Here is a 56711-nt window from a genome sequence, read left to right on the forward strand (position 1 = left end):
AATAAGATTCAACTTCGCATTGCCAAATTCAGATGCGATTGTTGGCAAATGCTCCTTAGAAGCTCGCACAACGGCTTCATCAATTTCAACCATTGTTACTTTTTCGATTTGGTCGTATTTGAACAACTCGCGAATAGTTCCGCCATCGCCCCCACCGATAACCAAAACATTTTTTGCGCTACCGTGAGTTTGCATCACAGGATGAGTGATCATTTCGTGATAGTGAAATTCGTCACGCTCTGTGCACATCACCATGTTGTTGATGGCCAAAAATTTTCCATGAGAGTAAGAATCCAAAACTCGAACACGCTGGAATGGATTTGTTTCGTCGAAAAGAACTTCACCCGTATAGCGCAAAGACAAAGCCTGATTTTCATCTTTGTCTGTGAACCAAACGTTGCGCTCGATTTGTGCGCCTTTAGACAAGTCGAAGGACGGTTTGTCGCGCATAACTTTTGGTTGGAAGTCAGATTTTTGAATAACGTGCAAAGAGCCGCGATTCATTTCAAGTGCAGAGTAATTTGCTTGGAAAGCTTTTTTCAAATGTTCGAAAGAAACCCAAGGATCAACGGATTCGCCGCATGTGAAAAGATCCACTGCTGCGTATCTGTATTCAGGCCAAGTGTGAATCGCAAGATGGCTTTCTTGGATCACAACAACCCCGCTCACGCCCCATGGAGAAAAATGGTGGAACGTTGAATTGATAACTGTAGCGCCAGCGATCTGAGCCGCCTCAATCATACTTCTTTCAATGATCGAAACGTCGTTCAAGACTTCTGCGTTACAACCACTGAACTCTACCAAAATATGACGACCTAAAGCTTTCAATTCCGTGTCCTCCAAAGCTAAAAAACTAAAAAACTTTTATGAATTTGAAGGGGGGTTCTAGGATCTTTTTACCCCCCTGACAAGGAATATTTTGGCCTCAGCGCGAGTCTATGAAAAAAATCGTTTTATCAAGGACTTAGTCAGACTTCGCACTTACAAAAATTTGTCTGTTTTTAGGTTTCCTTCGAGTGGAATTTCCACGAATTCTTCTTGCGCTGTCCCCAGGTCTCGGATCACGTGAGTATCACTTTGAAGTTCCAAACCTCGGCGATTTCTGACTGATGCTGAAATTCTTAGCTCAGATCCAACAGGGAACTGATGGCGCAAAGTCTGAAGGTTCAGATCTTTTTTGAGTGGCATTATTTTGCCGTCGATTGAGATGACGATTTTCATACGCTCGCTAGAGTAATCCGCTCCGGAGGCGATAATTTTGAGTTCCTCTCCAATCTTTCGCAATTGCAGTCGAACATCTAACGAGCGTGCTGGCTGGTAATCCAGAGTTCTTGGGCGAGGTAGTAAATCGAACTGACCGTTCCGGTAGGCCATGAATTTGTCGTCTTTAAGACTGTCGATCCACATCGCATATTGTTTGTAGGTGACACACTTTACTTCAGGCTTGCCGCACACTTGTGTCGCGAAATCTTTGACGGCATCCCAATAAGCGCCGCCGTTGTACAAAGCAAAGTGATGGCCAATAAAAACTGGTGTTCTATTGCCATAATAATTGTTGTTAAAATAGTTCATATAGGAATCGAGCATTTGCTTGCGATACACCTCGCGATTAGCAAGATCATCAACGCCTTTAGATTGGGCCTCATAGAAATTGTAGTCCATACTAAGAACCTTTTTAGCGGTTCCCGCAAGTTCGATGGATGGCACTTGGAAGCGCCAGATGCCATTGGCATCTTTTCTTGGCCAGAACATAGGTTCACCCGTCGAAGAAATGTCGTATTTATACCCATAGGCTTTCAGTTCAGGGTAAAGATCCGGTGTGATACCTAGGTTGGGCGCGCGGAAGCCAACGATCTCTTTAGAGTCAAAGGCATATCCGTGAGGATATTTGTTCATAGGATTGGGTTGAGCCTTGTTATTAAAGAACGCACCGAAAAGCAAATCGTCGTACTGTTTAAGTTCAGAACTCCAATCATCAGCGTTCCATTTGTCTTCTGAAGCATCAAAGTGACCATTGGCATTCGAGGCGATTTCAGCTCCTTCGACGAAAGCGCCATTCATCATATCCACGCGATCGGAAATGATTTCAGGTTTGTCTTCAGCGAAGCCAATTAAAGAATAGCCGGGTGTATGTTTTGGAGCTGCATAGATATGTTTATTGTTGTGGGAGAGGAAATAGACGCCACTAACGAAATAGGTGAAAGCCACCGGTTTCTTTGCTCTCTTCATGGCCTTCGAAAAGTCGCGCATCTCTTGCCAGTGTGGAAGATTCAGCCCACCATCAAAACCGATCATCACATATTGTGGAGGGCGCTTGACCTTAGAGGGCGGAGCCGGGTTTGCTGGTGGTTTTGCCGACGGAGCCGCAGAACTCACCGAAGTTGATAATGCAAAGAGTACACTCAAAGAAATCTTCGAAAACGCACGGTTCACTGTTCACCTCATTAAAAGAGTTTCAACTAGTGAAGCAAAGTGAACAGGGATCTACACCTTACGACGACGATAGGTCCCTTAAGTCTTATTAATTAATTTGATCTCGAAGCAGTTGTGGATCTTTTTGTCGTGAAAATCTTGTGGAATGCTTTCTTCGGTGATGTCGCGGACTTTATATCTTGAGGCGATGTTTTCGCTAATTTTAAATTTTCTTTTGTTGTTGGAAAAATAAAGGACGCCATTTGGATTCAACATCTGCATGCAACTGTCCACGAGGAAATCCTGGTCGCGCTCAACCTCAAAGGATTCATTCATCTTTTTTGAATTCGAGAATGTGGGTGGGTCCAAAAAGATCATATCAAACTTTTTCGAATGGCGATTCTGGTGCAGCCATTCGATGACATTTTCGTTCACAAAGCTGTGGCTGCCTAAATCGATGTTATTTAAGTCAAAGTTGTCCTGCGCCCACCGAAGATATGTTTGAGACATATCGATGCTTGTTGTGCGTGCGCCACCAAGGGCCGCAAAAACACTGACTGATCCGGTGTAGCAAAACAGATTTAAGAATTTTGTGTCTTTCGCCGTTTTATAAACCTTTTGGCGCATCGGACGGTGGTCTAAGAAAAGACCTGTATCCAGATAATCGTACAAATTCACTTTAAGCAGGGCTTGGCTTTCGCGAACAGTAAAGGTTTCGTTTTTAGCAGCAAGTTTTTCGTATTGATTCAAACCTTCCTGGCGTTCGCGTTTCTTAATCACCATCTTATCGTCTTCGCATTTGAACAAAGCTTTCAAGGCGTCGGTTACATGAGGAAGATGGTTTTTATCTTTGTCTTTAATGAAGTCGCTCTTGTCATAAATGACGAAGTGATCTTTATATACATCGACGATGAATGGATATTCGGGGATATCGCGGTCGTAAAGACGGTAGGCTTCGATATTTTGGCGTTCGGCCCACTGCTTGAGTTTTTTATAATTCTTTTCGAGGCGATTCTTGATCATATCCATAGGGGCGTTTTAGACAAAAACCTAGGGATATGGTACTAATTCTTCATGACGGATGAAAAAAGAGCCGAACATCTAGCATTTTTACTCAACCAAGAAGGTTTTGAGACGGCTTTTGTCGAACATAAGGGCATCGTCTATTACACCTATTTTCCGAAAAACGTGAAAGCGCCTTCGTCGGCGGTGGTGAAGCTGCTGCAGATACTTTTTGATCAGCATATCGATCATAGTTTTTTCATCCTAAGAAATCGTATATTCACGACAGCTGCCTTGTCCGAGATGTGCAGGGGGATGATCAAAGTCGTCGCCAAAAGAGCGACAGAAAATGTATTAGTCAACGAACAAAATCTTTCAGCGGATTCTGATATTCCCGGCTTAACTTTTAAGCGAATTGGGGTGCCGCAATTGACGCTGACTGAATTCTCCCATTTAAACGACGAAAACAAAATTGCTCTCGCGCGTGTTCAACAATGGATGCAAGAGCAAAGTCCTCAGGACGCAAGTGGCTTTTTAGCCTTCGCGAAAAGCATTTCTGAAAGGGTTCCCCGCGGAGGCATTTTGCATGATTATGATCGCAACATTGCAGCCATTCTTGTAAGTAAGTCTGGTGAACTTTTAAGTTACGGCGCTAATTCCAATTCGAAAAATAAAACCCTGCACGCAGAAGTGAATTTAATCCAGAGGTTGCATCGTGACCGTGGAATACAAATCCCTGAAGGCGCTATTTTGTACAGCACTCATAAGCCCTGTAAGATGTGCGCAGGAATGATTCATGATTGGTGTGCAAACCCACGATCCATTCAGGTTTTTTACGAAGTGGAAGAAACAGGATCCCTTTCCCGTCAGACAGTCCTAGACCGCTTGGGAATTAATAAGCGACATCTGTCGCAGGAATAGCAAAGCTGTTAATGGCCTTAAGAAGTGTGTCCTTACGCACCGGCTTTGATAGATGTAGATCGCAACCTGCATTCAGACTCTTTTGCACGTCTTCAGTAAATGCATTTGCTGTACACGCCAGAATTTTTGATGGGGCACGCCCTTGAACGTTTTCCATCTGGCGAATCAAGCGAGTTGTCTCGTAACCATCCATACCCGGCATTTGCACGTCCATGAAGATGATGTCGAAATGAGTTTTTTCGATCAAACGAAGAGCATCAATGCCACTCTCAGCATATTGAATTTCGTGAGCAGTTTTTTGTAGGTAAATGCCAAAGAGGTGGCGATTGTCATCTACGTCATCCACTACTAGGATTTTAAGACGGGTATTTAAGATAGCGTGTTTTATGTCATTCATATGGAAACGGCCTTCAAGGGCGTTCATCCCTGTGACACGTTCTTCACTGAATGGCATATTTGCTGTGAAATAGAAAACGCTGCCGGAACCTAATTCACTTTCGAGCCAAATCTGACCACCCATCATTTCGACGATTTTTTGGGAAATGGAAAGCCCTAAACCTGTGCCTCCATAACGACGTGTCGTTGCAGAGTCTGCCTGAGTGAAGGCACGGAAGATATCCTTGAACATGCTCTTCGGAATGCCGATACCTGAGTCAGAAATGCGGAATAACAGATTTCCAGGCTTTGTTGTCGTATTTTTACTAACTAACAAAGTTACAGAACCTTGATGTGTGAATTTGATCGAGTTGCTTAAAAGATTTATCACGACTTGGCGAAGACGATCTGAATCACCTAAGAAAGTGTTTTCAACGTCTCGAGCGACGTGCACATTAAGTTGTAGACCTTTTTCCTTTGCGCGAAAGCCAAGGACAGAAACAACGTCATCAATAACCTTTTGAAGATTGAATGGCATGATGTGCAGCTGAATCTCGCCTGATTCAACCTTCGTCAAATCAAGGATGTCATTGATGATCGTCATTAATTGGTGATTGGCACGTTGAAGGATCTCTACAAAAGATGATTGTTGCGGATCTAAATTGGTTTCGGCCAAAGTATCCGTGATGCCAATGATTGAATTTAGAGGTGTACGGATCTCGTGAGACATATTGGCAAGAAAAGCAGATTTCGCGTGAGTTGCCGCTCTGGCTTTCGCCGCTGTCATTTGTAGTTCGCGATTCTTTCTTTCAAGGTTTTCTGCAAGAATCTTTTTCTCGGTGATATCAATCGCCATCTTCAGAATTTTGATGATGTTGCCGCTTTCATCCTTGATGGGATTGTAAGCGCCTTGCACCCAAACAGTTTTGCCCGACTTCGTCAGGCGCTTGAATTCGCCCGTTTGTGGTTTTCCATCCGCAAGACTTTTCCACATCTCTGTGTACTCGCGTTCATTTTCTTGAAATTGAGGAAGCAATAATGTGTGTTTGTGGCCAACGAGTTCCTGAAGCTCATAACCCATCAGATTGAGATAATTCTGATTTGCCCACAGAATCTGCCCGTCGACAGAAAGCTCGATCAGAGCGTGGGAATTTAGCAAAGCGTGGTAGACGGAATCGTTCATGAGATTAAGTGTATCTAAAAAAATCTTAATAAATAAAATTACAAAATCTCTTGGGCGTTAAAGTTTTGTAATCGTCAAATTCCAAGAATCCAGCCTTCTTTTTTCAGTGAGGACGCTTTTGGAGTTTTGAATAGCACGCGACGCTTATGAAGCAATAAACCGGAGTAGGCGAGCACCATGGCATCACAATAGTCTGCATTACCCAGAGATTTGCTCACCGAAGAATGCAGCTTCACCAACTTTTGGCTGAGGAGAAATGCGCGCAAAACCTCGGCGTCCCGCGTAGAACTCTTAACAACTTTTTTCCAAAGAAAACTTGGATACGCTTCAAAGATCCACGGGCCGCGGCTTGCAGGGTTGTCGATGGGCCATAAGGAAAACCATTTCTCTGGTGAGGAACCTAATTCACTCCATGAACGAAATGTTCCACAGCTTATATTTTTCTGAAAAGGATGAAGCGCAAACACAGAGCTGGCTTCAGCGATTTTTTCGCACTCACGTAATAGGATAGCTTCAGGATTTTTTTCTAAGAACTGTGCAAAGAATGCGTGAGCCGTCTTTGTACCAAAACGTTTTCCATCGTGACTGAAACGATGAGCTCTTTGCATGAGATCGAACAGACTTTTATTTTTCGGAAAAACAGATTTAGGCAAACCCAAGACGCTGTCGAGCAAAATTGCGGTGCTCTGCAAACTCAGACGAGGACGAATTTCTTTCACCAGGGCTTCCACACTGTCCTTGGTAAGACTTGGAAGTGAAAGCTCGCCCTCTAAGACCCATTGATCATGTTCGCGATATACGCAAGCTGTAGGAAGTGGCTGAGGCATCCCGTGCTTTGCAATGGCACCTGTCTGATCGATTCCAAGAAAGATCTCAAAAGACATCGCTTTCTCGATTCTTGTTTGTGACCGCTAAGACTTAGATAGACTGCGCATTGAAGTCGACAAGCTTTCCTTGATCGGATGAATAACTAACCTGAATGGGGCGGCAACAGACTTCACAGTCTTCGACGTAATATTGTCTGCCCGGTTCTGAAATATCCAGCAACATCGAGATTTTCGAATGGCAGTAAGGGCACTTGAAATATTTTTCGATTTGCTCGTTTTCAAAGCTTTCGAATTCCAAGTCGTCGGTCATAAAAAAACCCTCATACACAAAGTATATGAGGGTTCTTGGAATCTTATAATTTTAAACTACAGCTCTTGTTATTTTGCAGCCGGAGTTTCGAACATAGAAGTCGCAAAGTAAGACTTACGGAAAGTTTTCCAGTTGTCAGGTCTTACAGAAGCCACACGCCAGAAGTAGTGTTTGCCTGGCTCAAGCTTAGATACTTCGAAAGAAGTCTCTTTGTGTGAGTGGTCTTCAGCAACCAACCATTTGAAGTTAGGATCAGTCGCAACTTGAACGTGATATTCTTGAGCGCCTTCGCCAGCTTTCCATTCCAATTTCACAGTCTCGCCGTTGATCGCCGCGAAATACGCTGGGCTTGTCAATTCAGGTTTTCCTGGAACTTTTTGAGCAGCCAAGTCTGGTTGCTTTGGTGGGAACAAAGAGTTCATTTTCTCAGACAAATGTTCTTCTTTTTCTTCCTGGCTATTTGCCTCATGGTGAGCTTCTTCAGCCAAAGATTTTGCAGTCATAGCGAATGTAAGTGCAAATGCGAGCACAGATACGAAGATCTTCATAGATAGTCCTTTTTAAATCAGTGCTTCCAAAGTAAAATAAAACGCGAATTAAGAAAACCCTCTTGCGCTTTTTGCTGGAGGGTGTTAAAAAACGCGTCGGTTTTGTGGATGATCGCTCTAATAATATTCTAAATTATTGAAATTAGAGAGGAAAGTCCGGACTCCATATGGCAGCGCAAAGGGTAACGCCCTTCTACAGTAATGTAAGGAACAGTGGAACAGAGAGAATGTCCGGGGCATTGAGCCTGACACCGGGAACGGGAGGGTCAGGGGAGCCGCCGGAGTGAAAACAGCCAAACTCTGCGCGGAGCAAGATCAAATAGGGTAACACTAGTAGGGCGGCCAGCCCGTAGTTACCGGGTAAGATCGCTTGAGGGTGTCAGTAATGGCACTCCCAGAGGAATGATCATCCACAGTGAACGGGACAATTATGGGACCTGGTTACTGGGACAGAATCCGGCTTACAGCAAAACCGACATCCCACCTTCCTAAAAACGAACCAGAAGCGCCAGCTGACTGCGTTGCTTCGTTCGTCGGCGTACTATGCAGTACGCTCTCCTCCTTGCGCCTTGCATCTGACGCTTCTGATTCGTTTTTAGACCCCTCGTAAACTTGTGGGCTCTGCTTCGCAGTCGCGGTTTTGTAGGCTGCCCTTCGGGACCGCTTTTTTGTTGGCTGCCGCTTTCGCGGGCCGCGGTTGAGCTTGCCCTGCGGGCTTTGAGCTCAAGGGGAGTGTGTAGGATTTGGGCGGTTTTTGTATTTATTTGGTTTGATGGGCCAGGGGCTGGGAGTTTTGGGGTTGTTGAGTTAGAACCGTGGCTTATGAAAATCATTTCTTCTGTTTTGCTTAGTATTTTGGGTTTGGGGTCTGTGGCTTCGGCTTCTTTGGTTTTGCCGACTCGAGCGAATTATGAGTCGGGGCATTTTCTTTGTGACTCCAAGTATGCTTCGATTGTTGCTTTTGAGAAGGGCTTCTATACTTCTGTGCCTTTGGATTACTCGGATCTTTCGAAGGGAACCACTGACGTCTATGCTTTTTTCTCGGGTGGTTATGATGCTTCGAAACCTACCGTTTTGTATTTTACCGGGGGGCCTGGGCAGACGGCGCACTGGGGACTCTTTCGAAATGAAATGCCTTATAACACTTTGATCATGGAGCATCGAGGGATTGGGTGTTCTCGTCCCTTGGATGTTGAGCAAGAGCTTTCGCCGTCCTTCTATTCATCTGAATTTGTTGCTCGTGATGCGGCTCTTGTTGTTAAGAAAGCCGGGCTTGATAAGGTGACTGCTTATGGCATTTCTTATGGAACCGTGCCGGCTACGATCTTTGCCTCTTTGTTTCCAACAACAACGCGCGCTTTGATTCTTGAAGGAACTGTTTTTTCTGGCTCAGATGATTTGTGGTCAGCACCTCATCGACGTAAACTTATGCAGAAAATGATCGATGGTTTGCCTGCAGATATCAAGGCTAAGATGGAGCGCATTTCTACTCAGTATGGAGTTCCTAATACTTGGCTTTCTAAAACAGCTCGTAATGAATTGATGTACAATGATGGTCTTCGTTCGTTGCAAAAGAAGCTCTTGAATTTTGCCGACGAAAAAAAATATCAAGATGCTGTTGAAAATTATAAAGCAATGTTTGAACCTTCGACTTTTGAACCGAATCCATTATTTATTCCGAATGATATCCCGTACTTCATGGTTTCTTGTGAAGAGTTAGGCTTAGCGCACACCGGTGCCGTGACAGCGGATGCTTTGATTAATGGGAAGCTTGTTCCTGTTGCGGACCAAGCCTCGATAGATACCTGTAAGCAATTGGGTGCCTTGAGAGATCGCAGCTATTTTGCGACGAAATATCCCGTGAAGGTTCCTGTGACTTACTTCCAAGGTTCTGATGATAGTGCGACACCTTCGCCAGAGGGAATTCATCATTATAAATCGGTGCCGCAGGGATTTAAGCAATTGCTAATTCTGGTTCGTGGAGGACACAATCCAAATCTTTCTAATCTTAGCAGCGAAGAAGAAGGGCAAAAGGAATTATTTGATCACGCATTCAATGGGACTGCTGTTCCGACTGATCTTTTAAAGCTCGTGCAGCAAAAACAGGCGTTGAAGTGGGTCTACACTTCAAAGGTGCCGTAGACCTAGCTGAGATAGACCAATCTAAACGAACCGATGAAGGTCGCAATGATGCGGCCTTTTGTTTTTTTAGAATTTCTTTTGAACCCCGATAAGGATCATGTTTTGATCTTTTCCATCTGCCGAGATCACTCGGTTCAACCGAACTGCAACGGAAACTGTTTTGGTGATTTGCTTTCTTGCTTCAATACTAGCCAAAGCCATAAGTTGAGTTTTGTTATTTACATCATCTAATGTCAGATAAGGACCGGCGCCAATTGTTAAACCCCAGCCATCAGCTGTTGGCGTCACATACCAGATTTGTCCTGCGATGCCATTGCGATCAGTGACTCCGTTGTTGCCTTCGTGAATCAAGCTGACAGAGTAACCCACATCGCCTTTGATTTTGCGAACTTCAATTTGAAATGCATGAGTTGTTCGCGAATCATCTTGCGTCGAGCGAGAGTTTCCTCCATAGACGCTATAATCAAGATTTTTTTGGATGATTCTGTTGCTATCGCTCTCATAGCGATAGCCGATACCCACAAAAACTGTATCTGTATCAATATTTGTTGGAGCCGCAGCGCGGGCGTACTGCGCGCGAATGTAAAAATTTGATCCGAAGATTTGATAAAGAACTGCGAAGGCTGCAACAGCGCCGAATTTCTTTTCCGTCAGCGGGATGGGAGTGCCATCAGACTCGGTATTTGTCGACATGTAAGCGCCCGCGCCGGCTTTGACAGTTAAATTTCGCGTTAGCTCAGCACCGTACCATCCCATCAAGGCCATACCGTCATTGTCATTTTTGGTTTGTGAGCCATCGTTGAAATAGAGGACGCCGACACCGGTGCCGGGCTTGATGTCTTGCTCCGTGTGATTTTGGTCCGCGGGAATAGCGCCCTCGGAAGGAGTTCCTAATGTAACAGCATGGGCCGCCGCAGAGCTGAGTCCGATCATCATGGCTAAAAGAAGTTTTTGAACATTCATTTTCGCAGCCCTCTAAGTTCTAACATAGGTCGCAGCGTTTTAATTCAAGAGCTGTGCCCTTTAAGACGCATTCCAGGGCCTTTTAAATGAAAAAACCCTGTCATTGTTTTAGACAGGGCTCAATAAATGTTGGTTCCAATGCTCTAGGAATAAAATTTGTTAAAATCGAACGAAGTTTTAAGAGCTCGCGCTCGAATAAGATTTCAAGGCAAAGCGCCAAAATTTTCCCGTGCACTTAAGCAAGATCACCGCAAGAATTAGAACCCACGCGATCAGACCCCAATGAGGTGGCTCCAGCAATGCGCGAGCAGGAACACTGGCGATCACTCCGACAGGAAGGGCCGTTAGCAATGTCCACTTCAACCAGGGCGTGTAAATCGAATCAGGTCTCATCCCTAGGCGATAGATTTGATACCAGATAAATTGCAAGTTTTCAGAACGCGCAAAGATCACTGCCGTAGCTGCCATGATAAATCTCATTGAATACAAGGCGATCAAGCCGCAAGGGATAAGAATGATCAACCATAACAACCGCAACCATTCAAAGCTTGGTAGTTGTACAATGCTGTAGATAAACCATGAAATTGCAATACAAAGATTTCCAATCGCCGCGGTAGAGGCCTTTTGCAAACTGATCATGAACTGCGAGTTCACTGGCTTTGCAAGAAGCAAATCTAAGTCTCCTTTGCGAACTTTTTCTGAAAATTGATCTAAGTTTTCAGATAAGATAATCATGTATAAAGCATCAACGACAAAGACAACCCCCAAGAAGACACGCATCTGTGCCAGATTCCAGCCGCCAATCAGGGGAGTATGATTATACAGAACTTCAAACGTCAGAACTTGCGCCACATACCAGAAGATGTCGGTCATGAATCGAGTCAAGAAATTCGCTCTGTATTCAAGGTCTGCGATAAAGCTTGCGCGAAACATCGCAAAATAAAGACTTAGATATTTAGAAATTTTCTGAATCACCTAAGCTCCCGTCCCCGTGTAAACGCTTAATCCTTTTTTCCAAAGCCATGCGCCAAACAGATTCACAATCACAATACCCATGGTCACTGATCCGAAGGCCTGCCACATGGAAGCAATCTCTAAGCGTCCTGTGATGTAGCCAACTGGAACATACACACCAGAGCTGAATGGCAATGCGATGACAAAGGATTTCATTGGTTCAGGCATCAAATCCAGTGGGAAAAGCTCACCAGTGAAAAGCCATAGAGCTAGGTTTTTAGCTCCGGTGAAGGAATACACTTTGTTTAAGTAAAACGCACAGGCTGCGATCACGAAACTGATCGAGTGTACTAAGATCAAATAATAAAATTCCAAAGCGAAGGCCAAAGGCATACGTTCGAATTTCGTTGGTAAATCAAAAATTGCCACAGCCACGAATGGAATAATCATCGAAATGATCGTCGTAATGAATTTATATCCCATCAATTGCGAGAAATAATATTCATAGAAGCTCATCGGACGAGTCAGCAGACTGTTAATCGTGCCTGAATCAATTTCTTGAATCATGCGGAATTCATACATCCAACTTGTACAGATGCGGGCGAAAAATGCCGACCACAAAGCGTAGGAAAGATAATAGTCCTCAGTAAAGCCTGCGATCGTATGGGTCTGAGCACCACGGAAGACGGCGAACCACAAAAGGATTTCGATCCCTGTGGTCAATGTCGGCTGCAAAACCGCATCGACAAAATAGTTCAGGCGATATTCAAGATTGGAAACGATGGCAAGATTAGCGAATGCCAGATTCCGTTTCCAAAAAACGGCGAATGACTTCTTCAAAATCGACCTCTTCATTTTGTGCCATCTCGGTGTTGGCTTTAACTACGAATTCTTCAACGGTGCCCTGGTAAACGATGTGACCTTTTGAAATCAGCAATAACTTGTCGGCCAATTTGGCAATATCGTCCATGTAGTGACTTGTTAAAATCACAGTAGGGCCTTTTTCTTTCACGTATTCGTCAAGAAATTCACGAATTGTTTCCTGGGCTACGATATCAAGACCGATCGTAGGTTCATCTAGGAATAAAACTTTTGGTTCGTGCAAAAGTGAGCCGATGATTTCCATCTTCATGCGTTCACCAAGACTGAGTCTACGTAACTGTGTGTGCAGAACGTGTGTGCATTGAAGCATTTCTGCCAAATGAGCAACGCGCTTTCTTGCCGCTGCGGGCTCTAAATCATAAATGCGGGCAAGCAATGCAAAGGAATCTGCTGGTGAGATATCCCACCACAACTGATTTTTCTGTCCCAAGAGAATGCTAATCTGACGTAGGAATTCGTTCTTACGCTCCCAAGGTTTAAAGCCCAAGACAAGAGCTTCACCACTTGTTGGAGTCACAAGGCCTGAAAGCATTTTCAAAAGCGTTGTCTTGCCTGCACCATTGGCGCCGACAAGACCTACGATCTGACCGGGTTCGATAGATAAAGTTGTTTTATCTAGTGCGACCTTATTGTTGTATTTACGATTAAAGAACCCTTTGAGGGAGTTCACGAAGCCTTCAGGCTTTTGATAAGTCTGATAGACGCGAGTGAGATCTTTGGTTTCAATTACGAACGACATGCAGGAGAGTATAGCGAACTTTCCTGGATTTATTCAACTAAGCCTTCACCTGGGGCAAAATCAGCTTGGCGGCCTTCGTCAGTGAAATAAGTTCCGCGATCTTCAGAAACATAGCTTGTTTCCTGGATGCGACCCTCTTTGCAGTCCTTAAGGCTTTCGCGAGTTCCTGTGTAGTGGCAGTTGCCAGTGAACCAAGCTTTTTCAGAATATTGGATTTTATAGCCAACAAGAACATTGTTTTTGTAATAACCAGTGACCAGATCCAAACGAGTGTGACCGGCAGCTACATAGTCGCCTTCAAGAATTGTGTCGCCCCAAACTTGGGCTTGTTCAACAGCGATATCCTTTAGATCTGTTCTAACTTGCGCTTCAAGGTTGTTAAGCTTTGCTTTTTGGCTGTACAGAACCAAGGCAGAGTAAGGAGCTTTGCATGGTTCCTCAGAGCATGCATTTACGAAATGAGCGGCCTCTTCATAGAACTTATCGCCATTCGGTCCCATCTTATCTGCAAAAGCAAATGAGGAAACCAATGTGATTAAAGCTGTGATAAAGAATTTTGCTTTCATTGTCGTATGCTCCTTGTTTACGAAACATACGCCCAAATTATAATATCTTTTAATACATACACGAGAAGTTATTATGCAATTCGCGCATGCAGTCTTTCGATGTGAATAGCAAAGACGACGATTAGAGCTGCAACTCTGGCAGAGCCAGAGTTCGGATCAGATTTTCTTCTCAAGGATGGTGAATTCGAGATTGTCGAGTTTCGGAATTCCAAAACGTTCATCGCCATATGGGAACGGTCTTTTCTCGCCGGTGTTTCGGAAGCCTTGACTTTCGTACCATTTGATTAGTTCTGGACGCTGCACAATCACAGTCATGTACATGTGTGTACAGTCCCAGAATTGTGCGAAGGCCTCAGACTCTTCGATCAGCATGCTGCCGATTCCTTTTTTCTGAAGAGTCGGATCCACGGTTAACATGCCGAGGTAGCATTTGCTCTCGTGCCGTTCCAGATGAACGCATGCCACGATTTTGTCATCGCTGTCCTCGTCTTGACCGATCAAGATCACAGAATTTTCTTTGGTGAGATCAGAAAGAACACCCTCAGGATCAACACGTTGTCCGCCAAGCAAATCAGCTTCCGTCGTCCAACCTTTTTTCGAGCTATCACCACGATACGCAGAGTTCACCAAATCTACAATGGCTTCAACATGACTCTCATCCGCTTGAGTAAACTCAATATGCATATTTCCTCCGAACCGAAGGTGCCTGTCGTTTTTTTGGGTCTACAGCGCAGCAAATAATGCGCTGTAGACCCAAAAAAACGGCAGGCACCTTTTATTTCTTTTTGCAGTAGATGAATAACTCTTTGCCTTGGCGATTGGGAACTGATTTTTGCCAGCGACCCCAGAAAATGGGTTGGTAATTGTTTTTAAGACGTTGACGCAATTCCCATTCAGAGCCGCCGAACGGGGGGCCTTGGCGTTTTTCGAACGCAAAGAAGACGCCCATCAGGTGACCACCCTCTGCCAGGCAGCGATTCCATACTTTCACAAGATTTTGACGAAGAGTTGGATTCACAGCGCAGTAACAAGTGTGTTCAAAAATCACATCAAAAGCTTGATCGAATTCGCGTGGTAAATTGAAGAGGTCTGCTTGAACAAAATTGATGTTGCTCATGTGGCCGTACAATTTTTTTGCACGTTCCAAAGCTAAAGGAGAAATATCTACAGCCGTGACGACGTGGCCGGCCGCTGCGAATAAAGCCGCATCGTGGGCTTCGCCACAACCTAAAATCAAAATACGTGAACGAGCAATTTTCAGACGTGGAAGCATGTCTTTCAAGGCTTCCGCAGGTTCACCTAAATTCCAACCGGGATTGTTGTCACCTTTATAGGCTTTGCTCCAGAAGGATTCGTTTTCGACTTCTTCTTTGTCGGACCAATAGGGTGGAATTTCGTAGGTTTTTCCGTCGAAGGAAATCGACTCATCGTCGAATTCTTCAAGCATATTAAAAAATGTCGCCTGAGCTTTTCTGGACATCACAAATGGAACATTTTTGGTTGTATAACCGTGAAAGCGATCCCACTCGTCCAGCGACAAGGATTCCAATTGGAATGGAAATTCAACACCGTAAAGGCAGTGAATTTTCCAAGTTTTTCCTTCAAGAAAGATTTGTTGGGCGATGAGTGGCTCGTCAAAGGCTTCGACGATCACTGGAGTTCCACCGAAGGTGCTTAACAAAGTGCCGGATTGGTGAAGCTGAATATTCTCTAGAAGTTCTTTTCCCACAAAAGGGTCTTGGATTCTCAGTTCGCGACTGACTCCGTAACCCTCTTCATCGATTTGCACGAAATTTGTGGGAATTGGCATGCGAATTATTCGCCGTGATTTTCAGTGGGTTCAGGAGTCGTTGTCGGAACTGTGCTTGGAATAGTTCCGTCTGCTCCTGGAGTTACAGTTGAGCCTTCAGTGAAAGTAACGATGTCATTTGTTGTTTTCACAGATTGAAGAGTCCATTTGTCTACGCTTGCATCTTCAGACGGTTCACGGTGAAGAACAGCTTCGCCTTCGATCACTTGTTCAAGAGCTTCGCCGCCCTCAGAAATGTCGATGAATTTATATGCGAAGACCGCGCGAACTTTATTGTCTGACAAAGTTTCAGTCCAAAGTCTTTGGATCGAAAGATCTTTTGCGTGAGGTTTTTTTGCAGCCAAAGTGTCTTTGATAAGGTCTGCCAACTTCGCCTGAATGCCGGAGTGCGTCTCGAAGCCCACAGCTTCAGATGTATGAACTACATTCCAAGTCCAAACCAAGGCAGCGATGAAAACGACAAGGCTAACAATTTTCTTCATTCCTAGAGTCCTCTCTCTATTTACTCAGTGTGATAAAACTGACATCTTATTCTGGGCATGCTATTTCGTGTGATGCGATTGAAATAACCCACAGAGAGGATATCTCATGAACCAACAATGGCTGACAATCTTAATGTCAAAAGGGATTGAGCTTGAGCAAAATCTGCGTCAGCAACTGCAACACGCCAAAGACGGTTTGAAAACGCAACTTGAAGAGCGCGGCATTCGCTTGAGTGCGGCGGACCTGGCAGCCCTTCTCGAGGAGGTTTCTCCGAAAGCCTCGCATGCTGCCTTGAGTTATGCGCTTGATATTGTTCGTCCTTTTTCAGCAGGGATGGGTTTGAGGATTTCTCGTCTGTCGGATTCGCAGGTCGAGATGGTAATTCCGGCTCGCACTCGCAACTTGAATGACGTCAAACAAATGCATGAAGGCGCTTTGGTGACCGCAGCGATCGAGTCCGCGAAACTGTTGTGGATGCGCCACGCTCCTTTGGGAAATTTCGAAATTGTTGTGACTCGTTTAGAGTCAGAGTTTTTTAAAACCCAAACGGACGACTGTCGCATGCGCATGGAGTTGCCGGAAACCACTCGGGAAGTGGTTCTTGCTGAAATTCGTGATAAGCGCGAAGCAGAGGGCGAAGCGGAAGTGAAGATCTTTGATGTTCACGATCAAGCTGTGGGTTCTGTGATTATGCAATTGAAGTTCAAACATACTCCGGCACTAACATGACGGCACATGATTTTTGTTTACTAGTTTAGTTTTTTAAAAAGGTTTTATGGAAATTTTAGAAAGTCACATCGACACATCATCCGCAGATTTTAAAGCCAACAAAGAGGCGATGCTTTCCATCGTTAAAGAATGGCGTGAACGTGTAGAGCTTGTAAAACAAGGCGGTGGCACAGATGCCACTAAGAAACACAAAGCCCGCGGTAAGCTGACAGCGCGCGAACGCATCGAGGGTCTTGTTGATGGTGGAACAGCGTTCTTAGAGTTTTCAACTCTAGCTGCGTGGGACATGTATGAAGGTCAAGCGCCTGGTGCAGGTGTTGTGACTGGTATCGGGGTGATTCACGGCACAGAATGCGTGATTGTTGCGAATGATGCCACTGTCAAAGGTGGAACTTACTTCCCCATGACAGTGAAGAAACATCTTCGCGCGCAAGAGATCGCTTTTGAAAACGGACTTCCTTGTATTTACCTTGTCGATTCAGGCGGAGCATTCCTGCCAATGCAAGCAGACGTTTTCCCTGATCGTGATCATTTCGGAAGAATCTTCTACAACCAAGCTCGCATGTCGGCTGCGAACATTCCACAAATTGCTGTGGTCATGGGGTCCTGCACAGCGGGTGGTGCTTACGTTCCAGCGATGAGTGATGAAAACGTAATTGTAAAAGAAAACGGGACGATCTTTTTGGGTGGGCCTCCATTGGTAAAAGCGGCCACGGGTGAAGTTGTCGATGCTCAAGAGCTAGGGGGCGCGCAAGTTCACTGTGCGGTCTCTGGTGTGACAGATCATTTCGCTGATGACGATCAACATGCGATCGAGATCACTCGTTCGATTGTGGCTCACTTGAATCACAAAAAAGTCGTGCAGTTGAAGACAATGCCTGTAGAAGAACCGCTATTTGATTCGCAAGAAATATACGGCGTGATTCCCAAAGACAGCCGCGTGCCATTTGACGTGCGCGAAGTGATTGCTCGTTTGGTGGATGGATCTAGATTCCATGAATTCAAACCGTTGTATGGAAATACTTTGGTAACAGGTTTTGCTCATATCTGGGGTATGCCTGTGGGGATTATCGCGAATAACGGTGTTCTATTTAGTGAAAGCGCTTTGAAAGCAGCTCACTTCATCGAACTTTGCGAGCAGCGTGAAGTTCCCTTGATCTTCTTGCAAAATATCACAGGCTTCATGGTCGGCAAGAAATACGAAAATGAAGGTATTGCGAAACACGGAGCAAAAATGGTGATGGCTGTTTCCAATGCTCACGTACCGAAATTCACAGTGGTTATTGGCGGCTCTTATGGAGCAGGTAACTATGGCATGTGCGGCCGCGCTTATCAGCCTCGTCAAATGTGGATGTGGCCAAACGCAAAAATCAGCGTGATGGGTGGTGAGCAAGCTGCCAACGTTCTTTTGACAGTGAAGCTGGACCAGATGGCTGCCAAGGGACAAACGATGGATGCTGCGGCTCAAGCAGAATTCAAACGTCCAACACTTGAAAAATACGATTACGAAAGTTCTGCTTATTATTCTTCAGCACGCATTTGGGACGATGGTATCATTGATCCAGCGGATACTCGCAGAGTCTTGGCGCTGGGTATTGCAGCCAGCTTGAATAAATCTTGGGGTGAAAAATCCCAGGGCGTCTTCAGAATGTAGTCCTTTGAGGAGTTGAACATGAATTTTGTGACTTTAACAGAAATGGACCATGTCGCTTACGTTAAGTTGAATAGACCTGATGTGCGTAACGCTTTCAATCCGCAAATGATCAGCGAAATCACGGCCACATTTGAATCTTTAGAAGGTCGCAAAGATCTTCGCGCCATCGTTTTACAAGGCGAAGGAAAGTCATTCTGTGCGGGTGCCGATCTGAATTGGATGAAAGAGATGGTGAATTTCTCGTTCGCACAAAATCAAGAGGACTCTTTAAAGCTTTTTGAGATGTTCGAGTCTATTGCCCAATGTTCATTGCCTGTGATTGGCATGATTCATGGTGCTGCTTTTGGCGGCGCTTTGGGTTTGGTTGCAGTTTGTGATGAAGTCATTGCTGAAGAGGGAACTCAATTCTGTTTTAGTGAAGTGAAACTGGGAATTGCTCCTGCGGTTATCAGCGCTTTTGTTGTTCGTAAAGCGGTGGCTGGAAAAGTTCGTCCCTTGATGTTGTCGGCAACTGTATTCAATGCTCACATCGCTCAGCAAGCGGGTCTTGTGACGGAAGTAGTTCCTGCTGGTGAAGGTCACACAGCAGTTCAAAAGATTTTGCATAATTACTTGCAGTCTGGCTCAGAAGCTGTTCGTGAAACAAAAAAACTTTTGAACGACTTAGAATCTTTGACTTGGGACCAACAGCGCACGCGCACCTCCATGTTGATTGCTGAACGTCGCGCCAGTGCTGAAGGCCAAGAAGGTCTGAAGGCGTTCCTGGAAAAACGTGAACCTTCGTGGAGAAAGTAAAGTCCATTATTCTGGTCCTGATTTCGATTTGTTCCATTCAGGGCGGAGCCGGCTATGCCAAGCAATTGTTTTCAGTTTTAGGCCCGGGAGTCATGACGTTTTTACGTGTGTGGATGGCGGCGCTGATTTTGCTTGTGATCTTTCAACCGTGGAAGCAAAAGCTTACAAAAAAAACTTTAGGCATCATCGCGCTGTACGGAATTGCTCTGGGTGCGATGAATTTGCTTTTCTATCTTGCATTGCAGAGAATTCCTCTGGGAATCACTGTGGCTTTAGAATTCACAGGGCCACTCGCAGTCGCAACGTTTTCTTCAAAGCGAGCTTTAGATTTGTTGTGGGTGGTGCTCGCTGGACTTGGAATTATTTTGATTCTGCCGCACGCGAATGTCTCTAACGGCATTGATACTCTAGGAGTGTTCTTGGCTTTGGGGGCGGGAGCTTTGTGGGGGCTCTACATTATTTTGGCGCAAAAGGTTGGGCGCTCGATGGCCGGTGGCAGTGCTACGGCTCTTGGAATGCTTTTCGCAGCTTTGACGGTGACTCCGACGGCGATTCCGCAACTACATTTCGCAGATTATAAGTTGCAGATTTGGGTCTCTGCATTTGCAGTCGCCATTTTATCAAGTGCGGTTCCCTATTCTCTGGAAATGATTGCTTTGCGTTCGATTCCCTCAAAAACTTTTGGTGTTTTGATGAGTCTAGAACCTGCGGTGGCGGCTCTCATGGGGCTTTTTCTATTGAGTGAAAAACTAACCTCATTGCAAGGTTTAGCAATTTTTCTAGTGATGCTTGCTTCAGCGGGAAGTTCTTTGGCAGTGAAAGAGTTACGGTCTTCTTCGTAAGTCAGGTTTGCGCCATGCGACAGCTCAATTAAAGACCCTTGGCAATTGCCTTTCAACGGATTCGCAATTATAGGTAAAAGCTCAATAAATTGGAGCTTTTGCACCATGAAAAATGTCACAGCTAAATTCACTCGTATCGCGATTGCAAACCGTGGCGAAGTAGCAGTTCGTATCATCAAGGCCTGCGAAGAATTAGGAATCGAAACAGTTCTTCTTCACTCGGAAGCAGATATTAATTCTCGTGCTTACAGAATGGCGACTAAAACCATTTGTATCGGGCCAGCTGCGACTGTAGAAAGCTATCTCAACATTCAAGCAAACATCAACGGAGCTTTAGCCGGCGGCGCGCAAGCGGTTCATCCTGGTTTCGGTTTCCTTTCTGAAAATGCTGACTTTGCCGAAGCTGTGACTAAGGCAGGGCTAATTTTTATTGGCCCTTCTGCAGATTCAATTCGTTCACTCGGCGATAAAGTTCACTGTAAAGAGCTGGCGAAAAAAGCAGGTCTTCCATTGGTGCCGGGCTATCAAGGTGAACATCAAGATGTGCCTCACTTGATTGAACAGGCGGAAAAAATTGGTTATCCAGTGATCGTCAAAGCGGCGGCCGGTGGCGGTGGTCGTGGTATGAAGTTGATCACGAACTCTGCGGATGCTCGTGAATTGATCGAGTCCGCGCAACGTGAGGCTCAGTCTGCTTTCGGTTCACCGAAAGTATTCTTGGAAAAATATTTGGATCGCGCAAAGCACATTGAATTTCAAATATTTGGCGATAGCTCAGGGCAAGTGATTCATTTCTTTGACCGTGAATGTTCTGTGCAACGTCGTCATCAAAAGATTATTGAAGAAGCAACTTCTCCATCTTTGACGGATGATCTTCGTCGTCGCATGGGTGAGGCAGCTTGTGCCATTGCCACAATCGGCAAATACAAGGGCGCAGGAACTGTCGAGTTCCTTCTTCAAGACGGCGAGTTCTATTTGCTTGAAGTAAACACGCGTTTGCAGGTTGAACATCCGGTGACGGAAGAAGTTTTGGGAGTGGATTTGGTGAAAATGCAAATCCTGACTGCGCAAGGCGATTTCTTGCACGACCCGAAACAAGTGCGTGTGCCGCGCGGTCATTCTATCGAGTGCCGCATTTACGCTGAAAATCCGTACATGGGTGGCGTTCCCTCAACAGGTTTATTGGGACATGTTCATTGGCCCGAAGGCCCGGGTCGTCGTTATGAATATGGTTTTGATGAAGGTGACACAATCACTCCGTTCTATGACCCGATGATTGCGAAAGTGATCGTGTGGGATGAAAACCGTCCGCGCGCCATTCAAAAAATGATCCGCGTGTTGAAAGACTCGGTGGTGTTTGGTGTTCATACAAATATCCCGTACTTGATCGAAATTCTTTCTCACAAAGAATTCGTGATGGGCACAATGACGACAAGATTTATTGAAACTTACTTTGCCGATGCTTTGAAAGAGCCCGAACTGACAGATCTTGAGAAGAAGATCGCTGATGGAGCTTTATTGCAACTTCGTGGTGGCCAGATGTCGTCGACGGGTTCTGCGGAATTCATGACGGTGTCTCCGTGGACATCTTACTGGAGAGGTATCTAGTGGAATTAAAAGTTAAAATCGACGGCGTTGATCAAAAAGCAGAAGCGCAACTTATGAAGGGAACTCTGTGGGTTCATGCGAACGGTCGCACATTCACGATCGATACGGCTTCTGGACGTAAGTCTCGTAAAAAAGCCGGCGGTGGTGGATCCTCAGATACAATCTCAGCTCCAATGCCTGGTAAGGTGACGAAGATCCTTTTGACTCCAGGTTCTGCGGTGAAAGTAGGACAACCAGTCCTGGTGATGGAAGCCATGAAAATGGAGTACACTTTAAAGAGTGAAATCGAAGGTACAATTGATTCCATCTCTTGCGCGGTGGGTGATCAAGTGGTCTTGGGTAAAGCCCTTGTGAAAAGCAAGCCTTCTGCCGAAAAGTAGCGTATGAAAAGTAAGTCAGTCGTTATCGTAGAAATGGGACTTCGTGATGGACTTCAAAACGAGAAACACGTTTTGGATACTGACACGCGTGTCGAATTTGCGAGACGGTTGATTGATGCGGGAACCAAACGTGTTGAGATCGGATCTTTTGTATCCCCGACGTGGGTTCCACAAATGGCGGGGACAGCAGAAGTTGTTTCGAAGGTTTTCACTCTTCAAAAAAATAAAGTTGTTTCAAAGAAAGCTGAATTATCTGTGCTTGTTCCTAACGAACGCGGAATGCTTGATGCCATCGCAAGTGGTGTAAAAGAAATCGCGATTTTTGCGGCATGTTCAGAATCTTTCTCTAAGAAAAACATCAATTGCACGATCGATGAAAGTTTCAAGCGTTTCGAGCCCGTGATGGCTTTGGCTAAGAAACATAAAATCAAGGTGCGCGGTTATCTATCGACATGTTTTGGCTGTCCTTTCGAAGGAAAGGTTCCAGAGGCTCGTGTTGTGAAGTTAGCGCAACGTATGCTTAAACTTGGTGTGTATGAGCTATCTATTGGCGACACGATCGGTGTCGCTGATGTGGGCCAAGTTCGTTCTTTGTTTGCGAAGTTGAAGAAAGTTGTGCCTGCGAAAAAGTTAGCGGGACACTTCCATGATACTCGTGGGCAGGCTTTGGCAAATATCCTTGCTGCTTATGATTTGGGTATCACAGTGTTTGATACTAGCTTGGGTGGTTTGGGCGGTTGTCCTTATGCTCCGGGTGCAACGGGTAACGTTGCGACTGAAGACGTTGTTTACATGTTCCAGGGTATGGGTGTGAAGACAGGTCTGAACTTAGATAAACTTCTTGAGATCAATCCATGGATGGCGGAAAAAATCCAACATCCACTTCCTTCTAAAGTGGGCAAGGTGGGGAAACTCAAGCCCCTTGGCAAAGTTCGTTAGTTCACAGCACCTGAGTTAGTGCTTGAATTTGAACGCGAACTGGAGCCGCTTGCAGCTGCCTTTGCTTTTTCAATTTCGAAAATTTTTTTTGCGGCGGCATCGGCCCATTTTTTTCCGTTAGCCGCATCAAAGTGCAAGCCATCCGGACCTGTTTTAATATCGCCTTGCTTGATGCCAATGCCTTGAGCGCTGTCGATGACAGTGCAACGAGGTGCCGCAGCTTTTTTAATCACAGAAATCAAATTCAAAAGTCGTTCATTTGTTTTCTTGTACATTCCGCCGCCGGATTTATCAGTCCAAGTAGGTGTCACCCAATAGCAAGTTGCTTTAGAGTCGGCCTTCTTCATGGCATCCAGCATGAGTTGTACTTGTTTTTTCATCGCTGCTTCTGATTGTTGAGGTGAGCGATAGTCAGCAAAGTTATCACCTAGCTCGATGATGATGCGATTTGGGTTTGTTTTCTCTAAAAGGGGAGTCAGCTCTGGTAAAGTGCCAGGATTTCCGCCTTTGATGATTCTTTCATTTTCGTTGTTACGATCAGCAAAGCCATAACTAAGCGTGCGACCTTTTTCAGTCGTCGCTACAAAATTACTTGGAGAAGATCCGGCAAGACCGATCGTGCGAGTGTCTTCTTTTGTAGCTTCCCGGAAAATTTTGTGCATATCTTCGCCGAAAGGACCCACCACGTGGCTATCGCCAATGATTAGGGTTTCTACGTTTGCAAAGGCTTGGGAACTTAGAAATAAGAGGGCAAGTACTGAATATTTCATAGATAATTTAAGTGTCTTGTAAACAGGGGTTCATTTCAAGTATACTGATCATGTCTGGCGTTAAACCAGACGTCCTATGAGAAATTAAATCCATCATTACTCCTTATTCTAAAAAACTTTTAGCTGCCTCTGAGCAGTCGATGGATTATTTATCTATGCAAAATAATATATCTCAGGTCACCGCGAGGTCTTTGGGCTTTGAATTCCCTAATGGAAGAAAGCTCTTTAGCAACTTGTCGTTTACATTAAATCAATCACGTTATGGTCTAGTAGGTGCTAACGGCGCGGGTAAATCCACACTCGCATCTTTACTTGCGGGTGAGTTATCCAACTACGCTGGAGAAATTCAGCGAACTCATCCCATCGTGTATTTAAAGCAAGACGTAGTGCCTTCAGCAATCACTGTGGCGGAATATTTATCGCCATTGTGGGAAAGCTCTTTTGCAGAGCCGGAAATCTACAGTCCTTTGTTGGATGGAATAGATATGGAAAAGCAATTGCCCTGGCTGAGTGGCGGGGAGTGGATGCGTGTGCGTTTAGCGGCAGCCTTAAGTGAACCTTGTGGTTTGCTAATTCTAGACGAGCCTACGAATAATCTTGATGCCACAGCTCGAGGCAAAATTCATGACTTCGTTCAGAGCTATTCCCGTGGATTGCTAATCATCAGCCATGACCGTGATCTATTAGATCACGTGGATTCCATTTTAGAACTTTCTAATCAGGGACTGACTGTGTATGGCGGGAATTACTCATTTTATCGAGAGCAAAAGGAAGCAGAAGAGAAAATTCAATTCGAAAAATTGGATCGCCTTCGTCGCGAAAAGAAAAAGCTTGAACGGGAACAGTTTGAAAAACTAGAAAGCCAAGAAAAGCGTATGCGCGAAGGCGCCAGGAAAGCCGCAAGGGGTGGCATACCTAAGATCTTGCTAGGAGGTCGCAAAAGTCGGGCAGAAGAAACACGCGGGAAAATTAATTCCGTTGAGGAAAAACGTGTGGAAAGCGCCCAACAGGAATTTGCGCAATTCCGCGAAGGTATGAAGTTGCAATCGTCTCTGGGATTGAATTTACCCGAGGCAAGGATTCCTGAAGGAAAGTTAGTTTTTGAAATCAACGATTTCAATTTTTGCTTTGCGAATGCGGTGGGGCCGTTATGGAAAGAGAATTTAAATTTGATCATGAAGGGCCCACGAAGATGGGCTCTCGCCGGTGATAACGGAAGTGGCAAATCCACGTTGATTCAACTGTTGTTAAGTGAGGGTCGAAAGCCTGAAGGAACAACTCAAGGAAATCTTTCGTTAGCATCTATCCCTAGAGCATTCTTGGATCAGAAATATTCTCTGCTGGAGGCAGGCAAATCCATTTTGGAAAATGTGATGCAGACAAGCACTAGATCGCAAGTGGAACTTCGCAATGAGCTGGCGCGTTTTCAATTTATGGGTGATCAGGTTCATCAAAAAATTGAAAGCCTTAGTGGCGGTGAAAAGTTGAAGGCAGCCTTAGCGAAAATTTTGCTTGCGACTCCATCGCCGCAGTTTTTGATTTTGGATGAGCCGACGAACAACTTGGATCTGCCCAGCCTTGAAATTCTAGAACAGGCCTTGATGGCCTTTGAGGGGGCTTTGTGGATCGTATCCCATGATGAGGTTTTCTTAAAAAATATCGGGATCGAGGAGGTCTACGTTTTGCAATCTTGCTAACTTAGCATGATTGCACGTTGGCTCACTTACCTTAGTTTTGTCTGTTTTGGCCTACTTAGCCTGATGGTTCTTCAGATGACGAAGAGACCGCTCTGTATTGATTCCAGAGTTGTCGAAAGAATTGACAGGCTTTCAAATCAGGATAGCGATACCATTTATCGCTGCGCCTTGAATAAGGAAACTCCTTATAGCGAGTACTTTGGTCAACAGGTGCGCGAGCTGGGTTCGCGCATTCAATCGACGGAACGAGTTTTAGAAAGCCTTGAGCCTTTTTATAAGAAGGTACAAATCACAATCATGGAAGATCACCCATATCTATATCGTATTCAGGGTCATCATCTCTATATTGGTCCCAAGCTTCTCGAGGCTCCAGGGCATCTAGAAAAGGCGCTGGCAAAGATATGGTATCGCGAACGCAACGAAACCCTCTTCGCTCAGCAAGAGCTGACGGAAGAGGTTGTGACAGACTTCCTTGTGTATTTGCAAAACGGTGATCTTGATATTGGTGATCCAAATACTCACATAACAACGGCGATTCGTAAGGTCAAATGGCCTTACATTTTAAAGTCAGTCGAGTCTTATTGTTCTTCCTCCTGGAAAGAGTCAGAACACTTTGCTCTTTGCCAAGGTGAAAAAGAAGCGGAAGCTGAGCTTACCTCCCGTGTAACAGAGCTAAGTCTTCGTCCATTGCTTGTAGCCAGCTGGATTCACTCTTACAAATCTTTGAGCATGAAAGATCGATTTGATTTCGTGAATAACATTCCGCAATTTATTCGCTCAGAGCACAATCCTCATCTGCCTTTGGTGGACGATGTGGCTGCGAGTGCTATGGAAACTACTTTAGTCAAAGCGGCAGAAGCAATTAAGAATGTGAATCTATTTGTTTCTTCATCGCGCGCTGTGAAGGATCTTGGTGCCCATAGAAGCTTCCTTGCAAACTTCACCAACGATCTTCGTGTCAGCGGATTTCAAGACGCTTTTGCAGAGGCGTCATTTGATATCCTTTATGTCAGTCAAGAACCTCTGAAAGAATCATCAAAGGTCTTCCAAGAATTTCAAAAGATTTCTAAAGCTCAGCCGCGTTTGCAGATTGCTGTTCGTGATGGAAATAACTTATGGATGCTGCCTTCGAAATTCCCAATTCCTGTGGCCTCGTTTGGCCAAATTAAAGCCAATCGCACCATTGTGGAAAAGTGTGGTGGTTACAATTTTAGTTACGTGATGGATTATGCCAATATAACCGAGAAGCTTTTGGTTGTTGATCATTGTGATTTGGCGAAGCCTGTACAGTATGAGATGTATTTATCTGATGGTGCTGAGGGTTTTGGGGCTCAGAACAAAGGTGTCGCGTTTGTTCAATTCCATTTGCCATCTTTGTTGATGAAGAAGGCAGAGCTTGAGCAGGTGTCTAACGTCTTCGAATTCATTCAAAAGCGTGATGTGGCAAGTCCTTCATTCCAAAGCTTGGGCTGGCGTGAAGTTCGGTGGAGTCAGCAAGCAAATGCTTATCAACCTAAAGCTTTCGTCGATGCAATCGAATGGTTTCGGGTTCCCTCAGACAAGCTTTAAAAAGAAGCAGGCCGCCTGAAGCGGCCTTTTTTATTCATCTAAGCTAGGAAGTTCTGATCGAAAATCTGAGATGTCTTTATCAAGCTGCGATTGATTGTCGCGGATGCGATCTAATTCGCTTTGCTTTGAATTCACATCCATTTGCTTAATGGATATATCACTAGTCAAAGCATTGATCTGCGCATCGTAAGCTCCAACCATCGCAGAATTTTGCATCATCATCGCGCCGTTTCTTTGTGTCTCCAGGAAGTTTCGTTGATTCTGCAAATTTGTCAGGGCGCCCTGGGCAACTGTCAGTTCAGATTGCGTCGTGATAATCGAGTAATTCAATTGCTGACGTTGATCTTCCTTGTCCTTGATCTGCGCTTCGACGTATTTCTTTCTTCCACGTTTATAGCCAGGGAGGAAATCTTTTTCTAAATTGGCGGGGCAGACGTTTTGATATTTTTTGCCAGAAGAACCCGCATTGAACGAGTTCGCCTTGGAGCAATAATCTCGGATACCTTGAGCATGTCTTGCCAGAATGCTGTTGATCGAAGGTCCTTCGCAAAGATCGCGAGAGAAATTATCGCCAGATTTTCCAACTTGGTAAGCTTTGTCGGCAGAACAATACTCAGACATACCGGCTTTGAAACCCTGATCCAACTGAACTTCATCAATTTTGGCTTCGACTTTACGGCAGGTAAGTAAAGTGTCATCAGAATTCAACCATTGGCCGCGCAAAGCAACTTGTTTGCCGTGTTCGAACCAATTGATATTTTCGCAGTCTTTTCGTTTGAAATAGCTTGAACAAGCCGCAAGGTTGAAAGCGACCAGTGCCAAGATTAGAAGGCGAAACATAAAATTTCCTAACCAATAAGCTGTTTGAGTTCGTTCTCAAAGTTGTGTTGGTCTTCCATCGCCTGAAGCATATTCAATTCGACTTCTTCAATCTGTCCACTGACATCATGAAGATCTTTTGCCAAGACAGCGGCATTTCCGGCACCACTAATGAGATTTTCATTTAAAGCGTCTCTTTTTTTGCTGAGATCCGCAATCTTCTTATCGCAATCTTCAATCAACTTCTGCGTTTTCTTGATGAATCCCTCGAGGCGTTTACGTTCCTCTTTATAGTTGAACTTCGGCGGCTCAGCGGATGTGGAGGTTATGGGGTGCGCCTTTGCAACAGTGTCCTCGCCACGCTCAGAAAGGAAACCCTTTTGCAAACTCCATACGTATTCATCATAAGTGCCAGGGTAAAGAGTCAGTTTGCCGTTATTCACCTCGAGAATTTTATTTGCAACCCGCCCAATGAAACCACGGTCATGGCTGACAGTGATGATGGTGCCTTCGTATTTTTCCAAAGCTGTGGTCAATGCTTCAACTGTGTCGAAATCCAAGTGATTCGTCGGCTCATCCAGCAAAAGCAGCGGTGATTTCTGTAAAAGAATTTGTCCTAATGCCACGCGGGACTTTTCGCCACCCGATAGAACCTTTACTTTTTTATGAACAGCATCGCCGCCGAAAAGTAAACTTCCGGCGATATTCAAGACCTCTTGCTGAGTCACTTCTTTGTGAGCGGCCGAAGCCATAGCCTCTAAAACAGAATGTTCTGGATTTAAAGCTTCGGGCGTGTGCTGAGCAAAATATGAGAACGTCACTTGATGTCCCCATTTGATTTCACCGGATACCAAAGGAATTTGCTCACCCAATGATTTCAAAAGAGTCGACTTGCCCGCGCCGTTCAAACCGACAATGCCAAGATGATTGCCTCGTTCGAGGCGAACAGTCACGTCACTCAAAATGACTTTTTCGCCGTAGCCACATTGGACGTTATTCACTTCCAAGATGAGCTTGCCTGTAGGACTTGCCGGTGGAATTTGAATATTCGAGTGGGTCGGAGCTGCCTTAAGTTCAATGGTCTCCATTTTTTCCAAAGCCTTTAAGCGGCTCTGTGCCTGACGAGCTTTTGTTGCCTTGGCGCCGAAGCGTTCAACGAAATCCATAATAGACTTGCGCTTTGCTTGTTGGCTTAGAGCCTGCTTTTGCAAAAGCTCGTTCAACATCGCTTTTTGTTCAAAGTAGTCATCTAAGTTTCCAGCAAACTTGACGATGTCACCGCCTTCAACCTCCAAAATGTGATCTGTCACACGACGAAGGAATTCGCGGTCATGGGAAATCAAAAGGAATGCGCCTTTGAATTCTTGCAGGAAGTTTTCAAGCACCAGGAGAGTTTCAAGATCCAGAAAGTTCGTCGGCTCATCCAGTAATAGCAGATTAGGCTCTTGGCCGATGAGGAATAAAAGCTTTACGCGCATACGGTAACCACCGCTGAGCTGCTTTAAGAAAGATTGAAAGTGCTGCTCTGTAAGTCCCAGTTTCAAGCCGAACTGTTTCAGCTCCCACAAGGGCTTAATGCAATTCTTAGCCAAATAGTCTTCAACTTTTTCTGAAACATCCCAATCAGCTTCCTGCTCAAGATAACCTAGACGCAGCTGCTGAGATTTTGTAACTAGGCCGTCATCAAGATGTTCTTGATCCACAAGAATTTTGAATAAAGTCGATTTACCTGCGCCGTTAGGTCCGATCACGCCGACGTGTTCACCTTCGTTAACGGCGAAGGTGGCTTTATCAAATAAAACTTTTGCACCGAAGGCTTTGTGACCTTCTTGGACTTGTAACAGAGTGATTCCCATAGCATTTGCACTTTCTCTAGTTTGCAGCTGGAGGTCAACTGTTTAGGCGCTTAAGGACTCTCGGTTTGAGACTGTATGCTTGTCAAAGCCTCAGATAGGACTGTGTCTAACATTTTTCGTACTTAGTGAACTAAGGACCTTCTGTATTCGTCATAAAATTCCTTTGGGAACCAAATCCCATGGCCCTCCCTTTGCTTTTTATTGCGTAGTACGGACAACGATCCAAAAGGAAGAAAAGATGATTAGATTTTGTCTCAAAAAGACACTGACAGTTTTCTCTGTGATCATGGCCTGCGCTGCCTGTGCGAAGGCACAACAGGTGCAAGACCTAACAGTTTCTTTGGATATGGCAAAGACGGACCGTGAAAACCTGATAGCGTTTGCTAGCAAGCTTCATGGAAAGATGGCGATTCGCAATCTGATTTTTGAATTTAAAGATTCAAGAAGCATTTCTAAAAGTACAGAGCACACGGCCGATGGTCCTTCCGCGGCTGAAGAGATTTATCAAAAGAATTTTCCCAACGGAGATTTTTATTATCTGATTGGCGATTTGAATGATGACTGGACCAAGAGCGACTACTCCCGATACTATTCTGTCGCGAAGTGGTTGGCGTTCCGTGGCTTTAGAACTATCATCAACGTCGCAGCATACATTCCTGATTTACAAGAAGCCGCTTCAAATCCACACACCTCTGCGATTATTTGGAATTCTCACGGTGCCGAGTCAGGCTATGTCTTAGACACCGGTAAAGCACCTTTGCCAAAAACAATTTTCACAAAGTTCAGATCAAAAAGATTGAAGTATATCCTGTTCGCAAATTGCTATGGCGATGCCAGCGCTAAGTATTATGGTCTTCGCAAACTGAAAGATGTTACATCCATGGGGTGGACGGGAACTGTGACAAGCGAAGATTTATTTAAATACTTATTCTCGGATGAATTCGATAATGATCTAGAGAAAGCTATCGGTCATAAGTTAAAAATCATGCCGACGGATGAAATAGCGATCTAAAAAGAAAAGGGGCTCAAAGCCCCTTTTTTATTTATTATTTTTTCTGCTTTCCGCGCGCTTTTCCTTTACGCGGTTCTTTTCATCCACAAAAACCACAGTGGGTTTGTGCTTCGCAGCCTCTTCGTAACTTACGCCACAGTAAGCGCAGATGATAACCAAGTCACCTTTCTGCACATGACGAGCTGCTGCTCCGTTTAAACAGATTTCACCTTTTTTTCCGACGATCACATAAGTCGAAAAACGAGCGCCGTTATTGCAGTTATAGATATCAACGCGTTCATTGATAAACAAACCAGAGGCCTTGATAAGATCAGGGCAAATGCTTACAGATCCTTCATAATTAAGATCTGCAGCTGTTACTGTTGCACGGTGAATTTTATTTCTAAGCATCGAGATATTCATAGTCATTACCTTTAAGCGTTGTATTGAAGAGCGATGAGCATGCCTTTAAGAACTAAATCCGGCACAATAACATCAAAAACTTTTTCTTTTTCAAATAGGGACGAAAAACCACCAGTTCCAATCACAAAAGGTTTTTCGTTGTGGAAACATTCCTTTGTGATGCGTTCGATGATTTCCTTCATTCCGCCCAAGTGACCATAGTATAAGCCAGATTGGATACTTTCCACTGTGGAACGACCCAATGCTTCGTGCATAGAAATGATTTCGACCGAAGGAAGTTTCGCCGTCTTACTTTCAAGGGCTTCCATGCACAGGCGAAGACCTGCAACGATAGAACCACCGAGATAGTCTTTTTCCTTTGTGACTGCACAGAATGTTGTGGCCGTTCCCAAATCCACGATAATCGTATTTTGATTCGGATAAAGATGAGTTGCAGCAATAGAGTTCGCAATACGATCCGCACCGACTTCTAAAGGATTGCGGTACTTCACTTTCAAACCCGTTTTGACGCCCGCTTGCAAAATGAACGGATTAATATTGAAGTACTTCATGCAAGCGCCACGAAGGGAATAAATCACTTCAGGAACAACGCTGCAAATAGCGATCTGACGGATTTTCGAAGGGTCATAACCGTTTTCACGGATCGCTGTTCTTAAGAAAATGCCCGTTTCATCAGAAGAAGCGCCGCTTTTAGAGTTTTTCCTGAACGAAAGAACCATTTTGTCTTTATCAAAAAGGCCTCCGTAAATTTGCGTGTTACCAACGTCTAAGCACAGAATCATAAAATATCCTTAGGTACGAGGACTTGAATCAGTTCACTCGTTAATTGATCCAAACCATCACAAGCTACAAAGCCTTCATGATTATAGAGAGTGAATTTGTGTGTTTTGTTAACAATATCGATGTCTGTCAAGTCATTATGAACTACATAATCCGCATGGGAGGCAGTGAAAAGCTTATTCACGGCTTCCTTGCGAGCCTCTTCAGAAGCATGACTTGTTAATTTGAATGCAATCACTTTTAAATTCTTATTGCGTGAATAATCTTTAAGGCGATCCACGATCTTGTGATTGCGCTTAAGATGCAAAGTCATCTCGTTTGCATCAGAAGAAACTTTTTTTACTTCTAACGGACGGTATTTTGTTCCGTTCACCTCAATATCGGCTACAGAATAGTCCGAAACCGCCGCTGCGTGAATCACATGACTAAAATCTTCCGTTGAAAGATAGTGCTTCAACTTCTCATCAAGGCTTGCAAAGCTTGTGAATAAATCACGGTGATTAACGTGCTCGGCCTTTGCGGTTCCATGAGCTTGCAATAAAGTCACGTCAAAGCCCATTTGGCTTAAGTATTCAGCTAAAGAAATGCCTGTACGACCTGAACTTAAATTGGTGATTGTGCGAACAGTATCAATCGGTTCTTGAGTGCCACCGGCAGTTACAAGAACTTTGATTTTAGATAAAGCCGAAGACTTTGGAGCTACACTGCTGCCAGGGGATTTTCCTGAATCGACAAGTCCGGTGACTTTAAGCTTTTCCAAAACCATTTTTAAAATAATATCTGGCTCAAGCAAACGACCATAGCCCTCTTCGCCGCAGGCAAGGATGCCTGAAGCTGAATCAAGGATATCCAGACCCATGCTTTTCAAAGTCTCTAAAGACTTTTGTGTCACAGGATGCAGGTACATGCTGACGTTCATAGCTGGCGCAATCATGAATGGCTTTTTAAAGTCGTGAGCCAGGAATAGTGTCGAAACCAAATCATCACCGATACCTTGAGCGGACTTATTGATAAAATTCGCCGTAGCTGGAGCTACTAAAATTAAATCTGCCCAACGCACAAGGTGAATATGATCCATCACATTGCCAGAGGTATACATATCGCTAATAACTGGCCTTCCAGTTAAACCTTCAAGGGTCGCATTGCCAACAAACTTCAACGCCGCTGAAGTTGCAACAACCTGCACTTCGCATCCTGCCTGCACTAAGCGAGATACGACATGGCAGGCTTTGTAACAGGCAATCGATCCTGTCATCATAAAAAGCACTTTAGATTTGGACATTGTCAATCAACCTCACTTCACCCAGAACGGCTGCAACAAAACGGCGATTTCCCACATCAGTGACGTAATCCACCTTAAAGCCTTGTTCAGTTAAAATGCGAGCTGCTTCATCAGCAGTGTTACTTTGAGTGATGGCTTTGTAAATTGCCGGCGCTTTCGCACGATCAGCTTCGCTGAGGCGAACATTGCGCGAGCTTTTTGCCAATCCATCGCTTTCGCGCACTGTTGGAACAGGAACAATCTCAAGATTCATAAAGAAACTTTCGACCATTCCTTGAAGCAACGTCATTTGCTGGAAGTCTTTCTCTCCAAAATAAGCGCGAGTCGGAGAGACGATGTTAAAGAGCTTCATCACCACGGATAAAACACCATCAAAGTGTCCTGGGCGATGAGCGCCGTCTAGAAGTTTCGAATATTCAGATTCTGTGACTTTATAACGGTAGTTGTCTGGATACATATCCGGATAACGAGGATAGAAAATGGCATCGACTTTGTTGTCCTCAGCCATTTTTAAATCCTGATCCCAAGTGATGGGGTATTTTTCAAAATCCTTCGGATCATTGAACTGCGTTGGGTTCACAAAGATGGAAAGAACCGCGACGTCGTTTTCTTTACGCGCGCGTTTGATCAATTCCTCGTGACCCGTATGTAAGGCGCCCATTGTGGGAACGAAGCCGACCGTGCCCTTCTGTTGTCGGCGCCATTGTTTGAATTCTTGCGGAGATCGCAAAACAACTGTCATGAATAGCTCTCTTTCGCGCTGGGGAATTGTCCACCTGTCACTTCTTCGTGATAAGTGTTGAACGCGTCTTTTAAGTTTTCAAAACCGTTGTAAAAAGTTTTAACAAATTTAGGTTTGAAACCTGGATTCATACCCAAAAGATCTTGAAGGACCAAGACCTGTCCACTTGTATCAGATCCTGCTCCGATACCGATCGTTGGAATATCCAAGGCTGCGGTAATTTCTTTTGCTAGGTGAGACGGAACGCATTCAAGTACAACGCTGAAAGCACCTGCATCTTGCAGACGCAAAGCCTCTTCCATAATTTTCTTTTGAGCTTTTTCGTCACGACCTTGAACTTTAAAACCGCCCAGTTGATTCACTGACTGCGGAGTCAAACCCAAATGACCCATCACTGGAACACCAGAGCCGACCATGTGTTTTACCATGGCGTAATTACCTTCACCACCCTCAAGTTTCACAGCGTGAACACCAGAACGCATGACTTTTTCAGCGGCCGTCATTGTTGCTGTAATGCCTTTGCGATAGCTCATGAAAGGAAGGTCGGCGATAACAAGTTTTTTATCGCCAGCGCCGCGAGCCACAGCCCCGGCATACATCGCCATGATGTTCGTCGTTGCACTTAGAGTTGTTGGATGACCCAACATTGTATTTGAAAGTGAGTCACCAACCAGCAAACAGTCCACATCACTTTCTGCAAGAATGCGCGCGAAAGTGTAGTCATAGCATGTGACCATAGTGATTTTTTCGTTTTTATTTTTCTTGTCTTGGAAATCGAGGATGGTTTTCATAAGGCCTCACTTTCTGGGATACTCGGGCCAATATGTCTTTAAAAAGGCCTGATAAATTTCTGTATAGGGATCATTTTTCAGTGATTGCAAATTCGCTTTCACAGTTTCGACGTCTTTGCGAACTAAGGGGCCGGTGAGGGCTTTACTAGGATCGGCGAAAACATTGCCGATCACCTTTTCAATGTAAATCCTTGCGGCCTCTGCGGGAATGTTCATTTCAGCAAAGCCTGAAAGCATTTTTCCAACCAGTAAAGTAGTGAAGTTTCCGCCCAGCACACAATGTGCGTGATAGAGGGCTTTTAGCTCTGCCGGCAAAATGCTGGAAGGGTTTGGCAGACCAGGAAGCGCTTCGCTTAAAGAGGCTCCGGTCATCGTGAAATGAATTTTTTGGTAGAATTCGAGATCATAAAGCTCTGGCCCAAAGGTCATAAGCGGGTGAGCTGCAATCATGTCTTCAAAGTTGTGTGCGCCAGAAAAGTGTATGACGGTTTTTTCAAGCCCTGCTAAATGTTGGCGGTAAAAGCCTTGAAGCGCGCTATCGCTGATAGCGAGCAAGACATGTGAACTAGCAAGAACCTTTGGCTTCAGCAAGTGTGGATCCTGGGATCGATCCCAAGATTGATGTCTGATATTTAATAAATGAAAATAGTGAGCGAGATGTCGGGCGACGCGGCCAGAGCCAATAAGAAGATAGCTATAAGAAGATAAAGTATTCGTCGCCATAATTTTTGCGGTACCTGTCGGTTTAGTGATCAAGTCCTCTGTAATGATTCGCAACTTAACACAATTCTAACAGAATACAATGAGTCTTGCCATGACGGGTCGAGTGGTGATAGGCCGATAGTCCTATGAAGTACTTGTATTGGATAGGTGCCGTTTTAGTAGTCGCTGTAGGTCTTTATATCTCTATGCATATGCCGGATATAGGGCCTCAAGCGCTGCCGAAGATTGAATTCACTCAGGTTTCTCTTCCCGAAGAGTTCGGCAAAGCTGTGTTCGAAAAGCTTCGCCCCGAAGTTAAGTTGGCACCCGTAATATTCCTGGGTGTTACTCCGAATAAAATTGAACAAATCGAATTGTGGCGCGGTTTTCTAGAGGCCAATCAGGGACAGGGTTCGAAGTACGATGTGATTGTGGTTGAATCAATGCTTCCCTATGTCGAGATTTTTAACGACGTCGTGCACATTCCTCTTAAAGAAGAGATTTCCCGTGTTGCGGATGGAATAAAAAAAGCACGGGAACAGAATCTTCGTGTAGCCATCATTGGTCCTAACATTTACTCTTCTCAGCTAATTAAGGAAAACGTGGCGGATAAGTTACAAACGGAATATCAAATTCCGGTGACGAGTTTAACGGTGAGTGAATTTCCTTTAACGCGTGATCAGGAAAAAACTTTTGAACCAGCATGTGCGGCGGGGGGGGCTGTGGATCCGGCGGGAACAAGCGGTCTTGGCTGCATGATTCGCACGGTGGCTCGCAAGACTTACACGAAAAAGTTTGAGGCGAGAAAATACTCTGGTTTGATGGATAAGACCGGAGCAAAAGATTATCTGATTTTATTTAATAGAAACTAGCAGATCTTCAGGAGGGATTATGAAAATGAATTTATTGTCCGTGATCGTAGCATTGGCTTTGCCGGTATTGGCCCAGGCTCAAAGCAGTTTCGAGGGGCTCTATCAAAATGAAGACGGTACGAAGCAGGTACGTTTGACAGAGTTCAATCGCTCACTCACTTTGAATACGACAAGCTATTATTCAACTGGCCAACAAGTGAATTGGTTCTTTGAATTTATTATGCCAGCAAATCACGAAGTTAAAGCCGGTGAAACAATCAACGGCCGCGTTCGCAGTGTGGATGCTTACTATAACTGTGTATTCGACGAGAAAGCCTTCATTCAAAAAGACGCTCAAGGTCATGTGAAAATCCATTATCCTCTTTTGACTTACCACCGCGAGACACGTTCCGTGCGTGACGGTTACCAAGGTGGCTATTATCAGCGCACCGTGGATTGGACAGGCTGGGGTTGGGTTGAAACAGGCTATCACTTTCCGATCGAGCACTGGCGTGTGATTTCCTCAGAATGTGTGATCGACCAACGTAACTGGACGACAAATATTTTGGTTCCAGTGAATGAGGGTCCTCAACCTCTTCCTGCAGTGAAGAAATAGGTTCTTTATGAAGAAGCTTGCGATTGTTACAGGGGCAAGTCGTGGTCTTGGTTACGCTACCAGCGAGGCTTTGGCGCAAAAAGGCTACAAAGTGATCATGGGTATGCGCAATCCCGAGAAGGCACAAAAGCAAATTAATACCCTCAAGATGAAAGATCTTGATGTGGTGGCGATGAAGCTGGATGTTTCTCAGGAAAAAAGCATTAACGAATTTGCAGAAGCTTTCCGTCGTGAATATGGTTATGTCGATGTTCTTGTAAATAATGCGGGAATTTTTATTGATGATGAGGACGGTGGAAATAGTTCTGTCTTCAAAACCAAATCCTCAACTATACAAAAGACTTTCACAACCAATACATTGGGGCCATTTCTTTTAACGCAAAAGATTTTCCCTATGATGCAAGCTGAAGGTCATGGTCGCATTGTGAATGTCTCTTCAGGCATGGGACAGCTGAGCGATATGAATCGCGGTTATGCGGCTTATCGCATGTCTAAGACGGCATTGAATGTTGTGACTCGTGTTTTTGCTGAAGAGGCGAAGGGCGAAGATGTTTTGGTGAATTCGATTTGTCCTGGTTGGGTGAAAACCGATATGGGTGGTCAAGGCGCTGATAGATCTATCGATCAAGGGATCAAGGGAATTCTATGGGCTGCTACTTTGCCAAAGGGTGGACCGACCGGTGGATTCTTCCGCGATGGCGAAAGAATTGAGTGGTAAAAAAATTGTGACTAATAAAAGGCTGCGGTGTCCGTGGCCTTTGTTTCTTTGATGTTAAAGGTCCCGCATCCAGAATAAGTGATGTGATAGGTCACATCTGCATTCGAAAAAGATAAAGTGCCGCTATCAATGCCGCATGCCGATTTGTGCAAACCAAAAGATGCTACATCGAAATATTTCATATCTTTTTGATTCTTTGAAAAGTAGATCGTGCTGTCGATAGAGATTTTTCCGGTCGTATCGCTTTCGCTATCTTTATCTGGGGTGAATAAGTAATTCGAAGTACCGCTAAATTCAAATGACGCATTTTTAGCGACGAATGTCTCGGAAAAATCCTTGGTAATACGTTCCGTCTTATCTTTATCGATCTTGATTGAATAAAACGAAGTGTCAACACGAGAAGAGATGGCGTCGACCGAATAAGTCAAATCTGTTGTTATGTCGTAGGATTTATTCTCGCCGCCTTTGCTTGCGATAACTTCGATGGTTCCATCCACGGTCTTACAATCCACGTGAAAAATCTGATCATCCTGTTTATCGGATTTAAGACTGTAGTCCGTCTTCACACAACCACCAGTTTGAAATGACATCAGAGCTTGGCGATCAGTCGTCATCATTTCGGCCAGTGTTCGTGCGAATTTCGTGTCAAGAGAAGTAGTGGTGTCGGAAGCTTTCGCCATTATGCCAGCAGATTTTGTAGAGGCAGAGGTCTTCGCAGAAGAAGAAGTCTCGCTGCTTGAACGAGAGCCGGTGCAATCCATAACTGACATCGAAAGAGTAAAAAGGATTAGGGCTGTTTTGCGTTTCAAACTAAGACTCCCAGTGATGCTATGATCACTTTATGAAGTCATTCTACGTGCGAACTATTGAAGCTTGATGCAAGTTTAACGAAAAACGAAACTTCCAGATGATTCAGACGCAATTGAGGCCCGAAGAGTATCAATAGGGCTTCACTTTCTCAGAATCGAGGCATTTTAGTGATGAGTACTTGCTTTTGGTTCAGGGCTGGAAGTTGTTGCCGTTGTCGCGGGGGTCGACATATTCGGTGGAACAGTAGCAGATGGAACAGTCGGAGCTGTCTTTAATGGAACTGAACAGGCGCCTTCATCAAGAACGGAGTCTGAAGGAGTATCGCATGCTTGAGTCGAAGTTGTTAATGCCTGAGTTGAAACAGCTGTTGTTGCATTTTTTTGATTCGCCTTGCATGAAACAACGCCAATTGAAATCAAAAGAACCAAACCACCAAAAGCCACAAAGTTTTTCATATAGATCGAAAGTAGCAGTTTCGTTGGCGACAAAAAAGAAAAACCCCTTCCGAAGAAGGGGTTTGACGCGCTGTAGATTTAAAAGAAATCTACTGTTAGTAAATTTCGTGAGCCAACGGACGGCGAGGTGCTCTGAAGTACGTTCTCGGAGATAGCTCTAAGAGGTCAGCGAGCTTTTCCATGTAAACGCAAGCGTAACGATCTAGTTGATAAGCGAAATAACTTTCTTCGTTACCTGCTCTCATCAATTGACCCCAGTTGCCGTTGTACATGGCCTGTTGCTTTTTGATTAACTGACTGATTTGCGCATCGATCTCAGAAATAGTTTTCTGAAGAGTTTCGATTTGTGCTTCATTCACGTCAGCGGCCTTTTCAATTTTTCTTGTCATGATCTCTGTCAATTCGTCTTCAAGAGGTTCTTTTTTCTTCATAAGAACTTCGATCTCTTGATTGATAGGCTCTGCTTTTCTGTTGTTTTCAACTTCAACATCAAGCTCTTCGATCACCATGGCCGTTCTCCAGTTACAATCCTTTTTCAAACGAAGGATATCACCATAGATATGGTCACCGATGTACAAGATGTCATCGCCAGCCAAATCAAGATCTGCGGTGAATTTCTTAGCGTTACCGCCTTGGTAAATTCCCGGAGTCAGTTTGCCTTCCATGTTCGTCATTGTTCCATCCGCCGGATTCACGCGAAGGTACCTTTGGCTTTCATAGAAGAATTTTGGTTTTGATGCGAAAGTGATTACGATCTCGAATAGATCCTGCCAAGATTTGTGCTCTTTCAAGAACGGTTGAATCGCATAATCCAAAAGCAATTTCGTGTAGTGGTAATCAGAGTTCGTCAAGACGAAGATCTTTTTACCGTGACGACGGAATTTCTCAAGATTTGCAACAAGGCCCGCATCTTTTACGATGTAATGATCCAAGTTGTTCTTTACGACTTCTTTCAATGATCCGTCACGATGGGCCTCATCCAAAGCATCCAAAACATCATCGGCAATCTGAACGTATTCAGGATATTTGTTTGCAGTGTCTGTGTCTTTCAACTCAACAATTTGCGCGATCAAATTCGCCAAAGAGATCGAGAATGAAGTGTCTACCGCCAAGTAATCGTTATTAGACAAGTCGATGTAAGTGGATTTGTACAACTTTTGGTGGGTTTTAAAATCCAATGGCTTCAAGCCGTGATAGCTTGCGCGAATCGCTGTGTAGCGATTCAGTTTCAAAAGATTTCCCATCTTACGGTCGATCACAAGTCCGCGAATCGCGAAGTTATAATCGAAAGTCAGCTTGCGCAAAGTCTCTGGGTAGCCACGCTTAACCAGTTTGTCGATCATTGTCGTGTGGGACAAACGCTCGAAGTTCTCACTGTTGTAGCGAACCAAAGTGTGGTCCATGTCTACACCTATGTAGCGGACCTTTTTCATATTTAGAGTTCTGTTAACAAAAACTTTTCCAGACATATTTTCTTATCTTTCAGTTGGCAGATGCAGTTGGTTCCACGCAACCATTCCGCCAAGCATGTTATAAACGTTCGAAAAACCATTCATGGATGCGTAAGCAGTGGCCTTCGCAGAACGGCCTCCGCTATGGCATATGAAAACGATGGTTTGATCTTTGGGAAGACTTTGAATGTGCTCAGGCAACGTACCTAGTGGAATCAAATCCGTGCCGGCAATATGGCCAAGTTCGTTGACGTATTCTTCGGGTTGGCGAACATCGATCAACTTTACCTGATTCATTTTTTGTTGAAGTTCAGTAGGAGCAATATCAAAGACACCCTCGAAGTAAGGGTTTTCAGTCTTCGTGTCGAATTCAACATTTTTTGCAGTCATGAGTCCTCCTTGCGTGGAGCTTGTGGCTCGGGACAGACCAGAGCCAAGACTCTAAGAATATCAGGAAACGAAATTTCCTTCAATAAAGAGCCCCTCGCATTCGTGTTATCTCGACGAGGGGCGTAGATTTTTACCAAATTTGTACGCGTTCTGCTTCTGGAAGCGTCATCTTGTCTCCAGCTTTACATTGGAATGTCTCTGCAAAGGCTGGTTGTTGCTTAATTTGCTCATTAATGCGAGCCCAGCCCGCAGCATGAGGGTCTGTTTTTCTCATCAATTTATCAAAATCAGGACGAGTGACCGAGCACCACAAGCGACCGTAGGCAATAAAGAATTTCTTTTTATCTTCAACGGAACCCTTACCATTCGGGAAAGCCGCATTGAAAGCGAAAGTCACGCCCACAAGGTCAGCTGTATTTTCACCTAAAGTCAGGCGGCCATCGTGATCTGCCTTATTGAATTGATCGACCAGTCTAGATTGGCGTTTGCCGAATTCAAGAACGTCTTTTTCGCTCATCCATTGTTTCAGGCGACCCTCAGAGTCGTACTTCGCGCCGTTATCATCAATACTGTGACCGATCTCGTGACCAACAACCGCACCTACGGCACCCAGGTTTTCAATCAAAGAGCCGTCTTTGTTGTAGAATGGATACTGCAAGATACCGATCGGCAAAACGAATTTATTTTCATTTTCACTATAGTAAGCGTTCACAGTCAAAGGACCCATGCCCCAAGCATCTTGGTTTGCTGGCTCATGAAGTTCTTTAATCATTTTGCTGAAGGCAGCTTCACGGTAAAGATGTTTATCCACCATCAAGTCTGTCTTTGTGTATTTACGAACAGGCATGAAGTCCCATTCTTTATCTGTATGGGGTTTCACAAGTTGCAGACGCGCTGTTTTGATTTTTGCGATGGCACCTTTTCTGCCTTCTGAAGAAAGCCACTTGTTATCCTCAAGACCCTTTAAGATCGAAGCGCGAATCGCTTCAGCAACCTCTGTGACTTTTTTCTCGTCAAAGTTCGGGAATACTTGATCAACTAAAGCGGCATCAAGTTCCTTCATAAAGTAATCAGTCACTAGGTCTGTACAACGCTCTTGGCGAACGGGGCGCTTGTCAGGACCGCCGAAATATTTTTTCTCGAAGTCGAAGTTTTGTTGGAAGAACGCAGGGTATGCATCGTCCATTTGATCAGAAAGGTTTTTTACCAGCAGATAGTCCTTCCAAACTTGCAAAGGACGTTTTGGAAGTTCTTCGTTCATGAAAGTTGCGGATTCTGCAATCGGATTACTAACCAAAGCTTCCTTCGGAGCTTTTTTGAAAAGCATATCGAATTTCAAGTTTGGATACTTTTTTTCTGTTTCTTCTTGGGTCATCAAGTGTCTTTCGCTCCAACGTTGACGGCGTTCCGCAGCCACCGGATATGTCTTGATGAAGTCCTTTTCCATGTCGATCACGCCTTGCGCCCGCTTTTCCGCCTCGGAAGCTTTAATGCCAGGATTGATCGCTTTGAAGAATGAAACTAAAAGTCTTTTGTAGTCAGCCATCAAAGCGGCATTTTCATAATACTTATGGTCCGGCAAGTTCATCATGTTGCCGCCGATGATGATGTTCAAACGCTTTGGGTTATCCAAATCCGGAGTGTTACCCATCCATTGGAGTGGACTGAAGAAGCCCTTCGGAGTTTGCGTATTTACGTAAGTTACCAGGTCTTCGACAGTGTCGATCTCTTTCAAGTCTTTCTGAAGTTTTTTGACTTCAGCTTTTTCAGAACCAGCACGAGCTTTTGGGTCCATGCATGCCATGTACATATCACGAAGTTGCTCTGTGCGTTCGTTCAATCCCTTCTTTGTTGGAAGCTCGGCCATGAATTTCTTTTTAACTTCCAAAAGTCTTTCGCGTGAATCGCTGAATGCAAACAAGTGATGGCTGCGATCGTCACGAAGTTTGAAAGAAGCTTCTACTTCTGAACAAACGTATTTGTGAAAGTCTTCACAAGGGTTGACTGCCGGATTCAAAGGAAATTCACGCTTTTCTGGAATTTCTGAAGACGGCGCCTTGGCAAAGACAGGGGATGAAATAAGAGATGCTGAAATCAGCAACGCTGACAGAACCTGATGAGTCATTGTGTCGAATCCTTTCGAAGAAACATCTTATTTCATGACTGAATAGAGTGAATTGCAATAGCGGTCTTGCTAATGGTCTAGGTGAATGGCATGATCGTCACTCCATGACAAAAGCCCCCGTCGACTTATCTCCAGAACAAGCTACCGCGTTGGATCTTTTAAGATCTGGCGAGAACGTTTTTTTAACGGGTGGCGCTGGAAGTGGTAAAAGTTTTTTAATTCGTCACTACATGAAAGAAGTGGATACGAAGGAACTTCCTATTCTGGCTAGTACTGGCGCCGCCGCTGTTTTATTGGGTGGACGAACTTTTCATAGTTTTTTCGGTTTAGGGATCATGGAAGGTGGACCTGACGCCACTTATGAAAGAGCCTCGAAAGACAACAAATTGATGGCGCGTTTACGCAAAGTCGAAGGCGTCATCATTGATGAAATTTCGATGATTCCGGGGCAGGCATTGATGATTGCGGAAGCTTTGACTCAGAAGGCTCGCGAATCAAAGCTTCCTTGGGGAGGCATGCGCATTATTGCGGTCGGTGACTTTGCTCAACTTCCTCCTGTGACGCAAACAGGTCAGCGAGATTGGTGTTTTCTGAATCAAGTTTGGACTGCCAGTGGTTTTCAAACGGTTATGCTGTCTCACAACCAGAGGGTGTCTGACGATTTGTTTTTAGATGTGCTTCACGATATTCGCCATGGACTGAGTACTCCACGTGTTCGCGATTTCCTGAACGAACATTTGCAACAGCACGATCCTGATCACCCGGGTACAAGACTTTTTCCACGAAAATTGGATGCAGAAAAATTCAATCAAATGAAGCTTGGCGAAATTCCTGATGATGAAATCGTGATTGATTCGATTTATTTCGGTTCGGAAAAGCATATCGAGCTATTAATGAAAACAGCCCCGGTACCGGTGAAGCTTGTCTTAAAACTGGGATGTCGAGTGATGTTCCTCCAAAACGATCCCCAAAAGCGTTGGGTGAATGGCACACGCGGTGTTGTCACTGATATCACGGACGACAAGATCACTGTGAAAAAAGACAATGGCCGTGAAGTGCAGGCCGACAAGTCACAGTTTTCTTTGCAAGATGCTGAGGGCAATATCATGGCTTCGGTCATTCAATTCCCATTGGCCCTTGCTTACGCAACAACGATTCATAAAAGCCAAGGTGCGACCTTAGATGATCTTTGGTGTGATATCAGTCGTTTGTGGGAACCGGGTCATGCTTACGTAGCTTTAAGTCGGCTTCGCTCTGCTGAAGGGTTGCATCTTATCGGATGGAATCCACGTTCGATCATCGTAGATCCAAAGGTTTTAGAATTTTATAAAAAACTAGAGAAATAAGAATGAAATCTTTTTTTGTGATTTTATTTTTGCTATTTGCTGAAGGTGCGTTTGCGGTGATTTCTCCTTTTCCGGTGGGTCATTTAGAATCTTTCATGGCAAACACTGGCGCAGCTCTGGAAGACTCGCCAGGCAACGTGATTTACAATCCGGCAGGCTTGGGATTTCGTGAAGCTAAAGAATTGAATATCTCTGTCAGCGGGAATGCCTTAGGTCAGCAGCATTTTCAATTAGAGGGTCTTGAACAACAATCCAATGATTTGAAACTTCGTCCGTTGCTGACAGCTGGGATTTATCCGATTGCTGATGGCATGGGTGCGGTTTTCGTAGCGAATCCTATTTCGTTTAAGATATTTCAGGGCACGCAATCTGAAAGTGGTGCAGCTCAAGCTAAAGCCAACGTTACGGTGGATACTGATAACATCGCGGCTGGTGTCTCTTATGCGCGCAATCTAAATTCGAGTTTTTCATGGGGAGTTTCGACAGGGGTCACGTTTTCGTCGACGGAAACTTACGCATATTCTTCTTATCAAACAAGCTCTATCGCGGCGACTGAATATCAAGAGTCACACACTAAAAATTCAGTCATTTTTCTTATGCCAGGAATTATGTGGAAGATAACTCCTGACTGGACTGTCGGAGCTTCTATGAATTTTACTCCTGTTACGCTGAATGATGAGGCATCGCGCGTGGACTCGGTAACAAACTCCGCAACGCCAACGCAGATCAGTCAAACCACGGTAAAGTATAAAACTAACTCGAAAGAAGACCCTGATGTGCTCTTGGGAACTCAGGTGCGATTAGGACTGCATCGTCTGTTCACTGACGTCGCATACAATGGTGTCGAGTCTGCTCAAAATGAAAATGGAGTGAATACGACTTCCTCTGCATTTTGGTCTTATAGTGTCGGATGGAAGTACGACAGAGCCGGACAATTTCAACCAATGGCAGGGTTGGGTTATGCTGATCGTGTGATTAGCACGGACTACATTGCGACAGCAGGTTGTTCGATTTTAAATAGAGCGAATGAGTTGATACTCGGCTTGTATTATACGAAAAGCGATTCACGCTCTTCTACAGATTCTTCATATGACAGCGTGGGCGTGATGTTTTCGTCGAGCTTGAATTATTAAAGGATCCACATCAGGTCGCGCATCATGCCAATGAGGATAATGATGCCAATGCACTGAAGGGCGAGTGCAAAGTAAAACCAACTTGGATTTTTTTGTTTGTTTTGTACTGCCACAATTCCCCCGATATTTTTGAATCGGAATAAATGTCATAAAACATCATCGAATTTATGTTAGGTCTGGAACATTTTAATGTTAGGGATTAATACGATCTCAGAATGAAGCGTCAGGGAGTCTAAGCTGTTCTTCTTGAATCTGGATGCAAATGAGGTTACGGTCACTTGTTGGGTACTTTCCCAATAATTACTTTCACTTACCCGATAGAAACAAACTTTGGGAACGGAGGAAAAGTGACCGCGCAATCAGAGAAAAACCCCCTGGGGTTGAAAGGCTTGGACTTCATCGAGTTCTCGGGTCCTGACGCGCACTTTTTCGATCAGGCTCTCAAACAATTAAGTCTTCGCGAGATCGGCCAGGTTCACGGCAAAAATATCAGAGCTTATCGCCAAGGCGATGTGACCTTCCTTGTGAACTGTGAACCGCAGACATTGGCCATGGAGTTTGCAAAAGCTCACGGTCCTTCTGTTTGTGCACTGGGTTTTTTTGTTGAAAATGCAGAAGAAGCTTATCAAAGAGCACTCAATCGAGGTGCTCGTGCTTACGAAGGCAATGAACATCAAAAAGCTTCGACGCTTTTTCCAGCCATCTACGGAGTGGGCGATTCGTTGATCTTTTTCCTCGATGAAAAAAATCAAAACACTTTGTACAAGGAATCTCTTCTGGTTCGTGATGAAGATGCACATCCTGGTGGAAATATTTTGTCTGTCGATCATCTGACAAACAATGTTCCTCAAGGTGAATTGCAAAAATGGTATGACTTTTACGCGAAGATTTTAGGTTTTCAGGACATCTCAAATTCGAAAACTTCTGTGGCTATGCAAGCGCCTAGTGAAAACTTCGTCATTGAAATTCACGAACCTTCCGCTGCGAATATGGAAGTTCTAGAATATTTAAAGGAGTTCAAAGGTTCAGGTATTCAACATATCGCTTTGGCAGCGCAAGACGCTGCAGATCCTGTAACTTGCGGACCCGTTCAAATTGATATCATCAAAAAAGGAGCCAAACGATGGAGCAAATAAAAACTTTGCCCATTCCTGCGCGTGGCACACCCATGACAACCGAGCAAGCGATGCAGCTTGCAATCAGCGAAGCATATAAAGGCGGTCCTCGCGTCAGCCCGAATCCTCTTGTTGGTTCCGTAGTTCTTGATAGCAAAGGAGGATTTTTACAAGCCGGTCACCATGAGTTTTACGGTGGTCCTCATGCCGAAGTGAACGCTCTTAAGAATTTATCTGCCGATGTCCTTAAAGAGGCTCATGTCATCGTGACTCTAGAGCCTTGTGCTCATGAAGGGAAAACTCCGTCATGTGCGAAGATGATTGCGAAGTTGCCGGTAAAAAAAGTTACCTTCGGTTTGATTGATCCAAATCCTTTGGTGGCGGGGCAAGGCGCACAGATTTTGAAAGATGTCGGTATTGAAGCAGAGGTGTTTTCTTCTGCTGATAAAAAACTAGAAGCCGAAATCAAAACTCAGTTGGAAGAAGTGTGTGAAGCTTTTCTTTGGAACTTCCGTCAGAAGAGAGTTTTTGTCTCGCTTAAAATGGCTAGCAGTCTTGATGGACAAGTGGCTTTGAAGTCTGGCGAAAGCCAATGGATCACAGGTCCTGAATCTCGCGAATACGTTCATTACTTGCGCTCTTGCTATGACGGCATTCTTGTCGGCAAGGGGACGATTGAATTCGATAATCCCTCTTTGAACATTCGGCATCCAACGATTGAAAAGAAAAATAAAGTCATCGTGATCGACGGCGAAGGGGATTTACTTTCCAAATATAGCGACTTGAAACTTTCGGCGCTCCACGAAGGAAAAAATATCTTTTGGTGTGTCGCTGAGGATTTGAAAGAGCAGATCGAAAAGAAGATCTCGAAATTTAAAAATCCTCCGCAAATGGTGTATGTAAAGACAAATGTTGGCGGCGATTTGAATTTGGAAAACTTGCTTGAGCATCTTTATCAGCAGGGGCTTCGTTCGGTGATGGTAGAAGGCGGGGCTTTGACGGCGAGCTCTTTTGTTCAGCATAATTTAGTGAATAGGATTTATATGTTCCAAGCTCCGATTATCATGGGGGCTGGCGGTTCAAGATCTTGGACGGAATCTTTACGTATCAAGCAGATGAAGGATAAAATTCACGTAAATAATCCTCGCTATCAAACTTTTGGTGGCGACTTTATGATTACTGGTACTTTGAAATAGTAGGAGCAAGTCCCATGTCAGAAACAATGACGGCAGATAAATCAGGCATCAATTATCGTTGGACTCGTGCAAGCGATGGCGCATTGGCGGGAGTTTGCAAGGGCCTAGCCCAATCTTTAGGTATTGAAACATGGATACTTCGCGTCATTTGGATTGTTGCGATCCTATGGTTCGGCACTGGGGTTCTTCTATATTTGATCCTGGCAATTTGTCTGCCCCGCGTCGATAGACTGGACCAAGCTCTAGATAGAAAGCTTCTGGGCGTGTGTGCTAGAATTGCTAAGAGATATCAGCTGGAAGTCGGTATCGTAAGAACAGTCGCAGTGTTGTTCTTATTTGTGACTTTCGGATCTGCGATCTTGGTTTACGGCCTTTGTTATTTCTTAGTTCCAACGGCTGATGAACCCCGCAAGTCGCTTTAACAGCGCAGGAGTAACTCAGTATTTATGGGTGATGACAGTAGTAGGTCGATCGTAAAATCCCTCAAAAAAGAATGGGCTCTTTTGATGGAAGCATTCCACGGAGATGAAGAGTCCGACTCAGACGAAGCCTTTGGAAATTCAAACGTCGAAGTCATGAGCCTCGACAAAGTTCGCGAGCTAACCAAAGCCTTGACCGAGGATCGCAAGAAACTCAATCAGAAGCTTGAAACTCTCTCTAAAGAGTTGGACTTGAACTCTGCCAAGCTCGAAAGCTTGCGCTTGGTAGGCGGTGATGACAGCGAAACTCTAAATCGTATTCACGAACTCAATGATCTAGGTCAAACAATGGCCGAAGCCTTGGCGAAATTGGATACGAAGTTGAAAGCAGTCCGTTCAAAAGAAATCGAAATCCAAGAAACCTAAAGGTACGCCGTACCTTTTTGCGATGCTGAGTGTTGTAAGTTCGGAAAATTATCTTTGAAAAAGTAAAAGAGGCACCTTGTGGGTGCCTTTTTTATTATTAGCGAATAAAGAAGAAGCTAATAAAGCTCACCAAACCAATCAGACCAGAGCCGGCGCCCATAAAGAAGAAGAACTTCTTACGGGTCAAAACACCGATCGCAATAACTGCGATAGCTACTTGGAAGAATGTCACAGACATGGCTAAGCGTTCGTGCCAGGTCAGAAGCTTTTCGCTCGCTTCCTCTTTTTCCTTGGCAGCTTCTTGGATACCTTCTTGATCTTTTTTGTATTTCTCGATGCGCTCTTTGATTTTGTCGACTTTTTCGCCATCGGTAGCGTTCATCTCGAGGCGGAATTCTTGAAGTGCGCCTTTAATACCTTTTGCTTGATAGTAAGACCATTGGTCTGAAGCTTTGATTTGTTCAATCATTGCTTCATTCGAGTAATGGCCTGCCAGTAGTGCGCAGATCGCAGCAAAGACGGCTAAAACCGCAGACATCACGGCGCCGATATTAATCAAACTAAAGCCAGCAATTTCAGCTCCGACGCCGTGGCCGTGGCCGCCACCATGACCACCATGAAGGGATTCGTGTTGTAGGTGTTCTTGTGTCTGCTCCAGAGGGACTTCAATCTCTTCCATAAAAATTCCTGATAACGTTGTTACTAACTAACCTTTGTTATCACGGTTTTGATACTCTTTCCACTCTCTCAATTTACGCGTTGCTTGTTGCAGGACTGTTTCAAGAATCACGAGCTCTTTCTTCGTCGGGGTATTTTGCAAAAGCATACGACGAAGAACCGTGAACACATTGATTTTTCTTTGGCGAGTTAGATCAAAACCCATTTCTTCAAGCCAGGTCTTCAATGTGGCCTCGGGATTAATTCCCTCAATGCCTTGAGGGGCTCTGCGGGACTTCCCGCCATCCAACTTCGTGCGATCGCCACCCCAAGCACGACGAAGCGAGAACATGCCAAGCAAAGACGCTTGGGCCAAGTTCAGACTCCAGTTTTCCCCGAAGGTTGGCAAGCATGCACAAAAATTCGCATGTTCAAGGTCTTCTGCCGACAATCCCCAGTCCTCGGGGCCGAAAATCAAGTGAACAGTGTACGGCTCGTCACTGGAATGTTGGAATTGCGGGGAGTGATCTTTGATGTCAGCAAGCACATCATCAATATCGCGAACCTGACGACCTTTTCCATCTCGAGCCGTGAAAGCGATTTTAATACTTTCAGGCTCTTTTTCGAAAAACTCATTCCAACTTTTATAAGTTGTGCGGTTCTGCAAACCCGTTTGTCCAGTTGCTGCTGCTTGTTGGGCGTCGTAAGTGATCTCGCACTGTGGATCAACTAAGATCAACTTGGAAAAACCCATGTTGCTCATCGCGCGAGAAGTAGAGCCAATATTTCTTTCATAGATTGTGCGCACCAGAACGATGCGCACGTCAAAGGGACGTTTCATCTACAGATTTCCTGCTAGGGTAAGTCCGTCCTGGATAAGCTGTTTTGTTTTTTCATCTTTAGAAGCCAAAGCGTGAAGATCCTTCTCAAGCTTTGCTTTTAAAGCAGATTGTGGAGCGCGAGTATTCAAGAGCTCGACGCCTTCAAGACGAAGAAGCCAGTCCTCTGCAAACTCTGAATCGTGAGTCTTAAAGAGTTCAGCAAGTTTCATTTCCAAAGCCGCACCCGTCGTTTTGTCTTCACGAAGTTTGCGAAGCGCACCGTACTGACTTTGCAGTTTCAATTCGCTAGCTGAATATTTCGGAGCAGGAACGCGCTTCGCTACAAAGTCATCTGTGTATCCATAGGCCTCACGATCAGCTGCTCCGCCAAATACAGAAGAAACTGTGCAGCCCAAAGCCATGTCGTATGTTCCCCATTCAGGAGCAAACAATACGCGACCATTCAGCTCGGCCTTCGCATCTTTTAAAGTCAGTAGCAAAGTTTTTCCATCTTTCACCACGCGACCTTGAACAGTTCCAGTCACAACAACACCGGATTCAAATTCCAATTTGGTTTTTCTGCCTGGTTCAACGTTTACGAAAGACCATTCCGAGGCGCTCAAGGAAGAGGGGCAACGACCTGGATAATCTTTCAAGTATCCGACTGGAGTTCCAAAACCATGAGCATGATATTTATTGTCATGACCTTCAAGTTGATGATCTTGATAAGACAACTGCGAAGGGCCATCCAAGCGAAGATAAGCGATCTGATTATTGATTGTGATTGCTTCGACAATTTTGCCGGAAATTTGAATGCCAGAATTTAGTTCTGCGGTATTCACAGACTGCGCTTGGATAGCCTTATTCAAACCTTCAAGGCCACCTTTGCGAAAAGCCATTTGTGAAGCCATGTCCTCAAGAACTTTACCCAGGGTTTTAAAATCAGGAGTCACATACAGCTGAGGTTGTGGCTCAGTGATATCGTAACCCATCTTGATGCAATCAACGCTTAAAGGAATTTTCTTAACTTTTGCATCCAAACACCATTTCGCTTCGCCGACACTTGAAAGCAGGCCTGCACCGAAAAGTTTTGGCGATTTCAGATCGCCAATCAAACCATACTCAGCTGTCCACCAATTCATGCGGCCCAATTCGGAGGCTTCAGAAACATGGGAAATACTTTTGCTAACGCGATCCAATTTTTCTTCAGAGGCTTTGATTTCCTCTTTCGTTGAAGAAGGATTTTCTTTGATATCAGAAAGTTCGCGAATCGCTTCGTAAAGATCTAGATCTTCCTTGCTAATGATCGCTTTCTTTGCGACTTGAGCATACTGACGAAGATACTCAGCAAATTCAGGATGAACCAAGATTGGTGCATGCCCTGCGGCCTCATGAACAATGTCAGGGGCTGGAGTGTAAAGCAAGTGGTCCAAAGTTCTCATGTCAGAGGCAATAGGCAAAACACCTAACGATTGTAACTCCATGAAGGCAGCAGGCGGAATAAATCCGCTGACAGGATAAGCGCGCCATCCGAATTCTTGGATTTTTTTGCTGATGTCATCAATATGTGGAATGCGCTCAACATCAATGCCTGTCTTTTCAAGTCCATCAAGGTAGCACTCATGAGCATTCACGGAAAGAAACGCGCGCAGTTGACGCAAAATATAGCGCCACACGGCTTGATCAATCGGTGTGTACTTTTCGTAGTGTTGTTCTACGACGTATTTTCTTAAGTGTGGGGGTAGAAACTCAATCTCCATAAATCATCACCCTTAAAGAGTTGGATCTTCTTTTGAGAGATAATTTTTCACATAGTCATCTACAGCTTTTTCCAATGGCCATTTTGCAGGACTCATCCCTGCAGCGGCCCATTTGTCTGTTTTTGCTTCCGTATAGTACTGATATTGGCCGCGAATGTTTTCAGGCATCTCAATCCAGTTGATTTTAGTTTCTTTACCCATCGCATGGAATGTTGAATTTGCAAGATCCAACCAAGTGCGTGGCTTGCCGAAGCCCATGTTATAGACGCCATTCTTAGGCATTTTTTCCATCAGTTCGAGCATCCAACCTGTCACGTCTTTGATGTAAACGAAGTCACGCATGAATTCGCCATCTTTGTATTCTGGATTTGCCGATTTGAACAAAGCCAAGGTGCCAGAGTCTTTGATTTGATTAAATGCCTTGAACACAACGCTCGCCATGGCCTCTTTCTTGTGCTCGTTTGGTCCAAACACATTGAAGAATTTCAAGCCATACCAGTGTGGGGGAGTTTGCTTCGGATCTTGTTTCAAAGCCCAACGATCAAAAAGAACTTTCGATTCGCCGTACAAGTTTAAAGGTTTCAACAACTCAGGATCCGTTGTATCATCAAAACCAAGTTCACCAGCACCGTATGTTGCGGCACTCGAGGCATAGATCATGGATTTTTGATGTTTCGTACACCATTCAAAAATTCTTTGTGTGTAGTACGTGTTATTTTCCCATAAGAATTCTTTGTTGGTTTCAGTCGTTGAAGAGCAAGCACCCATATGGATGATCCAAGTGACTTTGGATTTTGCCTCGTCAGTTTCTAAGAACGGCCACAATTCGTCTTTAAGAAGGAACTTTGAATATTGACGCTTCTTCAAAAGATCACGTTCTTTCAAAGAAACAGAGTCCACAGCAACGATGTCGGTCACTCCTTTTCTGTTGAGTTCCCAAACCATCACACTTCCAATAAATCCGTTGGCACCAGTTACAATAATCATAGTGATAAAACCCTATTACACAGAGCGAATTTACTCAAGGAATAAGGGCTGTGGAAGCTCTGTCCAAACCTGCATTTTCTTCATAAAAACGCCATTAGGACCGTACCAATTCGAGATGAGCAGGTACGGCCCTTGCTCTAAAGTGTCACTATCGGGAGGCGATGAGTGTTGCGTTCACCACGTTTTTTCATAATCTCATTGTTAGTGTTGTCCATGGGGGTCAGCCTGACTTTGTCGCGTTCACATAGCGGCGTTTCCAAGGTCAAATCTGTTGACGACTACTGGGCCGAGACGGGGCTCGGCCCAGCGGCCTTGGAAGACCTGATCCAAGACAATACTTGTGGCAGTTCTGAGCGTTACTTCCTGGCCTGTGCAAACTCAATTCTAACTGTTGCCAACCGTTTCAATTTGTCTTTAACCACGAAGGGTGAACTTGTTCCTGTAGATCAGAACGTGTCTGCCGACATGAGCTCTGAAAAAAAGCAGCTCGAGGTGTGGAAAGACTTCTTCAATCAAAATACTCAGGCTGCGATGAAACTTTCTTTCCTCAAGGCATGGAACAAGCTTGAAGAGAAATACATCAGCGAAAAACAATCTTCGATGATGGTGGGCCTTGGTTTGAACGGATTCATCTCTGTTTTCCGTGATCCGCATACTTACTTCATGCCTGTGGCAATGTTCAAAGAGGTTGTTTCAAAAGCCGACAACCAATCCAGTTCTCTGGGAATTACTTTGGGTAAAGCCAATGGTCAGTACGTTGTTCGTAAAGTGACCGAAGGCAGCGCTGCAAAGAAAGCAGGCGTTGAAAAAGGCGATATTCTTGTAGAGATTAACGGCCAAAGAGTCCGTGGTCTAATGCAAGCCCGTATCAGTGAGCTTTTGAAGGGCGATGTTGGAACTGAAGCGATGATTCGTGTTCTTCGCAATGGAGAAAAACTGAAGTTCAAGATGACTCGCACTGAAATCACAGTGGCAACTGTTTCGACTCGCGTGATTGATGGTATTAGACCTATCGGTGTGATCGGCATTAACAAATTCGCCAAGGGTGCCTGTGAAAAAGTAAAAGAAGCTGTGGGCATGGTTTCAAAAGCCAAAGTTCGCGGCTTGTTGCTAGATCTTCGTGACAACCCAGGTGGTCAAATGGAAGAGGCGGCATGTATCACGAGCCTTTTCGTTGGTGGCGACAAAAAAGTTTTCGAACTTCGTTATCTTGACCCAAGCAAAAAGCCAGAGGTTTATTATGGCGGCGAAGATAAAATCTTCGATCGTCCTATGGCAGTTCTGGTTAACGCGGGATCGGCAAGCGCTTCTGAAATCGTAGCGGGTGCCCTTCGTGATTTGAATCGTGCGGTTCTTGTGGGTGAACGTACCTTTGGTAAAGGTTCATTCCAAGAGGGTGAGTACTGGGCGCAAAATAAGAAAGTCGCTTTGTTTGAGACAAAAGGTTTCTACTACCTGCCGTCAGGTCGTTCTCCGCAAATGAAGGGTTTGACCCCGGATGTGGCCGTAAACTTCGACAATATCTCTGTAGGCCGCGAAGAGGATCAGTTTATGAATCCACTTCACGCGCCAGAAAAGGCAACAAAGCTGGCGAAGTCTTTAATTTCGACTCAAGACTGTTTGGATCCTGAAGATGGCAGTTCTTCCGAGGACATGCAGTTAACGAAAGCGCGCCAAGTTCTATTTTGTTCAAAAGTTGTAGCGGGGGCCAATTAATCATGATTACGACGGATCTTTTTAAGCATAAATTCATTCCCGCAAAGAAAAAATCTGATTTTTTAATGATCGTTCTTCATGGACGTGGCGATAGTATTCGTCCGTTCTATGATTTCGATGATGAGCTGAATATTCCAGAAATGAATTATCTTCTGCTGAATGCGCCAAGAAGGTTTTTGGATGGCTATACATGGTACGGTGAGCCTCCGTATCAGAGCAACGGTGTGATAAAAATACGCGAGAAGCTTTTTGATCTTTTGAACGATCTTGAAAATCAGGGATGGGACAGTCAGAAAATTTTCCTCTTTGGATTTTCGCAGGGTTGTTTGATCAGTGCGGATATTGGTATGAACTATCCAAAAAAATTGGGTGGTGTCGTCGGTATCAGTGGCTATTTTAACTTCTACCCTCGGTGGAAAAATAATCTGTCTCAAGACGCGAAAAAAACTCCGTGGCTTTTCACTCACGGACATCAGGACGATATTTTGCCTTTAGAAGAAACTAAATATGGTGTCGAGAAATTAAAAGGGGCAGGTCTTAAGGTGGACTGGGTTGAAATGGATAAAGATCACTCTTTGAAAGACGAAGAGTATCCCATTATCAGACGCTGGGTTCGCGAGAAGTTATCCGATCTGAGATAATTTAAAAAAATTTAATGGGTACATGATCCACGTCATGCAGTCGCCCTTCAGTTCTTCCGAAAGGTTTTGTGTAAGAAACAACAACTAGCGAGGAAACTATGGGCGAAAGTTTTTTTAAATGGGACCAACAGAAACTCACAACACACGTAGATGCGATGGATAACGAGCATAAAAAGCTCATTGATATCATGAATCGTCTGTACGAACGTCATGAAGCGAAAGCTGCAAAGACGGAACTTCAAACTATCGTGCGCGAATTGGTTTCTTGGACTGTGACTCACTTCGATCACGAAGAAAAATTCTTTGATACATTGGATTATTCCCAAGCAAATGTACATAAGAAGATCCATAGAGATTTGATCGAACGTCTTAAGCAGCATGGCGCTGAGTTTGACAAGACGGGTGTTTTAACTCCGGCGTTCTTTCAGTTCTTAAAGACTTGGCTAACGGCCCATATCATGGGCATCGATACAAAATACGGTGTGATTGCCGCCCAAAAAGCTGGCTAATAAAAAGCCCAAGGCTCAACACCTTGGGCTTTTTTCTTTAAATTTATAAATGAATTAAATCGACTCTTTGTGCTCTTCTACAAGGCTGAGTAGCTTCGCGAAAAGATCCATTTTTACAGAGCCACCTTGCGGCTCTTGTTGATCGCGATAGAAACGGCTGACTGGGATTTCTGGCATGCCATTGTGATCATAAACCAAACGATCGACAATCTTTTGGATTTGAGTCAGCGGAAGGCCGCGCTTCTTTTCAGTCAAAATCTCGTCGACCATTTCAATCAAAGCGTTACCAGTAATACGTTTGTCAGAATTTAATTTCTGCGCGCGTTCGCTGATGCCTTTTAAAATAGTCTCAGGCTTTTGCTTGCCAGCGGCAGTGGTGACCATTTCGCGGTAAAGCTTTTGGAAGGACTCAATATGCAGACGTTGCTTTTCGCCCATGCGAGCGTCACGGCTTTTTGCAAAGCTTGAAAGAACTGTTTTAAAGAAGTCTTTTTCAAGCATCCAGCGTTTTTCAAATGGAAGCGGGCTATCCACCAAAAACTGTGGATAGGCTTTCAAAAGATGGCGCATATTGTACAAAGCTGGGTGATTGACCCCGTCGGCCACTTTTTCTTCGTTGCCTGCAACTTTGGCTCTTTCAAAGAATGAGAACTCCTTATCGAACTTTTGGAAAAGTTCTTTGTCAGCAAGAATGTTCTTTCTTTGATTTTCATTAAAGCCCATGCGGTACAAAAGACGTTCAGATCTTTGCTCAGTAAACTGGCTATTGAATTTTTCAACGATTGGATGACGGGCAAAGGCGCGAAGAGGTTTTTTATTCTTCGTCTTAAGGTAATCCACCATCTGTGCGAATACTTGTACGATCAAACGTGCCTTTTGTTTTTGCTCGTTTAAATTTGTAGAAAATCTTTCCACGTCATCATAGCGATATTTATCATGGCGAATGCCAAACTGACGAACGCTGCCGTAATCAATAATGCCAGCGTCAGCTAGGACGTTATCGCCATCCCAATCAAGCCATGCAAAGATATAATCGATATCAAGCTGAGCTGTGAATTCCGCAAATGAAGAGCAAACGCAGTT

58 protein-coding genes and 1 other RNA gene (2 of these 59 running past the window's edge) are annotated in these 56711 nt (G+C 44.6%); 25 read left to right on the forward strand and 34 right to left on the reverse strand.

Annotation, left to right across the window (positions count from 1 at the left end):
* The 3 genes from speE to VF412_RS15025 form a co-directional block, all read right to left on the reverse strand.
* On the reverse strand, positions 1 to 828 hold the 5' portion of the coding sequence (speE, locus tag VF412_RS15015; protein WP_331340073.1) for a polyamine aminopropyltransferase. It extends 462 nt beyond the left edge of the window; the window shows 828 of its 1290 coding nt (coding positions 1–828); its start codon is at positions 826 to 828; its stop codon lies beyond the left edge, outside the window.
* A gap of 153 nt (positions 829 to 981) precedes the next feature.
* Entirely contained in the window at positions 982 to 2433 is a 1452-nt protein-coding gene (locus VF412_RS15020; RefSeq protein WP_331340074.1) for a hypothetical protein, read from the reverse strand.
* A gap of 78 nt (positions 2434 to 2511) precedes the next feature.
* Positions 2512 to 3441, reverse strand: a complete 930-nt coding sequence (locus VF412_RS15025) for a class I SAM-dependent methyltransferase (RefSeq protein WP_331340075.1) — start codon at positions 3439 to 3441, stop codon at positions 2512 to 2514.
* 45 nt (positions 3442 to 3486) lie between these two features.
* Here VF412_RS15025 and VF412_RS15030 point away from each other — a divergent pair, with 45 nt between their 5' ends.
* Positions 3487 to 4335 (forward strand): Bd3614 family nucleic acid deaminase, encoded by an 849-nt coding sequence (locus tag VF412_RS15030; protein ID WP_331340076.1) that lies wholly within the window; start codon positions 3487 to 3489, stop codon positions 4333 to 4335.
* Here the strand turns inward: VF412_RS15030 and VF412_RS15035 are convergent.
* From VF412_RS15035 to VF412_RS15050, 4 genes are all read right to left on the reverse strand, one after another.
* Entirely contained in the window at positions 4307 to 5893 is a 1587-nt protein-coding gene (locus VF412_RS15035) for a PAS domain-containing hybrid sensor histidine kinase/response regulator (protein ID WP_331340077.1), read from the reverse strand. The two genes, VF412_RS15030 and VF412_RS15035, sit on opposite strands and share 29 nt — an antisense overlap.
* 74 nt (positions 5894 to 5967) lie before the next feature.
* Entirely contained in the window at positions 5968 to 6777 is an 810-nt protein-coding gene (locus VF412_RS15040) for a hypothetical protein (RefSeq protein ID WP_331340078.1), read from the reverse strand.
* 34 nt (positions 6778 to 6811) lie between these two features.
* Positions 6812 to 7030 carry a CPXCG motif-containing cysteine-rich protein gene (locus tag VF412_RS15045; protein ID WP_331340079.1) on the reverse strand — a complete coding sequence of 73 codons (219 nt, stop codon included), beginning with the start codon at positions 7028 to 7030 and terminating at the stop codon, positions 6812 to 6814.
* A gap of 68 nt (positions 7031 to 7098) precedes the next feature.
* Positions 7099 to 7578, reverse strand: coding sequence for a fibronectin type III domain-containing protein (locus VF412_RS15050; RefSeq protein WP_331340080.1), 480 nt, complete (start codon positions 7576 to 7578; stop codon positions 7099 to 7101).
* Positions 7579 to 7674: 96 nt separating this feature from the next.
* On the opposite strand from VF412_RS15050, the gene rnpB reads away from it, so the two are divergent.
* Positions 7675 to 8058, forward strand: an RNA gene (gene rnpB, locus VF412_RS15055) — RNase P RNA component class A.
* A gap of 342 nt (positions 8059 to 8400) precedes the next feature.
* Positions 8401 to 9720, forward strand: a complete 1320-nt coding sequence (locus VF412_RS15060) for an alpha/beta fold hydrolase (protein ID WP_331340081.1) — start codon at positions 8401 to 8403, stop codon at positions 9718 to 9720.
* A gap of 66 nt (positions 9721 to 9786) precedes the next feature.
* Here VF412_RS15060 and VF412_RS15065 read toward each other — a convergent pair whose 3' ends face one another.
* The 8 genes from VF412_RS15065 to VF412_RS15100 form a co-directional block, all read right to left on the reverse strand.
* Positions 9787 to 10683, reverse strand: a complete 897-nt coding sequence (locus VF412_RS15065) for a hypothetical protein (RefSeq protein WP_331340082.1) — start codon at positions 10681 to 10683, stop codon at positions 9787 to 9789.
* Between the two features lie 177 nt (positions 10684 to 10860).
* The gene (locus tag VF412_RS15070) at positions 10861 to 11658 is read right to left on the reverse strand and encodes an ABC transporter permease (RefSeq protein ID WP_331340083.1); all 798 of its coding nucleotides are present in this window, start codon (positions 11656 to 11658) and stop codon (positions 10861 to 10863) included.
* The gene (locus VF412_RS15075) at positions 11659 to 12492 is read right to left on the reverse strand and encodes an ABC transporter permease (RefSeq protein ID WP_331340084.1); all 834 of its coding nucleotides are present in this window, start codon (positions 12490 to 12492) and stop codon (positions 11659 to 11661) included.
* Positions 12428 to 13258: an ABC transporter ATP-binding protein gene (locus tag VF412_RS15080; RefSeq protein WP_331340085.1), complete on the reverse strand. Its 831-nt coding sequence runs from the start codon at positions 13256 to 13258 to the stop codon at positions 12428 to 12430. Before VF412_RS15080 ends, VF412_RS15075 begins: the two co-directional genes overlap by 65 nt.
* Before the next feature lie 29 nt (positions 13259 to 13287).
* On the reverse strand, positions 13288 to 13824 hold the full coding sequence (locus VF412_RS15085; RefSeq protein ID WP_331340086.1) for a hypothetical protein: 537 nt from the start codon (positions 13822 to 13824) through the stop codon (positions 13288 to 13290).
* Positions 13825 to 13980: 156 nt separating this feature from the next.
* Positions 13981 to 14508: a GNAT family N-acetyltransferase gene (locus VF412_RS15090; RefSeq protein ID WP_331340087.1), complete on the reverse strand. Its 528-nt coding sequence runs from the start codon at positions 14506 to 14508 to the stop codon at positions 13981 to 13983.
* A 91-nt stretch (positions 14509 to 14599) separates the two neighbouring features.
* A complete protein-coding gene (locus tag VF412_RS15095; protein WP_331340088.1) occupies positions 14600 to 15634 on the reverse strand; it encodes a class I SAM-dependent methyltransferase in 1035 nt (344 codons plus the stop codon).
* Between the two features lie 5 nt (positions 15635 to 15639).
* Complete coding sequence (locus tag VF412_RS15100) at positions 15640 to 16116, reverse strand: hypothetical protein (RefSeq protein ID WP_331340089.1); 477 nt, start codon at positions 16114 to 16116, stop codon at positions 15640 to 15642.
* Between the two features lie 106 nt (positions 16117 to 16222).
* Here VF412_RS15100 and VF412_RS15105 point away from each other — a divergent pair, with 106 nt between their 5' ends.
* From VF412_RS15105 to VF412_RS15135, 7 genes are all read left to right on the forward strand, one after another.
* On the forward strand, positions 16223 to 16846 hold the full coding sequence (locus VF412_RS15105) for a YiiD C-terminal domain-containing protein (RefSeq protein ID WP_331340090.1): 624 nt from the start codon (positions 16223 to 16225) through the stop codon (positions 16844 to 16846).
* Between the two features lie 46 nt (positions 16847 to 16892).
* A complete protein-coding gene (locus VF412_RS15110) occupies positions 16893 to 18500 on the forward strand; it encodes a carboxyl transferase domain-containing protein (RefSeq protein WP_331340091.1) in 1608 nt (535 codons plus the stop codon).
* An 18-nt stretch (positions 18501 to 18518) separates the two neighbouring features.
* A complete protein-coding gene (locus tag VF412_RS15115; RefSeq protein WP_331340092.1) occupies positions 18519 to 19295 on the forward strand; it encodes an enoyl-CoA hydratase-related protein in 777 nt (258 codons plus the stop codon).
* Positions 19296 to 19387: 92 nt separating this feature from the next.
* Positions 19388 to 20137 carry an EamA family transporter gene (locus tag VF412_RS15120; RefSeq protein ID WP_331340093.1) on the forward strand — a complete coding sequence of 250 codons (750 nt, stop codon included), beginning with the start codon at positions 19388 to 19390 and terminating at the stop codon, positions 20135 to 20137.
* A gap of 105 nt (positions 20138 to 20242) precedes the next feature.
* Positions 20243 to 21745, forward strand: a complete 1503-nt coding sequence (locus VF412_RS15125; protein ID WP_331340094.1) for an acetyl-CoA carboxylase biotin carboxylase subunit — start codon at positions 20243 to 20245, stop codon at positions 21743 to 21745.
* Positions 21745 to 22125, forward strand: coding sequence for an acetyl-CoA carboxylase biotin carboxyl carrier protein subunit (locus VF412_RS15130; RefSeq protein ID WP_331340095.1), 381 nt, complete (start codon positions 21745 to 21747; stop codon positions 22123 to 22125). The genes VF412_RS15125 and VF412_RS15130 overlap by 1 nt, the downstream gene beginning before the upstream one ends.
* Positions 22126 to 22128: 3 nt before the next feature.
* Positions 22129 to 23064 (forward strand): hydroxymethylglutaryl-CoA lyase, encoded by a 936-nt coding sequence (locus VF412_RS15135; RefSeq protein WP_331340096.1) that lies wholly within the window; start codon positions 22129 to 22131, stop codon positions 23062 to 23064.
* On the opposite strand, the gene VF412_RS15140 is transcribed toward VF412_RS15135, so the two are convergent.
* Positions 23061 to 23834 (reverse strand): SGNH/GDSL hydrolase family protein, encoded by a 774-nt coding sequence (locus tag VF412_RS15140; protein WP_331340097.1) that lies wholly within the window; start codon positions 23832 to 23834, stop codon positions 23061 to 23063. The genes VF412_RS15135 and VF412_RS15140 overlap by 4 nt on opposite strands.
* 140 nt (positions 23835 to 23974) lie before the next feature.
* On the opposite strand from VF412_RS15140, the gene VF412_RS15145 reads away from it, so the two are divergent.
* Together VF412_RS15145 and VF412_RS15150 are read left to right on the forward strand one after the other, a co-directional pair.
* Positions 23975 to 25531, forward strand: a complete 1557-nt coding sequence (locus VF412_RS15145; protein ID WP_331340098.1) for an ABC-F family ATP-binding cassette domain-containing protein — start codon at positions 23975 to 23977, stop codon at positions 25529 to 25531.
* A 75-nt stretch (positions 25532 to 25606) separates the two neighbouring features.
* The gene (locus tag VF412_RS15150) at positions 25607 to 27100 is read left to right on the forward strand and encodes a hypothetical protein (RefSeq protein ID WP_331340099.1); all 1494 of its coding nucleotides are present in this window, start codon (positions 25607 to 25609) and stop codon (positions 27098 to 27100) included.
* Positions 27101 to 27130: 30 nt separating this feature from the next.
* Here VF412_RS15150 and VF412_RS15155 read toward each other — a convergent pair whose 3' ends face one another.
* Positions 27131 to 27940, reverse strand: coding sequence for a DUF2799 domain-containing protein (locus VF412_RS15155; RefSeq protein WP_331340100.1), 810 nt, complete (start codon positions 27938 to 27940; stop codon positions 27131 to 27133).
* A gap of 8 nt (positions 27941 to 27948) precedes the next feature.
* Complete coding sequence (locus tag VF412_RS15160) at positions 27949 to 29775, reverse strand: ABC-F family ATP-binding cassette domain-containing protein (protein ID WP_331340101.1); 1827 nt, start codon at positions 29773 to 29775, stop codon at positions 27949 to 27951.
* Between the two features lie 238 nt (positions 29776 to 30013).
* On the opposite strand from VF412_RS15160, the gene VF412_RS15165 reads away from it, so the two are divergent.
* Entirely contained in the window at positions 30014 to 30787 is a 774-nt protein-coding gene (locus VF412_RS15165) for a hypothetical protein (protein ID WP_331340102.1), read from the forward strand.
* Positions 30788 to 30814: 27 nt separating this feature from the next.
* On the opposite strand, the gene panD is transcribed toward VF412_RS15165, so the two are convergent.
* The 6 genes from panD to VF412_RS15195 are packed head-to-tail and all read right to left on the reverse strand — an operon-like array spanning position 30815 to position 35561.
* A complete protein-coding gene (gene panD / locus VF412_RS15170; protein WP_349259014.1) occupies positions 30815 to 31189 on the reverse strand; it encodes an aspartate 1-decarboxylase in 375 nt (124 codons plus the stop codon).
* A gap of 11 nt (positions 31190 to 31200) precedes the next feature.
* Complete coding sequence (locus tag VF412_RS15175) at positions 31201 to 31971, reverse strand: type III pantothenate kinase (RefSeq protein WP_331340104.1); 771 nt, start codon at positions 31969 to 31971, stop codon at positions 31201 to 31203.
* A complete protein-coding gene (gene coaBC / locus VF412_RS15180) occupies positions 31968 to 33227 on the reverse strand; it encodes a bifunctional phosphopantothenoylcysteine decarboxylase/phosphopantothenate--cysteine ligase CoaBC (protein ID WP_331340105.1) in 1260 nt (419 codons plus the stop codon). The genes VF412_RS15175 and coaBC overlap by 4 nt, the downstream gene beginning before the upstream one ends.
* A 10-nt stretch (positions 33228 to 33237) precedes the next feature.
* Complete coding sequence (gene panC, locus VF412_RS15185) at positions 33238 to 33993, reverse strand: pantoate--beta-alanine ligase (RefSeq protein WP_331340106.1); 756 nt, start codon at positions 33991 to 33993, stop codon at positions 33238 to 33240.
* Positions 33990 to 34784 carry a 3-methyl-2-oxobutanoate hydroxymethyltransferase gene (panB, locus tag VF412_RS15190; RefSeq protein WP_331340107.1) on the reverse strand — a complete coding sequence of 265 codons (795 nt, stop codon included), beginning with the start codon at positions 34782 to 34784 and terminating at the stop codon, positions 33990 to 33992. The genes panC and panB overlap by 4 nt, the downstream gene beginning before the upstream one ends.
* Positions 34785 to 34790: 6 nt before the next feature.
* Positions 34791 to 35561, reverse strand: a complete 771-nt coding sequence (locus VF412_RS15195; RefSeq protein ID WP_331340108.1) for a DUF2520 domain-containing protein — start codon at positions 35559 to 35561, stop codon at positions 34791 to 34793.
* Positions 35562 to 35632: 71 nt separating this feature from the next.
* Between VF412_RS15195 and VF412_RS15200 the strand changes: the two genes are divergently transcribed.
* Genes VF412_RS15200 through VF412_RS15210 form a run of 3 tightly spaced genes read left to right on the forward strand, consistent with a single transcriptional unit; the run spans position 35633 to position 37671 of the window.
* Positions 35633 to 36358 carry a hypothetical protein gene (locus VF412_RS15200; RefSeq protein WP_331340109.1) on the forward strand — a complete coding sequence of 242 codons (726 nt, stop codon included), beginning with the start codon at positions 35633 to 35635 and terminating at the stop codon, positions 36356 to 36358.
* 19 nt (positions 36359 to 36377) lie between these two features.
* The gene (locus VF412_RS15205; protein WP_331340110.1) at positions 36378 to 36953 is read left to right on the forward strand and encodes a hypothetical protein; all 576 of its coding nucleotides are present in this window, start codon (positions 36378 to 36380) and stop codon (positions 36951 to 36953) included.
* Positions 36954 to 36960: 7 nt separating this feature from the next.
* Positions 36961 to 37671 (forward strand): SDR family NAD(P)-dependent oxidoreductase, encoded by a 711-nt coding sequence (locus VF412_RS15210; protein WP_331340111.1) that lies wholly within the window; start codon positions 36961 to 36963, stop codon positions 37669 to 37671.
* 11 nt (positions 37672 to 37682) lie between these two features.
* On the opposite strand, the gene VF412_RS15215 is transcribed toward VF412_RS15210, so the two are convergent.
* The 5 genes from VF412_RS15215 to VF412_RS15235 all read right to left on the reverse strand — a co-directional run bounded on the left by VF412_RS15215 (position 37683) and on the right by VF412_RS15235 (position 42902).
* On the reverse strand, positions 37683 to 38480 hold the full coding sequence (locus VF412_RS15215) for a hypothetical protein (protein ID WP_331340112.1): 798 nt from the start codon (positions 38478 to 38480) through the stop codon (positions 37683 to 37685).
* Positions 38481 to 38645: 165 nt separating this feature from the next.
* A complete protein-coding gene (locus VF412_RS15220; protein ID WP_331340113.1) occupies positions 38646 to 38936 on the reverse strand; it encodes a hypothetical protein in 291 nt (96 codons plus the stop codon).
* 95 nt (positions 38937 to 39031) lie between these two features.
* Positions 39032 to 40405 (reverse strand): HAD-IG family 5'-nucleotidase, encoded by a 1374-nt coding sequence (locus VF412_RS15225; protein ID WP_331340114.1) that lies wholly within the window; start codon positions 40403 to 40405, stop codon positions 39032 to 39034.
* 6 nt (positions 40406 to 40411) lie between these two features.
* A complete protein-coding gene (locus tag VF412_RS15230) occupies positions 40412 to 40777 on the reverse strand; it encodes a rhodanese-like domain-containing protein (RefSeq protein ID WP_331340115.1) in 366 nt (121 codons plus the stop codon).
* 130 nt (positions 40778 to 40907) lie between these two features.
* Complete coding sequence (locus VF412_RS15235) at positions 40908 to 42902, reverse strand: M13 family metallopeptidase (RefSeq protein WP_331340116.1); 1995 nt, start codon at positions 42900 to 42902, stop codon at positions 40908 to 40910.
* 104 nt (positions 42903 to 43006) lie between these two features.
* Between VF412_RS15235 and VF412_RS15240 the strand changes: the two genes are divergently transcribed.
* The 6 genes from VF412_RS15240 to VF412_RS15265 all read left to right on the forward strand — a co-directional run bounded on the left by VF412_RS15240 (position 43007) and on the right by VF412_RS15265 (position 48537).
* On the forward strand, positions 43007 to 44248 hold the full coding sequence (locus tag VF412_RS15240) for a DEAD/DEAH box helicase (RefSeq protein ID WP_331340117.1): 1242 nt from the start codon (positions 43007 to 43009) through the stop codon (positions 44246 to 44248).
* A 2-nt stretch (positions 44249 to 44250) separates the two neighbouring features.
* Positions 44251 to 45381, forward strand: a complete 1131-nt coding sequence (locus VF412_RS15245) for a hypothetical protein (protein WP_331340118.1) — start codon at positions 44251 to 44253, stop codon at positions 45379 to 45381.
* A 347-nt stretch (positions 45382 to 45728) separates the two neighbouring features.
* Positions 45729 to 46517 (forward strand): hypothetical protein, encoded by a 789-nt coding sequence (locus tag VF412_RS15250; protein WP_331340119.1) that lies wholly within the window; start codon positions 45729 to 45731, stop codon positions 46515 to 46517.
* The gene (gene ribD, locus VF412_RS15255; protein ID WP_331340120.1) at positions 46505 to 47692 is read left to right on the forward strand and encodes a bifunctional diaminohydroxyphosphoribosylaminopyrimidine deaminase/5-amino-6-(5-phosphoribosylamino)uracil reductase RibD; all 1188 of its coding nucleotides are present in this window, start codon (positions 46505 to 46507) and stop codon (positions 47690 to 47692) included. Before VF412_RS15250 ends, ribD begins: the two co-directional genes overlap by 13 nt.
* Before the next feature lie 14 nt (positions 47693 to 47706).
* On the forward strand, positions 47707 to 48114 hold the full coding sequence (locus tag VF412_RS15260) for a PspC domain-containing protein (protein ID WP_331340121.1): 408 nt from the start codon (positions 47707 to 47709) through the stop codon (positions 48112 to 48114).
* 24 nt (positions 48115 to 48138) lie between these two features.
* The gene (locus tag VF412_RS15265; RefSeq protein ID WP_331340122.1) at positions 48139 to 48537 is read left to right on the forward strand and encodes a hypothetical protein; all 399 of its coding nucleotides are present in this window, start codon (positions 48139 to 48141) and stop codon (positions 48535 to 48537) included.
* A gap of 97 nt (positions 48538 to 48634) precedes the next feature.
* On the opposite strand, the gene VF412_RS15270 is transcribed toward VF412_RS15265, so the two are convergent.
* The 4 genes from VF412_RS15270 to rfaD are packed head-to-tail and all read right to left on the reverse strand — an operon-like array spanning position 48635 to position 52762.
* Positions 48635 to 49216 (reverse strand): DUF4337 domain-containing protein, encoded by a 582-nt coding sequence (locus VF412_RS15270; protein WP_331340123.1) that lies wholly within the window; start codon positions 49214 to 49216, stop codon positions 48635 to 48637.
* 27 nt (positions 49217 to 49243) lie between these two features.
* Positions 49244 to 50035, reverse strand: a complete 792-nt coding sequence (locus tag VF412_RS15275) for an RNA methyltransferase (RefSeq protein WP_331340124.1) — start codon at positions 50033 to 50035, stop codon at positions 49244 to 49246.
* Complete coding sequence (locus VF412_RS15280; protein WP_331340125.1) at positions 50036 to 51775, reverse strand: aromatic amino acid hydroxylase; 1740 nt, start codon at positions 51773 to 51775, stop codon at positions 50036 to 50038.
* Between the two features lie 12 nt (positions 51776 to 51787).
* Positions 51788 to 52762 (reverse strand): ADP-glyceromanno-heptose 6-epimerase, encoded by a 975-nt coding sequence (rfaD, locus tag VF412_RS15285; RefSeq protein WP_331340126.1) that lies wholly within the window; start codon positions 52760 to 52762, stop codon positions 51788 to 51790.
* A gap of 165 nt (positions 52763 to 52927) precedes the next feature.
* Between rfaD and VF412_RS15290 the strand changes: the two genes are divergently transcribed.
* From VF412_RS15290 to VF412_RS15300, 3 genes are all read left to right on the forward strand, one after another.
* Complete coding sequence (locus VF412_RS15290) at positions 52928 to 54478, forward strand: S41 family peptidase (RefSeq protein ID WP_331340127.1); 1551 nt, start codon at positions 52928 to 52930, stop codon at positions 54476 to 54478.
* 2 nt (positions 54479 to 54480) lie between these two features.
* Complete coding sequence (locus VF412_RS15295; protein WP_331340128.1) at positions 54481 to 55119, forward strand: serine esterase; 639 nt, start codon at positions 54481 to 54483, stop codon at positions 55117 to 55119.
* A 98-nt stretch (positions 55120 to 55217) separates the two neighbouring features.
* Complete coding sequence (locus VF412_RS15300; protein WP_331340129.1) at positions 55218 to 55628, forward strand: bacteriohemerythrin; 411 nt, start codon at positions 55218 to 55220, stop codon at positions 55626 to 55628.
* A gap of 54 nt (positions 55629 to 55682) precedes the next feature.
* On the opposite strand, the gene VF412_RS15305 is transcribed toward VF412_RS15300, so the two are convergent.
* Positions 55683 to 56711: the 3' portion of a hypothetical protein gene (locus VF412_RS15305; RefSeq protein WP_331340130.1), read on the reverse strand. Its footprint extends 834 nt past the window's final position; 1029 of the gene's 1863 nt are visible here — the last part of the coding sequence; its start codon lies beyond the right edge, outside the window — the gene reads right to left on this strand; the stop codon is at positions 55683 to 55685.

The sequence above is a fragment of the Bdellovibrio sp. genome (assembly GCF_036384735.1).
Classification (GTDB): domain Bacteria; phylum Bdellovibrionota; class Bdellovibrionia; order Bdellovibrionales; family Bdellovibrionaceae; genus Bdellovibrio.

Bases quoted from the DNA above. Each gene is read 5' to 3' on its own strand.
- VF412_RS15025 (WP_331340075.1), bottom strand. From the start codon at position 3,441: ATGGATATGATCAAGAATCGCCTCGAAAAGAATTATAAAAAACTCAAG.
- VF412_RS15030 (WP_331340076.1), top strand. From the start codon at position 3,487: ATGACGGATGAAAAAAGAGCCGAACATCTAGCATTTTTACTCAACCAA.
- VF412_RS15035 (WP_331340077.1), bottom strand. From the start codon at position 5,893: ATGAACGATTCCGTCTACCACGCTTTGCTAAATTCCCACGCTCTGATC.
- VF412_RS15040 (WP_331340078.1), bottom strand. From the start codon at position 6,777: ATGTCTTTTGAGATCTTTCTTGGAATCGATCAGACAGGTGCCATTGCA.
- VF412_RS15045 (WP_331340079.1), bottom strand. From the start codon at position 7,030: ATGACCGACGACTTGGAATTCGAAAGCTTTGAAAACGAGCAAATCGAA.
- VF412_RS15050 (WP_331340080.1), bottom strand. From the start codon at position 7,578: ATGAAGATCTTCGTATCTGTGCTCGCATTTGCACTTACATTCGCTATG.
- VF412_RS15060 (WP_331340081.1), top strand. From the start codon at position 8,401: ATGAAAATCATTTCTTCTGTTTTGCTTAGTATTTTGGGTTTGGGGTCT.
- VF412_RS15065 (WP_331340082.1), bottom strand. From the start codon at position 10,683: ATGAATGTTCAAAAACTTCTTTTAGCCATGATGATCGGACTCAGCTCT.
- VF412_RS15075 (WP_331340084.1), bottom strand. From the start codon at position 12,492: ATGAAGAGGTCGATTTTGAAGAAGTCATTCGCCGTTTTTTGGAAACGG.
- VF412_RS15080 (WP_331340085.1), bottom strand. From the start codon at position 13,258: ATGTCGTTCGTAATTGAAACCAAAGATCTCACTCGCGTCTATCAGACT.
- VF412_RS15085 (WP_331340086.1), bottom strand. From the start codon at position 13,824: ATGAAAGCAAAATTCTTTATCACAGCTTTAATCACATTGGTTTCCTCA.
- VF412_RS15090 (WP_331340087.1), bottom strand. From the start codon at position 14,508: ATGCATATTGAGTTTACTCAAGCGGATGAGAGTCATGTTGAAGCCATT.
- VF412_RS15095 (WP_331340088.1), bottom strand. From the start codon at position 15,634: ATGCCAATTCCCACAAATTTCGTGCAAATCGATGAAGAGGGTTACGGA.
- VF412_RS15100 (WP_331340089.1), bottom strand. From the start codon at position 16,116: ATGAAGAAAATTGTTAGCCTTGTCGTTTTCATCGCTGCCTTGGTTTGG.
- VF412_RS15105 (WP_331340090.1), top strand. From the start codon at position 16,223: ATGAACCAACAATGGCTGACAATCTTAATGTCAAAAGGGATTGAGCTT.
- VF412_RS15110 (WP_331340091.1), top strand. From the start codon at position 16,893: ATGGAAATTTTAGAAAGTCACATCGACACATCATCCGCAGATTTTAAA.
- VF412_RS15115 (WP_331340092.1), top strand. From the start codon at position 18,519: ATGAATTTTGTGACTTTAACAGAAATGGACCATGTCGCTTACGTTAAG.
- VF412_RS15120 (WP_331340093.1), top strand. From the start codon at position 19,388: ATGACGTTTTTACGTGTGTGGATGGCGGCGCTGATTTTGCTTGTGATC.
- VF412_RS15125 (WP_331340094.1), top strand. From the start codon at position 20,243: ATGAAAAATGTCACAGCTAAATTCACTCGTATCGCGATTGCAAACCGT.
- VF412_RS15135 (WP_331340096.1), top strand. From the start codon at position 22,129: ATGAAAAGTAAGTCAGTCGTTATCGTAGAAATGGGACTTCGTGATGGA.
- VF412_RS15140 (WP_331340097.1), bottom strand. From the start codon at position 23,834: ATGAAATATTCAGTACTTGCCCTCTTATTTCTAAGTTCCCAAGCCTTT.
- VF412_RS15145 (WP_331340098.1), top strand. From the start codon at position 23,975: ATGGATTATTTATCTATGCAAAATAATATATCTCAGGTCACCGCGAGG.
- VF412_RS15150 (WP_331340099.1), top strand. From the start codon at position 25,607: ATGACGAAGAGACCGCTCTGTATTGATTCCAGAGTTGTCGAAAGAATT.
- VF412_RS15155 (WP_331340100.1), bottom strand. From the start codon at position 27,940: ATGTTTCGCCTTCTAATCTTGGCACTGGTCGCTTTCAACCTTGCGGCT.
- VF412_RS15160 (WP_331340101.1), bottom strand. From the start codon at position 29,775: ATGGGAATCACTCTGTTACAAGTCCAAGAAGGTCACAAAGCCTTCGGT.
- VF412_RS15165 (WP_331340102.1), top strand. From the start codon at position 30,014: ATGATTAGATTTTGTCTCAAAAAGACACTGACAGTTTTCTCTGTGATC.
- panD (WP_349259014.1), bottom strand. From the start codon at position 31,189: ATGAATATCTCGATGCTTAGAAATAAAATTCACCGTGCAACAGTAACA.
- VF412_RS15175 (WP_331340104.1), bottom strand. From the start codon at position 31,971: ATGATTCTGTGCTTAGACGTTGGTAACACGCAAATTTACGGAGGCCTT.
- coaBC (WP_331340105.1), bottom strand. From the start codon at position 33,227: ATGATGACAGGATCGATTGCCTGTTACAAAGCCTGCCATGTCGTATCT.
- panC (WP_331340106.1), bottom strand. From the start codon at position 33,993: ATGACAGTTGTTTTGCGATCTCCGCAAGAATTCAAACAATGGCGCCGA.
- panB (WP_331340107.1), bottom strand. From the start codon at position 34,784: ATGAAAACCATCCTCGATTTCCAAGACAAGAAAAATAAAAACGAAAAA.
- VF412_RS15200 (WP_331340109.1), top strand. From the start codon at position 35,633: ATGAAGTACTTGTATTGGATAGGTGCCGTTTTAGTAGTCGCTGTAGGT.
- VF412_RS15205 (WP_331340110.1), top strand. From the start codon at position 36,378: ATGAAAATGAATTTATTGTCCGTGATCGTAGCATTGGCTTTGCCGGTA.
- VF412_RS15210 (WP_331340111.1), top strand. From the start codon at position 36,961: ATGAAGAAGCTTGCGATTGTTACAGGGGCAAGTCGTGGTCTTGGTTAC.
- VF412_RS15220 (WP_331340113.1), bottom strand. From the start codon at position 38,936: ATGAAAAACTTTGTGGCTTTTGGTGGTTTGGTTCTTTTGATTTCAATT.
- VF412_RS15225 (WP_331340114.1), bottom strand. From the start codon at position 40,405: ATGTCTGGAAAAGTTTTTGTTAACAGAACTCTAAATATGAAAAAGGTC.
- VF412_RS15230 (WP_331340115.1), bottom strand. From the start codon at position 40,777: ATGACTGCAAAAAATGTTGAATTCGACACGAAGACTGAAAACCCTTAC.
- VF412_RS15235 (WP_331340116.1), bottom strand. From the start codon at position 42,902: ATGACTCATCAGGTTCTGTCAGCGTTGCTGATTTCAGCATCTCTTATT.
- VF412_RS15240 (WP_331340117.1), top strand. From the start codon at position 43,007: ATGACAAAAGCCCCCGTCGACTTATCTCCAGAACAAGCTACCGCGTTG.
- VF412_RS15245 (WP_331340118.1), top strand. From the start codon at position 44,251: ATGAAATCTTTTTTTGTGATTTTATTTTTGCTATTTGCTGAAGGTGCG.
- ribD (WP_331340120.1), top strand. From the start codon at position 46,505: ATGGAGCAAATAAAAACTTTGCCCATTCCTGCGCGTGGCACACCCATG.
- VF412_RS15260 (WP_331340121.1), top strand. From the start codon at position 47,707: ATGTCAGAAACAATGACGGCAGATAAATCAGGCATCAATTATCGTTGG.
- VF412_RS15265 (WP_331340122.1), top strand. From the start codon at position 48,139: ATGGGTGATGACAGTAGTAGGTCGATCGTAAAATCCCTCAAAAAAGAA.
- VF412_RS15270 (WP_331340123.1), bottom strand. From the start codon at position 49,216: ATGGAAGAGATTGAAGTCCCTCTGGAGCAGACACAAGAACACCTACAA.
- VF412_RS15275 (WP_331340124.1), bottom strand. From the start codon at position 50,035: ATGAAACGTCCCTTTGACGTGCGCATCGTTCTGGTGCGCACAATCTAT.
- VF412_RS15280 (WP_331340125.1), bottom strand. From the start codon at position 51,775: ATGGAGATTGAGTTTCTACCCCCACACTTAAGAAAATACGTCGTAGAA.
- rfaD (WP_331340126.1), bottom strand. From the start codon at position 52,762: ATGATTATTGTAACTGGTGCCAACGGATTTATTGGAAGTGTGATGGTT.
- VF412_RS15295 (WP_331340128.1), top strand. From the start codon at position 54,481: ATGATTACGACGGATCTTTTTAAGCATAAATTCATTCCCGCAAAGAAA.
- VF412_RS15300 (WP_331340129.1), top strand. From the start codon at position 55,218: ATGGGCGAAAGTTTTTTTAAATGGGACCAACAGAAACTCACAACACAC.